Source organism: Oligoflexus tunisiensis (genome assembly GCF_001748245.1).
Classification (GTDB): Bacteria; Bdellovibrionota_B; Oligoflexia; order Oligoflexales; family Oligoflexaceae; genus Oligoflexus; species Oligoflexus tunisiensis.
This window is the reverse complement of sequence record NZ_BDFO01000001.1, coordinates 1,141,702-1,199,372: the sequence shown is the minus strand read 5'-3', so window position 1 is coordinate 1,199,372 and position 57,671 is coordinate 1,141,702. Positions and strand designations below refer to the sequence as shown.

The following is a 57,671-nucleotide window of genomic DNA, read 5'->3' as shown; positions in this document are numbered from 1 at the left end:
GCCGGCCACTTCAATGTTTACGTGCATATCGTAACGATGGACCTTGGTGATCCCTTTAACGGTAGCTTCGTAGTAATCTCCAGCTTTCTTGAAGGTCACCGGTTTGCTTTTTTCCTTGGGGAACTGAACGTCACCGGTAAGTTCAGCCTTCTCCAGCTTTACGGGTTTGAGCTTTTTATCGTAAACATAGAGCTTAAGATTATCGCCATTGATGACGATCTCAGCCTTATAATCCCCTGCATTGCGAAGTGTTCCGCCGTGGGGCGCTGCTTCCACAGCGGCTTCATGATTATGGCCTTCGTGAGCCATGAGGGGAGCGGCTGTTCCCAGCAAAAGTGACATCGACACAAGAAATGCCTTCATACAAAGTCTCTCCAAGTTAAATTTCAGACGAGCCGCTTATCGCGTCTCTCATATGTTTCACAGCCCGCTCGGCTGCTTTACGACCAAATCTATAAAAGATCGCTGGAGTCACAAAAATGTCAAGGAGCGTTGACGACAGGAGACCGCTGACAATAACAACGGCAACAGGGTGCAGAATTTCCTTCCCCGGCTCTCCTTTTGCGAACAGGAGCGGCGTCAGGGCCAGCATGGCTGTTGAGGCCGTCATGAGAACTGGCACCAGACGCTCCAGTGATCCACGTATGATCATCTCTTTGGAAAAGGCCTCGCCCTCTTCGGCCATGAGGTGAAGGTAATGGCTAATCATCATAATGCCATTTCGGCTCGCAATTCCACAAAGCGTAATGAAAGCAATGAGGGTTGCAACGGAGAAGGTGCGATCCGTGAAATAAACGGCAAGGACAGCTCCAATCAGGGCCAGCGGAATATTGACCATGATTTGAATCGCAATGAAGAATGATCGAAAGTTGATGGCCAGTATGAGACAGATTCCAAGAATGGAAAGTCCACCAAGGACCAGAACCATGCGGATGGCCTGCCTTTGACTTTCATACTGACCGTCGAATTCAATAAAGTAACCTGGTGGAAGGTGTACGGCCTTCTCGATTCGAGCTTTGGCGTCGGTAACCGTGCTGTCGATGTCGCGCCCGCTTGTATTGAAGGAGATGGCTATCCGCCTCTGTTGATTCTCCCGCTCGATAACGTTCGGTCCACTTGTTTCAAAAACGTCAGCTACTTCAAACACTGTGACAGTACGCCCTGTTGGGAGAACATGAAGCGGTAGCTTCTTGATATCATCAATTGTCCTTCTGTATTTTTCTTCGAGACGGACATAAACATCGAGAATCCTGTCCTCTTCAAAAATGCGTGTGACGGGCACACCCTGTAGCATAAGCTCAAGGCTCTCTATGGCATCACCGGGAACTATCCCATATTTGGCCAGATCGGATCGCATGGGAAAGATTTTGTATTGTGGAAAAAGAGACTGCCCTTCCATCTGAAGGTCCACCACGCCTTCCACGCCCGTTATGGCATTTCGGATCTCGGCTCCCTGCTGGCGAAGGATGCGAAGATCAGGTCCAAAAAGTTTAATGGCAACCTGGGCTTTGACTCCTGAAAGGATATGATCAAGCCTATGTGAGATCGGCTGACTGATACTAAAGTAGCCATCCGGCGGCAGTGCAGACTTTACCTTGCTTCGGATATCAGAAAAAATTTCCTCTCGCGACCGCTCCGATTGCTTGAGTGCTACCTCCCATTCCGAGTGGTTGACTCCTGCCGCATGATCATCCTCCTCTGCCCGTCCCGTACGTCTCCCTGTGGATTGGACTTCAGGAACGGAAAGGATGGCCTTCTCCACATTCATGGCCAGCTCACTGGACGCTTCAAGTGAGATTCCAGCCTTGACGGAAGCCTCAACCATGGCACTTCCCTCGTTGAAGGGAGGAAGAAAATCACGGCCCATCAAGGGCACCAGTGCGATTGATCCGAGGAAAAGAGCCGCTGCGAGGCCGATGATGATAAAGGGGCGATCCAGCGTCTTGTTCAAAACGGCTCCATCCACCCTCTTTAGGAATCTGACGAGCCCGCTTTCACGCTCAGAAAGAGATTTGGCTTTTCCCAGGAGGAAATAGCAAAGGACCGGGGTGACTGTAATTGACACAATCAGCGAGGCCAGAATGGATATAACGTAGGCTATACCGATGGGTGTAAAAAGCCGGCCCTCAAGCCCAGGGAGGGCAAACAGCGGGATAAAAACCAGAATAACAATGACGGTGGCCAGGACTATTGAATTACGAATTTCGCTCGAGGCTTTGTAGATTACTTTAAGAGCCGGTTCAGGGACCTGTCTCTCCCTGTTTTCCCGCAGCCGCCGAAATACGTTTTCCACGTCGACGATCGCGTCATCCACCAGCTCGCCGATGGCGACAGCCAGCCCACCAAGAGTCATGGTATTGATACCGAGTCCCAGAAAATGAAAGACTATGGCTGTAATCAGAAGTGAAAGCGGGATGGCCGTAAGCGTAATCAGAGTGGTTCGTACATTCAAGAGAAAGAGGAGAAGCACGATTGAAACGATTATCGTCCCATCGCGAAGGGCTTCGATAACGTTGCCAATGGCGGCTTCTATGAAATCGGCCTGTTTAAAAAGGTTGGGTTTAAGTTTGACACCTGCGGGAAGCGTCTTCTCAAAATCCTTCAGGGATTCATCAATGAGTCCTGTCAGAGCGAAGGTATCAGCGGTGCTCTGCTTTTGTACCATGACGATGACTCCGCTTCTACCATTTATGGAAGCGTCGCCTCGCCTGGAAGCTGGACCTCTTTGAATCGTAGCCACATCCTTCAGCAACACCGGGCGGCCCAGGTGCGTGCCAATTGGGGTATCGCCAATATCTTCAAATGCTGTGATGCGCCCGATGTTTCGGATGAGCCATTCCTTCTTGCCATCTGTGATAAACCCTCCACCTGTCGCGATAGAGAGGGACTTGAGACGCTCAGCCAAATCACGAGGGCCTATCAGGCGCCTTTGAAGCTCAATGGGATTTATCAGGATTTGAATTTGCTCCTCTTCCCCGCCAATAACTGTCGCCTGCGCAACACCAGGGATAGATAGAAGCCTTGGCCTAAGCTGCCACTCCGCAATGGACCGGAGCCGCATGGGATCAAATGAAGGATCGTCTGCTATAAGACCCAGCATTTGGATTTCACCCATGATGGATGACGTTGGCGTGAGGAACGGCTGCGCATCCTTGGGAAGTCTTGCTTTCACTGCACCAAGGCGTTCCGAAACATTGAGCCTGGCTGTCTTCAGGTCTGTATTCCACTGGAATGCGACTCGCACAACCGAGATGCCTGTTGCTGATGACGAGTAAACGCGGATGATTCCGGGGACTCCATTGACCGCTTGCTCAATGGGCCGACTGACAGCGGCCTCAATCTCTTCAGGTGCCATTCCCTCAATTTCTGTGACGACATGGACGGTGGGTCGATTGAGATCTGGAAAAACATCAACACTGAGCTGCCTCGTAATGAGGGCACCGTACACCACGCAGAATGCAGCCAATGCAACTGTTAGAAAGCGCTGTCTCAGAGAATATTTTATTATAAAGTCAAGCATCTATAATTCCAACATGACAGTCCTGTCCCGATAAGCCGATACATCAGGGCATTACAGTCCGCAATAACGCGAACCAGAGCTTTCTATTGTATGTTGCTTTGAGCTTAGACAAATCGGGGAGGATCAAGGAGTCTATTGGAATATGGAAACGTGCGACAGGATATGCGCCATAACCCCGAGAGGGATTCCCCTGATGGGACTTCAGGCAATACGATGGCCATGGGCACCACAACCGGGACTAATGCACAACTTTCACAACTGGACTGGCATTCTGAAAGCGGGCAACCACAGTCCTCTTCATCTGGATGCTCATCAGCAGAAAGGCCTGCTCCTGATGGGTTCGAGTCCACTTCTTCTGAACACAACCGGGAAGGGCCTTGTATCCAACCCAAGGCAAAAATGATCAGGAGATATTTGACAAACCAGTGTTTCAAAATGTGCCCCAAAATAGGCTTTCAGGATAACAGAGCCGATTTTCTCAAGCAACGCTCGATAGCATACTATCGGCATTATGGAGCCAAAGTATACGCCGCAACTTATGGCCGCCACTCCAAACCTTTAGTTATTGACTTCATTCGATTTTTTGACAAAATTGCCCCACTCCGACGCGACCTGTCACAAACCCAAACTTTCAGGCGTATACGAGCTGAAACTGGATAGGGCAAATCATGAAAACACTCATCACGCCTCACCTCGTCCTCCTTATCGCGCTATATGCGCCATTAATGCTTGATAAATCCTGGGCAGCCGAAGCCTCTCTTGGACTTGAGGCTGTCATTCAAAAGGCTCTTGCATCCAATGCCGAGCTCAAGGCTCTTCAATCGGAACTTGATGCTAATAAAGCGCAGATTGGACCAGCGGGCACTTTGGATGATCCCATGCTGTCCGTTGAAATGATGAACGTCCCAACCAATTCCTTTCGCCTGAATGAATCCGAGATGTCCGGTGTTCAAGTTTCCTTATCTCAGAAGTTTCCCTATCCAGGAAAGCTTGAAGCCCAACAGGAAGTGGCAACGTTGCGAAGCGAGGCCCTGGTGCATCGTTTGAAGCAAATGCAGCTCGAGATCGCATGGAACGTCAAGCGCATCTATTATGAGCTCTATCTGCGAACCAAAAAGAAGAACATCCTCGAAAATCAGCGCACCTACTTGCGCCAGACTTTGACAACCAGCCGGAGTCGCTATGCTCTCGGTCAGGTTTCCCAGGCATCCATCCTCAACCTTCAGGTGGAAGAGGCTCAGCTGGTCAACGAGCAGCTGCGTCTCAGCAGCGAAATGAAAGATCTGGAAGCAGAGCTGGCTCATATTTCAGGCCATGCGGACCATTCTCCCAGGATGGAGTTTCAGTCCATTCAGATTGACCGCATCAACCTTAACAAATGGACTGATAAGAAAATTGCCGAGAAGGTCATGAGCAGTTCTGCCTTGCGGGCACTTCAATCGGAGGTTATGGCAGGTGATGCTTCGGTTGCCTTGGCAAAAAAGAGCTACCTTCCCGATTTTGAACTCATGGCCAGCTACACAATACGAGAAAAAGCAGTGGGAATGGCTACACCTGGAAATGGTCAGGATATGATGGGCGCGAAAATCGGCCTCTCCCTCCCAATCTGGGGAGCGACGAAGCAGTCTCAGCAAATCAAAGAGGCTCTGGCTGGCAAAGAGAAATCCGCGCATTACCTGGACCATGCCCGCCTCATGCAAATACATGAAGCCAGAGCTCTGCTCGCTGAATTAAAGGAATCCATTCAGCGAATTGACCTATTCGAAAGCGGACTCATGCAACTTTCCCGGCAGGCCGTCGCAACCGGAACCTCGGCCTACCTTACCGGCAAAGAGAGCTACTCAACGCTGCTCGACGCCCTGAAACAACAGCAGGAAACCGAGTATGGGTACCAGGAAGCTCTGGTAGCCTATCAACTCCAGCTGGCCAAACTTGAAGCCCTGATTGGGCAAAGCCTGGGGAAATGATATGACCAAAACATGGAAGATCGTCGTTCCTTTCCTGCTGGGCCTTGTGCTTCTTAACGTTGTGGGAATTTATTTCTGGCAGCGCAGTCAGCAGCCCATGCCTGAGCAAACCACCCAGGACACCACAGAAAAAAAAGTCGTTTACCATTGTCCCATGCATCCCCAAATCACGTCGGACAAACCGGGTCAATGCCCTATCTGTGGGATGGACCTGGTTAAAATAGAGGATCACGCCGAAGGCCACGACCATGCAGACAACACTTCCGTTGGAGGGCGCGCAGAATTCGCTCTCAGTGAAGAGAGTCAACAAAAGATTGGCGTGACGAGCGCGCCAGTCGAACGACGATCCCTAACCCAGGAGATTCGTGCAACGGGCCGGGTCGCGTATGACCCGGAGCTTTATGCTGCGATTGAAGAATACCGCCAGGCGTTGATTTCCCGCGAGCAACTCAAGGACAGCAGCTACAAGGGTTTTGTCGATCAATCTGCGGCTCTCGTCAAAAGCGCCGCGACCAAACTCAAGCTCCTGGGGTTGACGGAGGAGCAGATCGGTAAAATCGGGCGAGGCGGCTCCAATGCCATCAATCTCATACTTCCGGAAGGTCGCGTCTGGGTTTATGCGGAGGTTTTTGAGTATGAAGTCCGGGGGCTGAAACCAGGACAGACGATCGAAGCAGAGGCCCCTTCGATCCCCGGCGAAACATTCAAGGGCAGGATTTCCAGCATTAGCCCTGTGCTCAATGCGCCGACACGTACCATCCGGGTGCGGGCGGAAGTTCCGGATCCCAAAGGCTTGTTGCGGCCGGACACCTTTTTGAATGTTCGGATCATCAACGACCTTGGTGAAAAGCTGGCGATACCGGAAGACGCCGTGCTTTTCAATGAAGGTCAGGCCTATGTTTTCGTCAAGGACTCCACGGAAAGGTTTCAGCCGCGACCTGTCCAGCTCGGCGTGAAAGCCAAAGGCTTCTATGAAGTGACATCCGGTCTTTCTCCAGGGGAGAATGTGGTCACCGGTGCCAACTTCCTGATTGATTCCGAATCCAGATTGAAGTCTGTTCTGATGGACAAAAACTCGCGCTAAGACCGGGGGAAGGCACTTGATCGAAAAAATAATAGAATTCAGCGCCCGGAACAAATTTTTCGTCCTGGTCCTGACAGCGGTGGCTTTGATGGCTGCGCTGTGGACTTTGAAGCGTCAGCCTCTGGACGCCATACCCGATCTTTCGGACACTCAGGTTATTATTTATTCCAAATGGGATCGATCGCCCGATATTGTCGAAGACCAGGTCACCTACCCTATTGTTACGGCCTTGCTCGGCACTCCGCATGTCAAGACAGTGCGGGGCATATCGGACTTTGGCTTCTCGTATGTTTACGTTATTTTCGAGGATGGTACCGACCTCTATTGGGCCAGAAGCCGTGTGCTCGAGTACCTCAGCAAGGTAACTCCAAATTTGCCTCAAGGGGTCCAGACTTCCATAGGGCCTGATGCCACCAGCGTCGGCTGGGTCTATCAGTATGCGCTGATCGATGAGAGCCAAAGTCTGAACCTTGCCGAACTGCGTTCCATTCAGGATTGGCAGCTGAAGTTTCACTTGCAAAGTCTTCCTGGGGTTGCGGAGGTTGCTTCGGTCGGCGGGTTTGTCAAACAGTATCAAGTTAACGTCGACCCCAATAAGCTCACGGCTTACAATGTCACGCTCCTGGATCTCGTGAAAGCGATTAAACAGTCCAACAATGATACCGGAGGGCGTGTCCTTGAATTCTCCGGGATAGAATACATGGTCCGTGGCCGCGGCTATATCAAGAATATTGAGGATATCGAGAAGACAGTCGTAAAAACTGATCCTAAAACGGGCGTTCCTGTCCTCGTTCAGCACCTGGGTCGGGTTGAGATTGGTCCCGATATGCGGCGCGGTGTCACTGACTTGAACGGCTGGGGTGATGCTCCCGGCGGAATTATCGTGATGCGACAGGGGGAGAACGCCCTGAATGTCATCCATTCCGTTAAAAGGAAGCTTGACGAGCTCGCCCCAAGCCTGCCTCAGGGAGTGAAGATCATTCCGGTCTATGACCGTTCGGACCTGATTGAGCGAGCCATCGACTCGCTGAAAAGTAAACTTACGGCTGAAATCCTCATTGTTTGCCTGGTCATACTGGTCTTCCTATGGCACCTCCCCTCAGCCATCGTTCCTATTATTACGATTCCCGTATCAATCCTTTTGGCGTTTATTCCTCTCTATTTTATGGGAATTACCACAAACATCATGTCGCTGTCAGGTATTGCGATCTCAATTGGCGTCCTGGTGGATGGCGCCATCGTTGAAGTGGAAAACGCCTATAAAAAGCTGGAGCAATGGATCGCTGGAGGCCGGCAAGGGGACTTTCATGAAGTTCGCTTGAATGCTCTGAAAGAAGTGGGACCATCCGTCTTCTTTTCGCTCCTGGTCATCACGGTTTCTTTTCTGCCCATTTTTACATTGGTCGACCAGGAAGGTCGTCTCTTCAAACCCCTTGCTGTGTCCAAAACCATGACCATGGCTCTTGCGGCTCTCCTGGCCTTGACGCTGGATCCAGCTCTGCGCATGATGTTTTCCCGCATGGAGCCCTTTCGGTTCAAACCCCGTTGGGCTTCGAAAGTGGCGAGTCAGGTGGCCGTTGGGACCTATTATCCAGAAGAAAAGCATCCCATCAGCCGTGTGCTTTTCAGAATTTATGAGCCTGTCGTTCATTTCGTGCTGAAGCACGCAAAATTAACTCTGGCGGGTGCAGCCCTTCTCATGCTGCTGACCATACCCGTCTATATGCGCCTTGGTTCTGAATTCATGCCTCCCCTCAATGAGGGGGCCTATCTCTATATGCCCACCACCTTGCCTGGGATGTCCGTGGCCGAAGCCAAAAGAATGCTGCAGAAGCAGGACGCCATCATCAAGTCGTTCGAGGAAGTGGCCACTGTTTACGGCAAGGCTGGACGGGCTGACACGTCCACCGATCCGGCTCCCTTTTCGATGGTGGAAACAACCATCGTCTTAAAACCCAAGGAAGCATGGCCGACAGTCGAGCGCTGGTATTCGGCGTTACCGGGCTTTTTACATCCACTCTTCACGTGGCAGCAGCCGCAGCACAGGACCTTTGAAGAGCTTCAAAATGCAATGAACGAAAAGCTCAAGTTTGCAGGTTTTCCTAACATATGGACCATGCCGATCAAGAATCGCATCGATATGCTCTCCACAGGAATTCGGACTCCAGTGGGGATCAAAGTCCTGGGACCTGATGTTACCGTGATTCAAAAAATCAGTGAGCAGATTGAAGCAAAAATTCAGACAATACCGGGCACCCGTACGGTCTACGCGGAACGCACGTCCGGTGGCTACTACCTGGATATCGTCTTCAACCGTGATGAGTTGGCCCGTTACGGCATTGCCATGGAAGAAGCCCAGATGATCGTTGCTTCCGCCATTGGTGGAGAGAACGTTTCTTACACGGTGCAGGGATTGGAGCGATATCCTATCAATGTTCGCTATGCCCGTGAATTTCGGGAAGACCTCGAAGGCATCAAACGGGTTCTTGTACCGACTCCTCAAGGGTTGCCTATTCCTATGGCTCAGCTGGCTGAAATAAAAATGGTCGAAGGTCCGGCCATGATTCGCAACGAAAATGGCATGCGTGCTGGCTTCGTATACGTGGACATTGAAAACCGGGATGTTGGAGGATATGTTGAGGAAGCCAGGAATCTCATTGCAAGTCAGGTTTCTCTTCCCCAAGGTTACAGTCTCAGCTGGAGCGGTCAGTTTGAGAATATGCTTCGCGTCAAGGAGCGTTTGAAACTCGTCGTGCCGCTTACCGTCTTTCTGATCGCCATGCTGCTTTATATGAACACCCGATCCTGGATCAAAACCGGTATCGTTATGCTGGCGGTTCCATTTTCCCTTATTGGAGCTGTCTGGCTGCTCTATTTTCTCGACTACAATCTTTCAATTGCGGTCTGGGTGGGCATGATCGCTCTGATGGGCCTGGACGCCGAAACTGGGGTCTTCATGTTGCTTTACCTTGACATGGCTTTTGAAGAAAAGGTGAAAGCGGGTCAGATGCGAACCCGTCAGGATCTGACCGACGCTATCGTTTATGGAGCCGTGAAAAGAATTCGTCCTAAAATGATGACTGTCATGGCTGCATTCTTTGGTCTTATTCCCATCATGTGGTCCATGGGAGCGGGAAGCGATGTCATGAAGCGGATCGCCGCGCCGATGGTGGGCGGCCTGGTGTCCAGCTTCGCGCTCGAGCTTCTGGTTTATCCGGTTGTCTATTTCATCTGGAAGAAGAAACGACTCAGTACTTAATTTTTCTCAAGTATGGAAACGGGAAAATCAAGCGGCTGTGTTTGAGGAGAATCCTAGCGAGGCAAGCGAATGCAACTGAGCAGACGCCATTTTTCCCAATACGTGGTCAGGCCAAGGCCGGCTCACTCGGATCAACCGACCATCCCAACTCAATTATTGCTGGGTCAAGCTTGTCAAGCCAACCTCGGCGAGGTAATAGTCAAAGACAAGCTGAATGTTCTCCACCTGCGTCCGGTATAAGGTCCGGCTGGCTTCCAGCACATCAGGACCGTTCTTAACGCCCCGCTCATACTCATCACTGGTCTGCTTCAGATACTTTCTGGCTTTCTGCAGCTGCTCTTCAGAACTATGAATGAGCTCGTGGATGACCCTCATATCATGCATGTGCTCATGATAGACTGCCTCGATCTGCCTTGCGTTTTGCTGTTTCTGAAGCTCATAAGCCGAGGCTTCCAGCCCTTTTGCAAAGGCCTCATTCTGTGCTGTCAGGTTATCACCGAGCGGGACGCTGACCCTGATACCGGTGGAAAAATCCCTCCTGGGTAATGAACCGGGGACATCCTTGTCGCCTTCCAGGTATTCCTCATAACTCGCGAAGAGATTGACATCAGGAGCCCATTTGCTCACTCCTGAACGGGCAATAGTCTGGGCCTGATCCGTCTGCAGGGCGAGTCTTCGTACAGCGGGGTGAGCATCCGCTGAAAGCTTATATTTACCCTCCTTGGGTTCGGGCGGGTGAGGAAACCTCCTGTCGAGCGAAATGTCAGCATTATCAGCTAATCCCACGAGAATGCGAAGTTTGTTCGACAGCTCATGTTCCTCCTTGTCAAGGTTGCGCTTTTCCCTTTTTAGGGAAGATTCGTGGAGTTCGAACTCGAGAAGGTCTGTATTGGTCGTGACCCCTGATTTGAATTTCATTCGGGCTGACTTTTTCTTTTCCTGTGCGATTCTCATGGCCTCAGACCAGGCCTTCTTCAGCTCCTGGATCGAAGCCAGCTTCACAAAGAGCGCTCGGGCGAGACTCAGCTGGTTCCTCAGAACCAGCTGAGTCTCTTCCTTACGGATCGCTGTTTCTTTTTCCTGAAGGGTATCCTTAAGGGCATCACGACTCCCCCGATAGAGATTCACGCTCCCTTCAAGCTTGAAGAATGGAGCTCTGCCTCCACTGCCATCGATTTCTCTGACGCCCCGAAGACCGGATTCCAGATCCAAGCGCGGATACCGTGCCCGAGCCTGATAACCCTGTCTCGCGGCGGAAGCTTCCATCAGAAGCTCTGCAGCTCTTACGTCCTTGCTATTTTTCTGAATGAGCTTCGGAAGATCATCGTACTTCAAAAGTACGGTCTCCCTGGCAGCCAGAGTCGCTGGCAGAAATACGCATATGAGTAGTGATGCCCATGGCTTCATCTAAAGGTCCCTCTTAGTCAAGATTATCGAACGCCGACAGGAGTTCCTTGTCCTTGGTCTTGAAAACAAAATCGAGGTTGAATGGCTTACCGATGACCGCAGGCATTTGACCCGAGAAGGCCTTGCCGTCATAGGTGATGTCAAAGGCCTTGGATTGCCACTTGCCTTTCTTTTCGGTCGCCATCGTCACCTTTGCCTTTTTTTCCCAGGTGCTGGCATCGACCGGCTTCATGTTGGAATCATAGACATAGACCTGAACCTTGCCGTCCGGCGTGCGGACCAGTTCCGCCTTGTAATGCAGCTTCGCCTTTGGACCAAGGTTGGCCTCTTTTTTCTCGACAACGGCCGAGACCAGGCCTCCGAATTTTCCAGTATCGGAAAGTTTGGGGCCATGACCTTCGTCATGAGAGAAGGCTGGGATGCTGGTTACGAGGCAGGTTGCTACTAGAAACGCTCTCAATTTCATACGAGTTCTCCTTTGTTCGCTTGAAAACGAAGATATTGCTCAGAAGCCTTCCGACCGAAAAGGCAAAAGGCCGTCGGAGTCACGATCAAATCAAGGAAGGTGGATGACACGAGGCCCCCTACAATGACGACGGCCACAGGATGAAGAATCTCCTTGCCCGGCTCGCCAGCTGCCAAAAGAAGTGGAATCAACGCAAGAGCTGCCGTGGATGCTGTCATGAGAACGGGCACAAGCCGTTCCAGGGTTCCTCTTAGAATCATCTCTTTTCCAAATTTTTCACCTTCCTCCTGCATGAGGTGAAGGTAGTGACTGACCATCAAAATGCCATTTCGTGATGCGATCCCGCATAGAGTAATAAAGGCTATAAGCGTTGCGACCGAAAGAACGCGTTCGGTCATATAGATGGCGAAGACACTTCCGATCAAGGCCAAAGGCACATTCAGCATGACCTGGAAACTGAGAGCCCAGGAACGAAAGTGCAGGTAGAGCACTCCAAGGATTCCCAGAAGCGACAGAAGCCCGAGGACGGCGATTCTTCTGGAAGCCTGCTGCTGACTCTCAAACTGACCTCCCAGCTTGATAAAGTAGCCTTCCGGCAGTTTGAGTCCGTTCGCCAGCTTCTCTTGAATTTCGCAGACAGCGGTACCAAGGTCCCTTCCCTCCGTATTAGCCGACACCACAAGGCGTCGCTGCATGTCCTCGCGATTGATCATATTGGGCCCACTGCCCTGGTAAACCTTCGCCACGTCGTCAAGTTTGACTCCCAATCCGCTGGGAAGGACCTTGATGAGTGTCGAGCCAATACTTTCCGGGGTGGAGCGGGATTCATCATCGAGCCGCATGAAAATATCGTGGATTCTCTGGCCGTCGATAAACTGCCCGGCAGATTCTCCGTTCAGGGCAATTTCAAGATCCTCTGCCAACGCACCGGATTTGATACCAAACCTTCCAGCCTCCTCCCGATCCAGGGCAATCTTCAGCTGCGGGATAAGCACCAAAGGCTCCACCTGCAAATCAACGATTCCAGGGATGGTTTCGAGAAGACCAAACGTCTCGCCACCAAGTCGCCTCAGTTCACTGAGCTCGGGCCCAAATATTTTCACAGCAATCTGAGCGCGGACTCCGGAAAGAAGATGATCCAGGCGGTGGCCTATGGGCTGGCCGAGATTCACGTATACGTCGCCAGTGGCTTCGATTTTTTCGCGGATTTCCTTAAGGACAACGGGCCGCGGGCGGCCCTCGCTTTTGAAATCGACATCGATCTCGTGCCAGTGAGCGCCTTCAGCGTGTTCATCCATCTCAGCACGGCCTGTGCGTCTCACCGTCGAGGCGACTTCGGGAACGGAAAGGATGGCTTCCTCGATTTTGATCCCCAGCTGGTCGGAGGCAGCCAGGGATATGCCAGGCGCACCGGCCACACCGATGGTTGCCGTTCCTTCATTGAAACTCGGAAGGAAATTGTGCCCCATCCTGGGAAGAAGGCTCAGAGCAAAGATCAAAAGGCCAATGGACAGGCCAAACACCAGCCATGGCTTGGGCATCGTAAAAAGCACGACTCGGCGGGCTCCATTCTTCAGCATCCGAACGAAAAAGCCGTCTTCCGTATGAGCGATTGCTTTGGACTGAGGCAGTAAATAGGAACACAAGACCGGCGTAATCGTCAGCGAAAACCCCAGCGAAGCGAGAATCGATATAATATAGGCGATTCCCAGCGGCACGAAGAGTCGGCCCTCGATACCCCCGAGTGAAAAGAGGGGAAGGAATACCAGACAGACGATGACGGTTGAGATAACGATCGAATTCCTGACCTCGGATGAAGCCTCGTAGATAACTCGAAGAGGGCTACGAGGATTGGGAGACAGTCTGTTTTCCCGTAACCTTCGGAAGACATTCTCCACATCAACGATGGCGTCATCCACCAGCTCCCCGATGGCAACCGCCAGACCGCCAAGAGTCATGGTATTGACCCCAAGACCAACCAGGTGAAAAACGATGGCCGTCATGAGCAGTGATACAGGGATGGCGACAAGCGTAATGGCTGTGGTGCGCACATTGAGAAGGAAGAGGAAAAGGATGATGGCCACCATGATGATTCCGTCTCTGAGCGCTTCCTTCACATTGTTTATCGCCGTTTCGATGAAATGCGCCTGCCGAAAAAGATTCTTTTCCAGCTTCATTCCGGCTGGAATGGTCGGTGCCATCTCATCCAGTTTTTTATCAATTTCCTGAGTCAGGTCGATCGTGCTGGCATTTGGCTGCTTTTGAATCGTAAGGATGACGGAATGCTTGCCATTGATGCTGCCTTCCCCCCGCCTTGTCTTCGGTCCAAGTTTGACTTCCGCCACATCCTTGATAAAGACCGGCTGTCCTAGATGCATTCCAATGACCGAGTCCCTGATATCGTCCAGCGAACTGACGCGCCCAAGGGGCCTGATGAGATACTCCTTCTCCCCAATATCGAGAAAGCCACCCGTCGTGTTCTCGCTCATCTGGCGAACCGATTCCTTGAATTCTTCGAGGGAAATACTCCGTTTCTGAAGAGCCTGGCTGGAGACGAGAATCTGATACTGCTTGACCTGTCCGCCCATGACTATAACCTGGCTGATGCCTGGAATGGTCATAAGCTGCGGGCGTAGAGTCCAGTCAGCATAAGAACGCAAGTCCATCGGAGAGACCTTTTCATCCGTGGTCATGAGCCCTACAAACTGGATTTCACCCATGATGGAGGTCACCGGCCCCATGACCGGCACGATGCCGGGAGGGAGTCTTCCCTGGAGCAATTGAAGACGCTCCGCTATCAGCTGGCGGTTCTGGAAGATCCCAGTGCCCCAATCGAATTCCACGTAGGATATGGAAATTCCTATTCCGCTTGAGGATCGAACACGAAGTACGCCCGGGGCACCGTTCAAAACCGACTCTATGGGAATGGTAACGAGCGACTCGACCTCCTCAGGAGCCAGGCCGTGTGCCTCCGCAATAACCGACACGGTTGGCCGGTTGAGGTTGGGCAGGACATCAACGGGCAGCTTTCCGGCCACGATAAACCCATAGGTGCAGATGGCCAGAAGCAACCCCAGAATCGTCAGCCGATGATTCAGGGAATAACGAATAATAGCATTGAGCATCAACTTCTCCGAAAGCCTGGGAAGCATCCAATAGCATGCGTGCAGACACAGAGTCCGCTATCGCAGTTGTTCAGTTGTAGGATGGGGTTTCAGTGTTATGAATTCATGCGATGGGAGGCCGCAAAAGGCTGCCTGAGAAGGGGTCGGAAATTGTGGGATGCACTTCAAACACAGGCATATTCAAGGGTATTGAGTCGGGGAGACTGGCAAGAGATACTTGCGTGCAGACTCCTGGGTTTGAAAACAGTCCCCAAATATCCATGTCATGACTATGCGCCGGTTGATTCGGAGCATGCCGATGGCTATGACCTTTTCCTTGGGCTGATTCAGGGGGAGAGTGATCAGCATGGCGCTCATGATCGTGGCCATTTTCACCATGGGAATGCTCTGTATCATGATGGTGCTCATGGTCCTCAGGTTCGACATCATGCAGCGCGACATGAATTACCGTCTTCACATAACTTAATGTGTGAAGGGGCAGAATGAGAAGGGCCGTAAAGATGTAGGCGAGGACAGTTCCCATGACTCAACCGTCAGTTGACAACGCATGTAGGATAATAGTTTCAAGGATAGGGCGCCAGACGTCAATTTAGCAGGGAATTCGATTCTTAAACTCAACCCAGCTTATTTAAGTCACGTTTTTACGCTTGAATTGACCAAATCATACCGTCTGACGTACCAGCTCATTCTCAAGAATTACGTGACTCCGGCAAGCCCGTAATACACCAGCGAAGCGATGAGGCACCAGATCAGCGGCACTATCATCAGAATCAGATTCAGCGCCCCGGGCCGACCCGTCAACAAGAGCCCGATGGTGCCTAACGCTGTCCGCTCAGGTCCCCATCCGAAAATCAGAATCTGGTCTGGACTCTGCCCGAACATCAGTTCGATGGGAATGAATGCCGCTAAAACATAGAGCCCCACTCCAACCAGTTGCCTGATCCCCGATGCAGTCCCAGGTTCCAGTTTTCCGAGGATGACCCCACAGAAAAAAATCAGCAGAGACTCGGCGAGAAAGAGCCAAGCGAAGGATCGCGCCGCCCAGTTGATGGGCTGAAAATATTTCAGGTGGAAGATCAGACCGACCCAAGCCCAGGCCGCTGCCATGATACCGGATATAATCCGGGATCGATGTCTGGTACGAAAAAACAGAAGGCCCAGGATCACAAAGGCGAGAGCCAGCCACAGAAGCTGCCAGGGCCAAAAATCGTGATTATAAGCGGCAAAAACTTCGAACAGGATTTCCTTCGAGAACAGGATAAAGTCCGTGATCCTGTATGTGCTCCACTCCCCCATCACAGGCTCGCCATATACTGGATCATCTTCACACGCGTGGCGGCGTCCGGCAGTCGGCCTCGTCCTGCGCCCATGTTTTCGCGCATGTGTGTAACCACGCGCGTCGCGGGGATGGCACAGGTGATCGCGGGATGCGAAACAATAAACTTCAGAAGGAACTGGGGCCAATTCTGGCAATCAATCTCACGAGCCCAGGGAGGCAAGGGTTTTCCCTGCACACGGCGGATGAGGTCGCCACCATCCAGCGGACGATTGGCGATCACCGCGATGCCTCTATCCTGGGCCAGCCCCAGCAGTCGGGATTCGACAGCCCGATCCCTGATATTGTAGGTGAGTTGAACGAAGTCGAGAGGCTGGGTGCGCATGATCCTCTCGAGCTCATCATGCCGGCGGCCATGGGACGTCGTGACTCCCACGTGGCCGAGCGCACCCGACTCTTTCATTTTGAAAAGTGTCTTCAGATGACCTTCCCAGCCATCCAGATTATGCACCTGGAGCAAATCAAATTTCTTGAGCTTCCAGAGTTTTTTGGACTCCTGAATCTGCTCCAGACCTTCGGTAACGGATGAGGTCCACACCTTGGTCGCGGAAAAAAGCGTTGGAGGAAAGTTCAGTTTCGCAAGGCCGTAACCGACCACCTCCTCCGAAGATCCGTACATGGGGGAGGAATCGATGAGCCCGCCGCCCCATTTAAAAAATTCCCGCAGCACGTCCGTGCGCGTATTCCGCAGTCTTTCGCTGTTGCCCACATTGAAGGTGATCCAGGTTCCCATGCCGATGAGCGGAAGCATGGCGCCCGTCGAAGGGATTTTCCTGGTGAGCGGTTTGTCTTCTGCAGCCACCGTGGCGCCTGAGTACGGCACGAGCACCGCTGAGACTGCCGACAGAGCGATCCATTCCAGGAATTCGCGTCGCTTCATGGGTCTTCTCCGTTTCAGCTCTTTGTCCCGGCACTGAATCCCATGAGACAGCCCGAGCATGTTTCCTTAATAACCGATTGTTCTTTAAGAAAGCCAATAAAAGATAGGAGGGGGAGGGACGGCCGTTCCCGTCTCCAGACAGCGTAAATTCCGACCCTGGGTGCGGGATTTTTGAGAGGAATAAAGCGTGTACCCGGTGCGCTGAATCCTGTCATGGATCGAGCCGCCAGCAAAATCCCCTTGCCGGTTGCGACCAGGGCGGGGCACGACTCGCCCCTTTTGCGAATTCTCACCCGCACGTCCCCCTGGTGTTGATCCAAAAAGGCTTTCACGGAATCGTGAAACCGTGGCGCTTCCGCCCGTGGATGCAGGATAAAGGTTGCGTCTGTTAGATCGGAAAGGTGCAAACTCCTGCGTTGGGACAAGGGATGCGTCAGGGGAAGGAGAACGCCAAGCTCCTCGGAGGCCAGCTGCATGGTTTCATAGGCCGTCGCATCCACCGGACCCTCGCAGAAAATCATATCCACGCGGCCGTGGTTGAGCTCGGTCAGCAGTCTGGACAAGGGATGTGTGGCCAGCTCGACCTTGACGCCTGAGCCAAGCTCCCGATACGTCCACACCAGCGAAGGCAGGCTGGAATAGAGGGCCATCATGGTGAAGCCGAGCTGCAATTCCGCCCGCCTTAACCTGCCGATCCCCCGTACGTTCTGCTCGGCCTCCATCATTTTCGCCAGGATTTCACGAGCCTCCTTGAGGAGGGCGACGCCGGCTGGTGTGATCGTAACGCGGCGCGTTGTACGCACAAAGAGTTCCACGCCCAGGTGATCTTCCAGCCTCGCGATGGTGCGCGTCAAAGGTGGCTGGGACATGGCGAGGCGATCCGCGGCTTTACGAAAATTCAACTCTTCGGCCACCGCGATAAAGGCTTTGAGTTCACTGATTTCCATCAGATGGCCTTTCCCAGCATTGATACCTTTTGGGTATCAATATTTATCCCAATTCAGGAATTCCCAACGGAATGCCCAGCCGATACAGTAGGCAGAAGTGGGGTGGAAAATCCATTTGAAAGAGAAGCACCATGAAATTTGATTATGATGTTCTGATCGTAGGAGGCGGCCCTGCCGGGCTCCAGAGTGCACAAATGCTGGGACGGGCCGGACGCACGGCCCTGGTTTGCGATGATGGAAGGCCGCGGAATCGTCCGGCCGCGCACATGCACTATTTTCCGACCCGGGATGGCCTTCCTCCGGAGGAATTTCGGCGTCTGTTTCGGTCGGATCTTGCTCATTACCCCAGCCTGCATTTGCGCGATGTCAGCGTCACGGATCTCGTGCCGAAAGAGGAAGGTTTCGAGGGCGTCCTGGCCGATGGCAGCCGAGTGTCCGCACGCAAGATTATTCTTGCTGATGGTGTTCAGGATATTCTTCCGCCCATTCCAGGGCTGTCTGAACTTTTTGGGAAAACTGTTTTTCATTGTCCCTACTGTCATGGTTATGAGTTCAAGGGGAAGACTCTTGGAATCGTGGGAAATGGTGAGATGGCATTTGCCATGACGGGGATTCTTCGGGGTCTGAGCCAGGACTTGATTCTCTTCACGCAAGGGGCGTCGGCCTTCAGTTCGGAGCAAGCGGAAGCACTCGCCAGGCGTGGAGTTCCCATTATCGAAGAGACGATTGCATCCTTCCTTGGTGAAGAGGATGGTGTTCTGATCCGTTTGGACAATGGCCGGGAAATTTTCAGGCACGGAATTCTTTTGCGACCTCCGCAAAAGCCGAAGTCCGATCTGGGACTCAGGCTCGGCTGTCGGATCAATGAACAGGGCTTTTACGAGGTTGATACGGAAGCTCAGAGTTCCGTGGCCAATGTTTTTATTGCTGGCGATGGGATGGATCCAAGGCAATCCGTTCTGACATCAGCCTACACAGGGATGATGGCTGCGATCAGTGCCAATCATCGACTTGCTCGCGAGGATATGCTTCGGGATTGACTTGGGTCTAAGTTCAGAGCGTCCGGGCGAGAGCTTCGAGTTGACCGGTTGTCATGGCCCAGCCTTCATGGAAGCCCTTTTCCTCATGCTGTTTCCGTGCCTCCTCGGTCCAATGCAGGGCGCGTACCACATAGCGGGTTCTACCGCCTTCTTCGAACAACTCGATGATCGTGGTCATGAAGGGAACGACCGCGGGTTTGTCGGCTGGAATCCAACCCGGCTTATAGGCGTTGGTGAATACCAGCCGCCGTTCCGGAACTGCTTCCAAAAACACCGCGACGCCGTCAGATTCCTCACCGTTTGGGCCACGCATGACGATGTGAGACTTGCCGCCGGGGTGCAGATCCAGAGTTTTCACCTCGGTTGTCCAGGATTGGGGTGCAAACCATTTCTCCAGGAGCCTGGGCTCCGTCCAGCAGCGCCATATGTTTGCGCTTGGTGCGTTCAGCAGACGCTCCAGACTCAACTCGTGTCCTTCAGTCTCTCGGTTGGTCATTGGTTTTTCCTCTTCAGGTCATCTTTTCTTCCAAGGTCTCGGCTCTGGATCTTGCGCTCGAACTCCTCGGCCGTCAAGTAGCCAGGGACCGCCTGACGTCCACTAATTGTTTGGATTTCACGATTGGATGAAGCGCGCGCTGTCACCCAGAACGATTGAGCGCAGCAAGATTCAGGCTGCTATTCGGCGCATATTTGAAGACAGCCGCAGGAACTACGGAAGTCCCAGAATTCATAAGGAACTTGTTAAACAGGGATTTCAGTGCAGTGAAACGCGATGGAAAGACTGATGAGGGAAATGGGGACCCGTGCAAAAACAAAGCACAAATTCAGAGTCACGACAGACTCAAACCATAAGCTACCGGTGAGTCCTAACGTCATAAACCGGGATTTCAAGCCGTCGGGGCCGGATAGACTTTGGCTAAGCGACATAACGTATACTGCGACCGACGAGGGATGGCTCTATCTGGCGACCGTGATGGATGCCTATTCCTGAAAGATTGTTGGTTGGAGCATTGATTCCCGGATGACTCAGAATCTCGTCCTGGAAGCCCTGGAAATGGCCGTGAATCTGAACCTATCAAATTCCAGCTCGCAAATATTGTCAGTACCATGGTCATCAAGCCTAATGACCTCCGATCGTCCAGACTTGTCTGAGCTTGCGCGCGAGGGGACCGTCCAGCAAAGGACAAAAACAGCAGGAATATAATGATGTAAGCAATAATTTTGCGAACAGGAACACGTCTGGCCTCGTCAAACCTATCAACCCTCTGCCCTCAGCTGACTTAACGAATCCAAAGCCGAATTATTGTAAACCAAGAGGAAGAGACACCGTCCCTTTGAGTTATGCAGAGGAATTGACAAAGCTGTAAACTTTACCGGCACTTCACGCGAAACATCATCTCATTCCAGTCCACCATGCTCTGGCATAAGATATGCTTAGGCCTCGATTCGAGGCTTTCCCTTATGGATGCTGGAGATAGTCATGCGGTACCTTGCTACTGACCTTTGGAATGGAATGATGATGAAATGGATCATGAAGCTGAGTTCGGGATGGGATAGATTCCTGAAGATCATCCTTCTCACGACCTGGGCCTGTCTGGGCGGTATCGGTTGCAGCGATTCTGAAAATTCCAAGACGCAAGCCCTACCAAACGGTGCCGTGACTTTGCCAGCTCATATCGAGGCGGAGAATTTCTCTTCGGCCGTTGATCTCTCTGATGGCAACGCTGGTCCTGCCTCCTGCACTCAGGCAGCCAATCCCGATGTGGATCTCGGAACTTGTAGTGACAGCGCCGGTTGCGGCTGTTCCATCGGCTGGGCTGAGCCCGGCGATCTGCTGGATTATTCTGTGATCAACCCACAGCCGGGCGAGAGCTCATACAATATTGATCTGCGCATCGCAAGCGCTCAGCCTGGTGCCAAGGTTCGCATTGAAATGCCCCCTGGTGTAGTTCGCGGCCACGTCAGCGCCGATGGCGAAGGCTATCAATACGGTTGGGAAAGCTGGGTGACTCGCAAACTCGATCAGGTTCCTATCCGTCCAGGCCGACAGACGCTGCGTCTGGTCTTCGAAGGTCCGGTTAATCTCAATTATCTGGACATCAAAGCTTCTGCAGATTCTTCAGTAAAGCCTGGGTCTCCCCAACCTCCGCCTTCATCGAAAGGCATTCGCATTGCCGGCCGCCAGGTTTTGATAAATGGTCAGCCGTTGAATATGAAAGCCGTATGCTGGAATCCCGTGCGCCGAGGCCAACGCCATCCGGAGGGCCTGATGTTTCGCAATCCCAGCGATGCGGACCTGCAGATGATCGAACGAGATCTGCGAATGATGCGTGAGATGGGTGCGAATACAATCCGCACCTATGAAGCCATCCTTGATCCCAGAGTTCTTAATCTCGTCCAGAAGTATGGACTTTCGATGATTGTACCCGTCCTCAACTACTATGCGACCCCGGAAGAACGCATACGCATGGTCGTTGAACGATTGAAAGACCATCCTGCGACCCTCTTCTGGGAACTCGGCAACGAGTGGAACTACAATCATCTCTATAGTTCAGGGGCGGCCGACATTGGGCTGGAAGGTACCAAGTCCCTTATCAAGAAGACGGCGAATCTGATCCGCTCGCTGGATGCCACCCATCCCATCAGCAGTGTGCACGGGGAACTTCCCTCCGCAGGGCTCCTGGCTGAGCTCAACAATATCGATGTATGGGGTTTGAATATCTACAGTGGGCTCTCATTCGGCGAGCGTTTCAAGAACTGGCAGGCTATCAGCGGAAAGCCCATGTATATCGGCGAGTATGGAGCGGATGCAGTGAACCGTACCGTGCTCGACACGAATTCCCAGGCCAAGGCCGTAACGACCTTGAGCGCAGAGATCCTTCAAAACCTTTCCGCACGATCCGGAGCGAATGCAGCTCTCGGAGGCGCGGTCTTCGAGTGGAACGACGAATGGTGGAAGGATAGCAACGGATCGCCTGATGCGCAGGACATTGGCGGTATTGCGCCCGGAGGCGGACCTTATCCGGATATGGTCTTCAACGAAGAATGGTGGGGCCTCGTCGATATCAATCGCAATCCTCGTCCTGCCTATACGCAGCTCAAGGAGATCTGGACTCGAGCTCCTTGAAGTTGTTGAGTGAGGTCCATGCAGGAATCGGCGGAGCTAGCGGGTCCGTCCATCGTTTTGACAACCCGCTCGCGACACTGGCGCGCATGAAGGAATTGGATCCTTTGGTCATCGTTATGGACCAAAGAATTCCAGGCATGAAATGCGTGGAATTTCCAGCTTTCGCTGTCCAGCTTGTGTCACTCGGTAGCCAAGGCTCCGAATACTGAAGCAGGTTTAGAGTAAGATCAATAATTTCATACTTCCCAAACCTTATCTTTGCCCATAAATTGCCGCTGAAGTTCAGCCAAGCCAACGAGAGCGAGGGATAATATTGCTTTCGGGTTCACCCCATTTGGTTTTGATATATTCGAGAGACATTTCGAATCCCCCAGGGTGCCACTTGTCATCACCTTAAACCTGAAACTGATACAGCGGAGTCCCACAAATCTCAACAGTGGTAGAATTATGACTTTTGAATGCTACTTCACGATTCCCTGATAGATCGGTGCGTAGAATTGCGGTTACGCTTGGGGGATCAAGAGGAGATTGGACATGGTTTGCCGCGCGCTCTTTTGAGCAGGATGCGACACACATAACCAATATGATGAACAACAAAATTTTTGTCATGACCAGCCTCTCCTAAAGGAGTTCAGTACCAAAGAACGACGCTAGGCTCTAAATTTTACTGCAAAAGATTTCGTTTATTTAAAGATTCCCGAATGTTGGCGAACTTTATCAAAGTTCCTATTTAACTTTGAACAAGCTAAGCTTCCCATCGACGTAGGCGTAGCGCTAATCAGTTCGTCCGTCTGACCCATTCAGGGCGAGTCAGACTTTTTGAAAATAAGATTCCAATTGATTTTCGTTCGTCTGGTTTCTGGAGAATCGCCTCCATCCTGATCAAAATCTGAATCAGCTAAACCATCAGGATAAACAGCCATGCGATCATAGAGATTAGAACCCAAGAACACCTCATATCCGTCGCCGTTCAAGTTGCAATTTTTGCTCATGAGACTTGAAGCTGTAAAAGCAGAGAACACAACGTCAGTGCACAGAGAATCCATATTCCAGCTGCTTGCGACCGAGTTCGAAAGTGGTGTGAGCTGAAACCCATCCATCAACCAGTTGATTTTGAAGGTACCATTTGCTGCTTCCTCATCGTGCCCAACCAGTTCGAAATTTCCACTCAATGTTTGTTGATAGACCGCATACCAGTCGAGGCAGTTTGAGCTGTTCGAGTAGGTCGTCGTCTCCTGCGTATAGCGATCTCCATCAAAGGTCAATACTGACTTCCTGTCCTCATAGCAGACTTCCCATGTCCCCTGCATATATTCGCGAACCTTGTCCATATCACTGAAAAGCGATAAATCGGCAGATATCTCTTGCACGGCGCTGGCTCGAGAAAGATTCAAACTGTCGGTGGGATAATGAAATTCAGTGTATTCATCCTTAGGATCTGAAAAAATGTCTGGCACAATATTATAGGTTACTATAAGCGAATCAATATCTGGATCAATATACAATCTGTCTTCATGGGTGAAGCTGGCTTTTATTTCGTACGTATCCGATGAATTCAAACAGGTCCTGCCGATGATGTCTTGCAGACAATAGCTACAGGCAGCCAACAGTGAATGCTCATTGGCTGCAACAATTTTGGATGGGATTTATCAGTTTTGGTTTAGAAGTGATTCTCGCCAAGAGCGTCATTTAGAAGGTAATTCAGCTCTTGCTGGTTCGCCGCGATGAAAGTGATGTAGTCCGGTCCGCATTTTTTCTCATAATAGCATGATTCATAGACTACGAATGACAACTGCAGTTGGTTGGTAAGCTGTCCGTTGGATTTATAAACCTTCTCTACGTCGATGTTTTTTTCCACGCAGGGATTTGGGCCCTTTTCTTTGCTTAAGTCCACGTGCGCGCAGGTTGTATCGCGCAGGATTTTTCCGCTGGGTGTTTCTGTCTCTCTTGTCGTTCCGAAGGTTATGGTGGCGTCCGCAAGCCACTCGGTTAAAGTTGTCCAAAGGCTTTTTTCAGATTGGCTTTTTGTATTTTTGATTGCTTGCGCAACGACCTGCTTCTTGGCTTGCACCTTCTGTCTAGCCTGTTTGTTTCTCTGCTGTTTGGAGGCGTGTGAAGTATATCCGCCGCCACTCGGGTCTTCGGGGCCATGGCCGCAGTTGGGCTCTGCGCAGGCGTGGTCGCCTTCATCAATAGGACCGCTGCTGAAGATTGGACCGACACTCTGATGAGGGATACGGGATCCGGTAACTACAACAGTTTCGCTGTCATCCGCATAGGCATGAGCGGAGGTTGCCAACAGGAGGGAAAGACAAATGTTTCTCATGCATAAAATCCTTAGCGAAATCATCAGCGCGCTACCCAAAGACCATCTTTCGGTGGCGAATCAGCTGATGGATGAAGACAAAAAGTGTTGTAATCATTATCAGGACATAAGCGTCCGTAAGATATTCATGGGATTTGACCCATGGTCTCCAAACGACATGGCTGTTGGAGATCAGATGAAGGATGATCGCTGCTCTTAATCCCAACATGAGATAGGTAGCAGCTGCCGCGAGCCCGAAAATAAAAGTGCTGGCGACGAGCGCCGATGGATAGATCCCGGCATGCATTACAGCAAAAATTATCGAAGATAGAATGATCGCCCAGGACTTTTTCATAAACTGCATGAGTCCTCCCAGAATACCCACCCTGTAAATGAGTTCCTCGGCAATTGGAGCAACGGTCAGTGGCCAGTAAAATGAAAACGATGGGCTCGCAAGCCGTAGTTCCTGACGCTGTGTCACAGCTTCAAGCTGAGTAATTATCTCGGGATTGAACGTTGATGCGAGTTTGCCAATCGCAGTCGCACTTAGAGCGCAGAATGCTAACGCGCCTATAAGAAAAAGAACGAGCCAGCCAAGTTCAAGCGGTGAACGTTTCGGTTCATGTAGCCTAATCCGCCCGATTGCGAAAATTGACCAGATAGCAACAATATCGAGGGCAAACCAGATTGCATAAGATAGCAGCACATTTGATCGGGTCGTCTCCAGGCCCACAACGCTCTGCCAATAGCTCGACACGATGAATGTCGCGGCAATAATCGTCAGCATAATTAGCTGATTTCTCTTCATTTCAAGGCTCTCCTTACTGGATACGAGCAGAAATGTATTGGCCATACGACGCCTCGTCAACAAGTAGCTTTCACTCCAATACCAACAATGTCTTTATCTATTTTGATATAGCATAAACCAGCTAACAAATATTCCTTGTCCCCGTTGAGTTCGCTTGGCTAAAGGGCTGCGGCCCCGAGGGGCCTCAAGCGGAATTGCAATGCGTTTGGTGAGAAAACATGAGAAGTCCAAATCATCGCCCCAACATTGAGCTCATCGCTTAGGCGAGGAATAGCGAATTCATTTTTTTCTGCCAAGCTTCCATTAGACTCTGATCGAAAATTGATTCTTTGATGAATCAGCAATAAAGACGAACAAAAGCTCTTTCTTCAAAATGAGATTTCAAAAACAAGGTGATTCATTGAATCAAAAATCTGCGCCATCTTGAAGTTAGGCTCTTCAAAAGCAGATAATATGAATCGGCTAAACTTCGGAATATTTATATGCAGAATGCCCATCTACACTGCTTTTCATTCGCGATGATCGAGAGCTTTCGCTATAGAATCACCTGAAAGATATTCAAAGGTGGGCGGGAAAAGCAAAATGACGCTTAACATTTGCGATTATTTGCGCGATAGAATAAAGAGCTTTCTTGCAGCAAGAGGCGAAAGCATCCGCTGGTTATCCAAGCAGACCGGCGCTGACTACTCAACTATTTACCGTCTGCACAGCGGTGAACAGAAGAAACTGTCATTTACTAACGCAAAGAGAATTCTCGACGTTATCGAGCCAGGAAACGCTGACAGCATCCTGCATGATTACTTTCCGCGAGAGGTGGCAGATACGCGGGAACTCGGCGCAAAAACTGAATCCGACGCATTATCAGCGCTTCTTGCCGAAGATCTACAATTATATAAAGTTTATGTATTTGCAGAAATGGATGGGATCGAGCGCTGGCATGTCAAAGAACAGTTCGGCAATGAAGGCCTGAAGCATCTCGATAAATTGCTGCGTCTTGGAATCCTGGTAGAAGCAGGTTCCAACTTCAAGAGCACTCTGGGAGGACGCGCTTATCCACCAGAGGATGTCATCAAGAAAACTGCGATTCATCATTTCCACATGGTTCCGCTGAACGTCCCAGGCTCTATTATAGAAGACATCCGGGGAGGATTAAGCGATGAGGGTATTCGCGACTTATACGAAGCGGTCGTCGATCTCCGTGAAAAAGCTCTGAAGATCATGAAAGAAAAAAAAGGCAATCGACTGGTGGTTATGTCTGCGATTGCTGGGCCGGGGGAAATTCTATGAAGTTTCAAATAAAGTGGATCATCCCACTCCTTACGTTTGCCTCAGCGGCATTGGCAGGCGGCAGCCAGGGTGGGGGGACTCCGCCAGCTCTGGCTGATCTGGGCAAGGAAATAATGATGGCTGAACCTGGAAGGGCTGGGATCTTCGACAATGGGACAGGTGATGTTGGATTGCTTGCCAACAGTGAGTTGCTTTCAACTTTGACCCTTAGCACAACATCTTTGCGGTCCAGAAGCATTTCCGCTGGCAGTTTGGTCATATCCGGCGAGGATTTTTCCCTCCTGTCTGTCCGAAAAAAGCCTTTGGATGCGATTGGTATGAATGGTGAAAATGCCAGCTACAAAATTGAGGCTGGGGAGACGATGGATGAAGTTATTTTAAAAGGTCGCCGCGAGTTAGCACGGGCAGCGGTGGGACAATAAAGACCTATGAAAGTGCCTTGCCCTTTGGCACGTGGCATCCTGGAAGACTGTAAAAAAATTAAGAAATCACCGGGACTTAGCCACAGATTGCTTCAGCGCTCGGTGAGGCTATATTCTTCTGACCCTCTGGACACACTAGAAGATTGTCTCCAACGTAGGGTCCCTGCGCTTCAATTTGGATGACGTCTTCGTCGTAAATCTGGTCGTAATCTTCGCCGCTCGGGCAACGATAATAGACGCGATGGGAGAAGCTTTCATCGTGAAAAACTTCTTTCCATTCTCTGGCTCTTTCGGGACTGCAATATAGGCTGTTTCCATAGGGATGGCGAATTAGCTCGATATTGCCTTCGGAGTCTAGACAGGTAAAAGTCTCAGAAATACTCTGTGAGCTGCTGCTGTATTTGCCGACCTGGGTTACGATCAATGGAAAGAAATTTTCCTTTTTTATATTCAAATACCAAACGCTTTTTGGTTGCAGTGGAAGGCGCATGTTCGGCAAAACATTTATAAACACGCTGATCTTCGTAGATATAGGAGCCCGGGTTGCATGTTTTCTTGCCGCAAGCGGAGAAGGCAAAGGCAATGACCAGAGCCCGTGTGGTCCAGCGAAAATGATATGACAGTAAATAGTAATATTTTGATTTTCCAAGCATGCCTTTGCAATCCTGTTTGCAGCCACGGGTCAGCGGGATTCCCTTTTGTATCGGAATTCATCAGTGAAATCTGACATATTGTTTTAGGATTGAATATTCTAAAGATTACAATTAGATGCGAGACTATTTCGAAGAATCCAGGCCCATGAGCAAAAGTCGGTATAGACAAAGCCCTCCACTTTCAGAAGCATAACCTCGCATATTTTCTTCATCACAGGGAGCACTCATGAAAAAAGTAAAACTGGGAAACCAAGGCCTGGAAGTATCACGTCTCGGACTCGGCTGCATGGGAATGTCGGATTTCTATGCCGGCCGCGAGGACAATGAATCCATCGCGACCATTCACTATGCAATCGAACAGGGTGTGACCTTTCTTGATACAGCGGATATGTATGGCCCATTCACAAACGAAGTCCTGGTGGGGCAGGCAATTCGTAACATGAGGAATAGGGTTGTGCTGGCTACGAAGTTCGGCAACGAGCGCACTCCGGATGGAAAATTTCTCGGTGTCAACGGCCGACCCGAATATGTCCGCAAATGCTGCGAAGCATCTTTGCAACGTCTCGGGGTCGACGTTATCGATCTTTATTATCAGCACAGGGTCGATCCCAGCGTTCCCATTGAAGAGACAGTTGGGGCTATGGCCGATCTGGTGCGCGCTGGAAAGGTTCGCTATCTTGGCCTGTCCGAGGCGGCTCCGGCGACGATTCGCAGGGCGCACAAGGTCTTTCCTATTTCGGCCCTGCAAACGGAATATTCTCTCTGGTCACGCGATCCCGAGGAGGAAATTCTTCCCGTCATACGCGAACTGGGAATAGGCTTTGTTGCGTATAGTCCGCTCGGCCGCGGCTTTCTCACGGGCGCGTTTCGCAAGCCCGAGGATATTCCGGAGGGTGACTACCGCCGCTTTCATCCCCGCTTTCAAGGAGAGAATTTCCAAAAGAATCTTCAGCTCGTTTCTGAAGTGGAAAAAATCGCGAAGGAGAAAAAGATCACACCGGCGCAACTGGCTCTCGCCTGGCTGCTGGATAAGGGCGAAGATATTGTCCCGATCCCCGGCACCACGAAGCGCTCGCGGCTCGCCGAGAATATCAAGGCGCTGGACATCGAACTCACGCCGGGCGAGACGCAGCGCCTCGAACGCATACTGCCCCTGGGCGTGACCTCTGGACCGCGTTATGCGGACATGAGCACTGTCAATCGGTAAGGCGTCGGTTGACTGAAATTTCGCTGTGCAATATTGCACGTCATGATCCGTCCTGGTCCATGCTTTATGAATGACCTCTCTTTTTAAAGGAAAAACCAGGATGATCATGAAAAATTCCCTCGTAATGCTTGCCCTTCTTGCTTCCATCGCAGCCTGCGGTGACGACAAGAAATCCAAAAGGACGAATCATGCCGAACAGACCGTAAACACCACCGAAGGCACGGAAGAGACCGGTACGGCCCCCAGCACGGAAACCGAAGTCAAGCCTGAGGAAAAACAACCGGTTGAACCCACCCCAACTCCGGTTGAGCCAACTCCCGTTGAGCCTGTAACACCAGCAGAACCCGAGAAAACTCTGGATATCGTAGGGACCTGGACCAGGTGCAACTCCCTCGGCAAGGGCATCGTAGTTGGCGTCAGCTTGACTTTTGACAACAACGGTGGACTGGAAGTTTCTGCTCAGCAGTTCAAAGACCAGGAATGCAAAGAGCCGGCTTTGAAGAAAGTTGATGTCGAGTCAGCCAAGGCCACCTACAAGGTAGGCGAAGTTTTGTCCTCTCAGGCCGTCTCTCTGGATATCACGAATGAAGACGGTTCCACTGATTACGTGGCTTACAAGATTGACCAGAATCAGCTTTCCATCACGGGCGTCTGTAAAGAAATCGGCAAGGAATCCGGCTGCCAGGCTATCTTCGGTGTTACCGCAGAAACCCGCTCAGTCGACTTCAACAATGACCACGTCACCGTTCTGACTCGCAAATAATCAGCCAGGCGTAGGATCCTCCTACGCCTTAATCCACTCCACAAGTTCCGCTCCCAAATTCTCGCTCCGATGGATCGCCCCGTGACATGGAATCAGCACTTTGGGTCTCACGAACTTCATGAGTTGATCCAGCCAGGCTCGATACGCCGCACGATCCTGAATACCAATCATGTGAAAAACACGGGAAACCCTGAAACCAGGACCTGCCCCGGTCAGCCGCAGCACAGCATGAAATAGCCTTCCCTTGGGCGCTGACATATTAAAGTAAGCGTCCCCCACGACCAGGATACCCTCTCCATTTGGTCCGCGTATCGACATCCAGACTTCACCATTTTTCAGACCATGCGGCTCCACGATCGCCACAGCTGATGGAAGGAGCGCGGCGATGCTATCCGGTGTGGCAAACGTTTCCCCGGTTACCTTTCGCAAACGCGGGATGGCTGAGGACGAGGCCAGCAATTGAACTTTGGGATAGCGCTGGCGAAAGGGTTTGATACCAAGGTTATGATAAATATTGGGCGCCAGGACCACAGCGACTTCGCCCAACTCGTCCAGCTTACGGAAGTCCTCATCCTTCTTCAGGGGAAGGGGACTATAAACGAGAAGCTTGCCATGATCGAGTCGCAGGGCCACCATGCGGAGATCGAAGAAATTGCTGTGACTTTCACTCCAGCTATAAATTTCAGGTGAACTGGAGATCTTTTCCCAAGTTCCTTCATCGGAATAATATGCTTGCATGGGCTTCCCTGCTCAAATGAAGATAAGACGGAAGCCCTGAAACAAGGCTTCCCCTGAAGCTATGCTATCGCAATATCGCGGTTCAGGTAAACGTCCTGGATGGCCTGAAGCAGTTTAACCCCTTCTGCAAAAGGGCGCTGAAAGGCCCGGCGCCCGGCTATGAGCCCCATGCCTCCGGCCCGCTTGTTGATCACCGCAGTCTTAACCGCTTCCGCCAGATCACTCTCACCTGCGGACGCTCCACCGGAATTGATAAGGCCGATGCGTCCCATATAGCAATTGGCCAGCTGATAGCGGGTCAGATCAATGGGATTGCTGGTCGTGAGCTTGTCATAAATCAGCTTGTGCGTCTTGCCCCAGCCTTTGAGTTCCGGATCAAGGTAGCCGCCGTTGTTCTCAGGCAGCTTCTGCTTGATGATATCAGCATGAAGAGTCACCCCAAGGTGATTCGCCTGGCCGGTAAGATCCGCTGCGAGGTGGTTGTCCTGCGTTTTGGTTTTAAAGGCGCCGTTGCGGAGATAACACCAGAGTATGGTGAACATGCCCAGCTCATGAGCCCGCTCAAAAGCATCGGACACTTCCTGAATCTGCCGCCGTGATTGTTCCGATCCCCAATAAATGGTAGCCCCGACGCCGATGGCACCCATTTCAAACGCCTTCTCCACGCTGCCGAAGAGGGTTTGATCATAGGTATTGGGATACGAAAGAAATTCGTTGTGATTGATTTTCGCGATGAATGGAATTTTGTGGGCATACTTGCGAGCCACGGCTCCGAGCACACCGAAGGTCGAAGCCACCCCACTGCAGCCGCTTTCCAGTGCCAGACGCACGATGGTTTCGGGATCAAACATCGCCGGATGCATGGCAAAGGACGCTCCGGCCGCATGTTCGATCGCCTGATCCACCGGAAAAATCGAGATATAGCCGGTGCCTTGCAGCCGCCCCGCATTGAAGAGGCGCTGGAGATTACCCAGCACGGCAGGCTTGCGATCGGTATGAACCATCACGCGATCGATGAAGTCAGGTCCGGGCAGATGCAGCTGGTCCTTCGCAATGGTTTCACAGCGGTGCTCCAGGAGCGTCCTCGCTTCCGGACCCAGGAGATCAGCAATTTTGGATGTGGTGAGCATGTCAGCCATAAGTTTACTCCACGTAGATTGATGACAGGCAACAGCCGCATCTTAACGGGTCTGCAGTAAAAAAACCGCTGCATCCGCCTACACTTTTTTACCAGCGTCTATCTGTTGGTGTCGAATTCACGCCACTTTTTTCAGTGGGATGGAGGCATGCACGTGGGAAGGGAGCCGAATGAAAAAGGCGAAGGGTGCAAAGCCATCATGTTGATCATTCAAAAGCTGAATGTGGATCGATCCTCCGGCCTGTTCCAGATAGGAACGCACAGCATCCATGCCGACACCATGGCCGGAGATGTCAGTAACCTGGGACGAAGTCGAAAGGCCCGGCATGAATATGAGTTCGGCTATCTCCTGCGGATTGGGCTTCGCATGACGCATTATGAGGCCGAGAGCCTGGGCTTTCTCCTGAATCGCGGCCAGGGAAAGACCGCGGCCATCATCCTGGTAGCTCAGCACGAGTTGCCCATCAACGTCCTTCAGTTTCATGGAGATGGTCCCGGCTGCGGCCTTGCCAAAACTGAGACGCTGTTCCCTGGTTTCAAGACCATGATCCAAAGAGTTCCGAATCAAATGGGTCAGGATCACTTCCATCAGTTGCTCACCCTGGCGATTGAAGGCAAAACCTTCCGCTTCAATCTCAAAGTGAGGTTCCTCCTTATGGAGGTCCCGGGCCAGTCGCTGCGCCCGCGCGCATGATTTTCTAAGGACTTCAGCCGCATCCGTATGAATCCGCCCCATCAGGATCGCATGCATCGCATGCAGTGGCGTTTCATGGTGCAAAGGAATCATCAGGTTCCTGCAGGTCTGAATCATGGTCTCCACATCAGCCAGATCGAACTCAACCGTATGGAGGGAACGCCGGCGCCCCAGCTTCTCGACACTGACTCCGACATAGAGATCCAGATGACTACGAATGTGATTCTGATCGTTCTGCAGCTGCACCTTGTCGTAAGGGGCTTCTTGATTCTGCAGTTTTTTCAAATAGGCTTCGGCCTGATGCAGGACATCGGTCAGCTGTTTGAATCCATAGTTGCGTGACATGCCCTTCAGAGTATGCGTATGGATAAAAACCTGCCGGATGGATTCCTGATCTGCCTGGCTGCCGCCTTCGATCAGCTTCAGGTTCTGTTCCACACAGCCATAGGAGGTTTCCATAAAGCGCGCGAACTTATCGTGTGGAATCTCCAGAATCTGGCTGATGTAGTCCAGCTCCATTTGCTGGGTTTGAGTCTGGGCCTGAAGCTTTTTCAAATGGGTTTCATCCCGAATCGCGACCAGAATTTTATCGATGCGGTTTTCCGCTCCCACGATCGGGCTCCAATCGAGGCGCAGGGTTTTCTCTGTTCCTGAAGCCGCCGCTCGATACACAAGTTCATGAGGCAGACAGTGGGCGTTGATGATGAAGTTGATTTCATCCTGCTCCAGACTGGACACCAGAACCGACTTGACCTGATTCATCTCATCCGGCGAGAGGCGGGCATGCTGGAAGAGGAGGTCCATGGCATTCCCCTGCTCAATATCGTTGATTTCGAGAATTTCCCGCAAATGGGACGAGTGATCCTTATGAATGCGGAAGTCAGGAGGCAGGATCATGAAAATACCCTGTCTGATGTTGCTCAGGATGGACTTGATATCCCGCGTCTTTTCCTCGACCTCATGCTCCACATTGCGGATATTGCTTTCCAGTTGCGTGTTCAAACGCTCGATCTTCCCCTGGTTCTGCGCCTGCTCCAGCTTGATCTTGTCCGCCAGGGCCAGGGACAGGAGCACGACCTCCACCGAGGATCCGATCTGATTGCCATAGATCGTGAAAAAGGACGCGGGAAAGAAACCAGCCGTGTAGAGATGATAAATAAAAACTCCGCTCAGGAGGGCCAGCCAGGCGGCAAAGAAGTACCGGGCGGGACGATACCCATTCCGCAGGGACAGAATACTCGCAAAGAGAATGCAGGGAATGGCCAGAATGATCAAGACGGAGCCGAATCGAATGCTCGTGGAGTAGCTCGCGAACAAGGCCATGCCGACAAAGAAATAGGACATGGACAGGAAAAACCGCAGAACCTTGTGGAAGCGAGGGCAGTGTTTCGAGGTCTGCAGGAAATTCATGGCAAAAATCATGGCGAAAAGACAAGCCAGACTGCTGATCACCGGAATGCTGTAGTTCACCAAATCCGGTTGCTCCGGCAGGACGTACTCCAGAAGGAAGCCGCCAATCGCGGCCTGATAAATGGAAAAACAGGAAATATAGAGGACGTAGTACAGGTAACTGATATTGCGAAGCCAGAAGAATATAAAGAGGTTGTAGAGGATGATGACCACCATGATGCCATTGAAAATGCCCAGCCCGAATATTTCCCGATTGATCTTCTCCGCGAGGGCGGTCGGCGTCCAGACCCGCAAAGGGAACTGCATGGAGCTTTCCGACTTGCTGCGCAGATAAAAGTTGCGCGTGACACCGGAGGGTATATCGAGTTTGAAAACGAAGTTCCGATACCTGAGATCCCGCTGCGCAAAGGGGTGCCGGTCCCCCGCCTCCCGCTTCGTAAAGCTTCCGTCCGCCTGCTCGTGAAAAAACTCCAGCTTATCGTGATTGGGATAGGCCAGCTCCAGATACCAGGGTTCGCTGGCTTCACCCACATTCTGAAGGCGCATGCGAACCCAATAAACCTTGTTCGAAAAGCCGAAGTTGGGAACGTCCTCGGGATAGCTTTTCCATGATAATGTCCCGGCAGGGTCCAGAACCTGGTCGAAGGTCAAAAGCCCGGTGTCATCCTCCAGGATTTCCACGATGCTGCTGATATTGTGTTCACCCTGCTCGTTTTGCAGAGGGATAACGCTCATGGCTTCGGCCACCTGGCAGCAGGCCAGAAGTCCGATCAGCAGGAGCCATGATTTGAAGAGCAGATGCATAGAGATCCCGCCATGGGGTAAAGCCACCCGTCCACTTAAATTATCGACTTTTTACAAAGGGAGTTGAGGGGATGCAGGGCATTCAGGGGGCAGGAATTGATACAAGGCGGTAAGGAAATCCCGCCTCATGAATCCGTCTGGATCCTCGCTTAATCGGCTCCAGGATATTCAAGCTTGTCACCCGAGGCGACTTCATCATCACCGACGGTTTCCGGATCACCTGAGTAGGTATAGAGGGATTCATCCTCGCAATCCTCCTCCTCCCAGTCGACCTGCAGAGCATCACATTGAGCATAATCCGCAGCGCTGCCCTCAGGAGTCACCTCCGTGGTTCCCGTGCAGTCCCAGGCATCCGAAGGAAGATCAATCCCATTCCAATCAGGAAGGCGTGGCATCATCTTCGGTTCGACGTAAATGGGGCCACCCGGCTGCCAGGCTTCTGAATCCGCAGCGGCCAGAACATAACCTTTTCCATCAAAATAAGCACGATAGGCGCCCGCGTCGGTGGATGCGTCCACGGTGCTCGAATATTTGTTGATCACCGTTCCCAGATTATGAGCAATCAACGCGGCACTCTGTGTGGTCCAGTTTTCGATAAGACCGTCATCAAGCTCGGATTCGCCCACCTTGGACTCGGCGACAAACGCTATGCCTTTTTCCTCGTAATCGATAAACAGCCGCTCACGGGAATTTCCGTAGGCCGTTTCATAGGCGCCGCGGATATCAAGCTTTGTCCTTCCGGTACGACTCACACCGCTATCAAAGGCGGCCTGAACCGTCCAGGTTTCACCCTCCGCAGCATCCGGATCGGTATGAATTCGAGTCACAACGCCCTTCGCCGTGCCGGCATTGGCTGCTTCAAGATCAAATATATAACGGAGTTTATCATTGGCGCAGAAGGAAATGCGGCGACGGTTCTGGACCGTATCATCGATCCACACTGAATATGTGCCCTGCCAGCCGTCTTCATCAAAGGAAGCTCGAAACTTGCCATTCGGCTTGAACACCTGCGAGCCGGCTTCAATGTAACAGATCTCCTGAGCCATCTCACGGATGAGGTTCAATCCATTCTTCACACTGCGCCGGATCTCGCAGCCCTCGATCGCCCGTTGTCGATCGGCTCGTCTGAGTCCTGGGGTTGAAATGAGAATGGTTCCCGCTGTCGGCAGCGCTTCCTCACCCTGACCTTTGACGGCCGCTGGAACCTCCGTCGACAGTGCTTTGGAAAGACCCATATCAGCGATGTCCGTGGCAATGATGAGCTGTCCCGAGGTCGCCGCCGCATCGCTGCTGGAGGATTTCCCGCTGCATGATATGAGAGTGAGAGCTGCTCCTGCCAGGAGGACTTGAACTTTGTGTTGGTCCGACCTGCTCCGTTGATTCCTTCTCATCTCTCACCTCATCCGGTTTATCCGGATCTGCTATCGGTCAAATCATAAATTTCATGAGGGAGGGCCCCTATAACCACCCATTAAATGACCACCTTACATCACTCATCCCGCTCGAAATCAGCTTTTTGAAACATTTTCTGGTATTCGCAGAAAAAGGGTGTTAAGGTCCCTCAAGAAAATACCGATGCGATGCCAGAACGAGCAATTCGCTCATCGGTTTAGGACCTGCCAACTACTCATCATTTTTGCGCCTATCCTAAGTCTTTACCCAAAACTTGAGTCTGCGATTCATACTCTCAAACTCAATTGTTCATTTTTCGAAAGGTTTTATCATGTCTAACAAGCTTTACGTCGGTGGATTGTCTTACTCCACAACCAATGAAACACTGGAAGCTCTTTTTGAGCGTGCCGGTGAAGTGCTGAGTGCGCAGGTCATTACTGACCGTGATACAGGTCGCAGCAAAGGCTTCGGCTTCGTTGAAATGCAATCAACACAGGCTGCTGCCGACGCCACCACCAGATTCAACGGCAGCGAACTGGATGGTCGTACGATCACCGTGAACGAAGCCCGTGCAAGAGAGCCACGCGCCAGAACACGTTGGTAATTCAAAGTATTGCCTCACCTGCGTCAGGACCCTGACCCAGGATAAGCTTCATAACCGTCATCCACGGTACGAAAATCCCAGGTGATCGGTAGATCCATTTCCTGTGTGGCCTTCTCGAACAGCAGTTGAAACTGCTGTCGGAAGGCCTCATAGACATGGGGAATGCGCACCCAGTAATAATTTTCAAAATTCTTATCAAACCCGGCCATGGTCAGGTTGCCAGCTCCTGTGAAGACGGATCCCAGGATTCCATTTTCCGGTTGGGCATGGTGAAAGATGATGAACTTGTTATGAAACAGCAGCCTGCTGAGGTGATTGCTTTCCACAAATCGCAGTTCGGCTCCTGCCTCGCTCAGGGTGCTCGGACTGTATTCACTGTTATAGGCACTCCAATTGAAAAGGGAGCAGCGCACATTCCGGGCCTGGGCTTCTGACAAACCCCAAAGGCAGTAGGATGTGAGGCTATCCGATTCCCCAAAGACCCGGCCGTCCACCTTCCAGGTCAGACCCTGTCCGACAGGATCCTGATAACCCGCCCAGAATAGTTCGGAATCAACCAGCATTTTCACGCGAAACGTGGGATCACTCTTCAGTTTCCTGATCAGCGCCTGAATAAGATTGGGTTCCGTCATATGATGGGCTGCAATCCAAACTTCGGATGCCTGGTCCACTTCGTCGACCAGCTTATCCAGTTCCTTGCGATCATCATAGGTGCCACCGGTTTTCGGAATGAAATACGACTTCATCCAGGGATCCTGAGCGCGCGCCTCATCCACTCCGTGACGGGCCCGACAATCATCGAGTTCCCGATAGAGCTGGCTGAGATTCCCGATGGATTCCTCATGAATGGCATCGCGCAGGCAGATATGATCCTGACTGAACCAGTGCTGGCGATCCAGGGTGACGAAATTCCAATTTTCATGATGACCCCAGGTCCCTGATGAAACGTTGCCGCTCTGAAAGCTGATGCGCACCTTCTGGTTTTGGTTGTCCACGATGACCAGCGATTTCAGGTGGGCGAGGCGACTGCTGTTTTGAAACTGCAGAAGCTCGACCTGAGGGCAGAGGCGGATCGTATCCAAAGCATCACTTCCGTAATCCGGCTCATGCATGAAAACCTTGACCTGAACGCCACGCTGCGCGGCTGAGCAGGTCCAGCTGGCGACGGCCGACATACTGAAGCTGAAGCTGGCGATAAAGAGTTCATCGCCTGGCGTGGTGCCTTCGATCCATTCCTGAATGCGGTTGATGGGACTGTCCGTCTCCCGGTAGGGATTGACCCCTGCGGGCTGACTCGAAAGAGCAAAATCCTTTTGCTCACAACGGATATTGGCGGGAATGGTGGAACGCCATCCGCCGCCGAGCGTAGGGATACCGGCGGCTTCAACCGGAATCTCCTCCACCGCATCCCGATCGGGCGCAATGCGCACCGGCCCGCGTGAACTCATAAAGGTCTCCGGCGGTGGATTGCGCGGACGGTAGGACACAAACCTCTGGCGCGGACATACGGGATTCGTAAAGAGGACTTCATAGGATTCAGAGGTCCAGCCTCCCGTGGCGAGCGTCATGTTCATAAGGAAGAGCAGCGAAAGCGGATGGCTCATGACGGCGTCTCCTGCGACTGTTTTTTGTGTATATTCTGCACATAATTAAGCGCCATAACTATGTAATATTATAATAGATAAAAGAAAGTAGTCAGGAAATTTCCAATCCAACCGATAAATATTTTGTATACGGCATCAGCAATTAGAGAAAGGAACTTACTATGTCAAAATTCTCCGCTCATGGCGTTCGTCTTATCACCCTCCTGGCATTCGCGACTCTTGTGACCAACTGCGGTGTTGATGAACTCTCTCTGCGTGGCCTGCGTTCGAACAAGAAAAGTGGAGAAGCCGTTGCCCTGAAACCATCCACCGGCAGTGGTACATCCCAGCCAGCTTCCAAGGCCACGGCCGCGTTCAGTGATATCGCGATCATGGACCAGGGTGATGTGAACTTTACCACCATCCTTACTCAAACGCTGAAGACTTCCAATCGCTCGCTCTTTATCGATATGGCTCTCGAATGCGGTCTCCTGACCAAAACCACCGTGAAAAGCAAAGGCGGAAAGAAGGACACTTCCACCGCGTCGGCGGCTGTGATGGTCCGGGTGCTGGTTGACGGCAACGTCGCAGCTCCCGGTGAAGTCACTTACTGCCAGAGAACTCAGGAATTGAGTGCAACCTTTGGAGGCATCCTGCAAAGTTGCACGGACGCCGATGGCGATGGGACCATTCTGGCCAGTGAATGTGAATTTGCAGATGAAGAGCTCTCGCTGCTCCTGAGCACCATGAATGCCGGCTCCTTTAACTTTCTTACGGACAATCTGACTTCCGGTGTTCACACCATTGAAGTTCAGGCCAAAATCTTCAGCTCGACCACGGCGGAAGCTGGCAGTTCCGAAGCCCGCGGCTTTATAGGCAAGGGTTCGGTTCTGACAACGTCGGAGCGCCTGGCCCGCTAAGATTCTCCTTTATACCCCAACACCTCATGGGCTCGGCTCGGATTTCCGAACCGGGCTTTGTCCTTTCCCGGCTGTTTCATGACGTGATTTCACAATGCTTCAAAAAACCTACAGTCGCCGCATGGGGCAGGGGTTGCCGGCACCGTGTTTCAGGCATGCAGATCGGCGGAAACAGGTTTCTTCCGCGATGCAGCTGGAGCACGTCCTTGCACGGCCTGCTGCAGACTCTCCGTGACGTCATCATAGGCTTCCTGCATTTCAACGCCGAGCGTGGCCAGACGCTTCTTGCCGAATTTCTTCGAAAGTTTGGGGAAGTATTCGCCTTCCTCCTCTTCCACGTGATGCTCGATCATTTCCTTCAGAACCGTCACGCGCGCCATAAAGTGTTCATCATCCGCTTCAGTTTGTTTCAATTTCTCGATGAGGTGACGAACCACGCTGTGCTCTTCATAAGCTTCAAGGGTCATATCTTCGTCCACCTCACGCCCGGCCGGATAGAAGATTTTCTCTTCGATCTGAGAATGAGCTTCGATGGCAATCGCCAATTTTTGAACCAGCTGCAGACGGGTTTTCAAAGCGCGGGATCCGGTGTTTTCGAGTTCATCAAAAAGATCCTCGACTTCACGATGCTGGTCCTGCAAGAGTTCAATGGCATCAATACTAACTTCGGCTTCCTGGTTTTTTTTGGAACGTGGCATGATCGTCCTCCTCGGGTTTGCAGATGTGCCGCTCGAAAAACTAGCAAGCCGCATGCCACGGGCGAGGGAATGATCCATGCATACCAAAAGCGAAAGGAGGCCTGGCGACGACAGCAAAGGAAAAACACATGACGCTACCTAAACTTATCGTCATTGGCGGCTCAGCAGGGGCCATTCCCACGGTCCTGGAAATCGCGCGCGGTCTGCCACCCAACTTTTCCGTTCCGATCTGCGTCGTGATTCACTTTCATCCGAATGCGCGTAGTGTTTTGCCTATGCTCCTGGAGTCGACAAGCGGCATCCCGGCAAAACATCCTCAGACTCAGGAATTCCTGATGCCTCGGCATATCTATGTCGCGCCACCGGATCGGCACATGGTCATCCATAAGAATCGTATCCTGTTACACCGCGGTCCCCACGAGAATCGCTGCCGACCAGCCATTGATCCGCTCTTCCGGACAGCCGCCGCTGCATTTGGACCGAGCGTCGTCGCTGTCCTTTTATCCGGATATCTGGATGATGGAACGGCGGGACTTTTGGCGATCAAAAAGGAAGGCGGCACGGTGATCATCCAGGATCCCGCGGATACGCCTTTTAATGATATGCCGCGTCATGCCCTGAGCCACGTCTATCCTGATTATTTGCTACCTCATAAGGACATTGCCGGGACTCTTCATAACCTGACCCTGGGACCGGTCGCGCCCAGAAGGCAGCTTAACGTCCTGCCGAACGATCCGATTAGTGAAGACCTGGTGACCGGCTCCCCTCCCCCTGTTGAAGATCCCGACGCGCCGCCGCAGGATAAAAACATCTGTGCCCTCTGCCAGAAAAGTCAGATTGTCACGCTGAGAGGCAGGGCAGGAGGAGCGCAGGATACTCTGGACAGCGCGCTCTGGAGCGCCTTGCGAGCTCTGGATGAAAAGATCAGCCTGCATCGTCAGCTCATGCAGCGGGCTGAGGAATTGCATCAGACTCTGGCAGTTCGCAAATACAACAAAATCATAGAGACCACCGAATTGCATATGCAGCTGATCCGGCAAATCCTCGAGCAGTACCCCATGGTCCCGCGCCCTATGGACGAGCTGAGTGAAAAACCAGTACCGGATAGACCTTTCCGCACATAAAATAAAAACTTTCCGAACATCATTGCATTCCAGCAGTTCGACGCACTCTGCCAAACGAGGATAGGATGGAAACTCAAGGCCCTCAAGGAACACCGCCCTCCCCGCGCAAACCTCACTATTACGTTTGTCTGGGTTCTACGGGTAGCAGCAAGGTCGTGCTGGAACATATCGTCAGTCACATCCCCACGGGTCGTGGGGTCGCGTTTTTTCTGCAGATACCGAAGACCCCGCTGCCTTTTCATACCACCATGTCCATCACTGCAGCCAAGGATGGAATGCTGATCGAGGCGGATACGATTTACCTTCTGCCGTCCGACATGGAGGCGAGCCTTTCAGGGGATGTGCTGTCCTTGAGTGCGGAACGTTCCGGTTCGCTGGATGCGTTCCTGCGGTCCCTCGCCGTGGAGCATAGGGAACGGGCCATCGTCGTGATGCTGGCCGATGTTCGAAGGTCTTGCTCGCAGGGCATCAAGCGCATCAAGGAGGAGGGCGGTCTGGTGATCGTTCAGGATCCTGACAGCGAGGAATGCCATCCACCAGTCGGCGAATGCCTCGACATGAAGCTCGCTGACCTGGTGGCACGTCCGCTCGATATACCCCAGCATATCCTGCATTGGATCACTCATCTGGGACGTCTGGTGCCCGAATCCGAACCGGTGGTTCTGTCTTCCACCAGCGTGGAACTGCAGAAGATCGTAAGCCTTCTGCGGGCCCACAGCGGGCATGATTTCTCGCTCTATAAAAAGAACACGCTGCGCCGCCGCATCGAGCGCAGGATGATTGCGCAAAAGATCGATACGCTGAGCAACTATATTCGACTGTTGGAAGCGGAGGCCGGCGAGCGGGAAAGCCTGCTGAAGGAAATTCTGATCGGGGTCACCAACTTTTTCCGCGATACGGAAGCCTTTCAGGCTTTGAAGACGGTGTATCTTCCGCAGATCCTGCAAAATGTGATGCAGGACAAGACTCTGCGCATCTGGGTCGCTGGCTGTTCAACCGGCGAGGAGGCCTATTCCATCGCCATGAGTGTGCTGGAAGCCTGCGAAAATCAAAACAGGGATATCGATCTGCGCATTTTTGCGTCCGACATTGACAAGGATGCCATCGACATCGCCCGTGAGGGCCGTTATCCGAAAACCATAGCCGCGGAAGTGTCGGCGGAACGCTTGAAAAATTTCTTTTACGAGGGGGTTCATGAATACAAGATCAAGCCTGAGATCAAGGAACGCATTATCTTCGCTGTGCATAACGCCGTGCGTGACCCACCTTTTTCCAAGGTCGATCTGATCAGCTGTCGCAATCTGATGATTTACCTGGAACCGGTTCTTCAGCAAAAACTGCTGCGGATCTTTCATTACGGCCTGAACCCCGGTGGATTTCTTTTTCTCGGCAGTTCAGAAACCACGGGTGATGCGAACAACCTCTTTACGCCTCTCGACAAGAAGTGGAAGTTTTTTGAAAGGAAAAGCGGCGGCCCCTTCCCGTCGCGCACCCTGGACATCGAAGCCAGCCAGTCCGTCCGTCAAACACCGACCGAGCGGATTCGAGCCGACCTGCCGGGCCTGCGGCGGCCCTCGATCCGTGAGCTCAGCCAGAGTTTTCTGATGTCCTCCTACGTACCGCCGAGTCTGATCTGCGACAGCGCCGGCGATATTCTGTTCGTCCACGGCCGCATGTCCGAATTTTTGGAAACCGCGCAGGGTGAGGCACACATGAATGTCTTCACCATGGCCCGCGATGAGATCAAACTGGAGGTCAGCCGTGGCTTTCAAAAGGTCCTGAGCAGTCGCGAGGCGGTGCGCTTTAAGGATATCAAGGTCAAACGCCACAATGATTTGCTGAGCATTGATATCGTGGTCCGGCCGGTGAGTGAACTCTCCTATCAGCAGCGACTGATCATTATCAGTTTTGAAGCGACCCATGCGGAGCCTCTGACTCCGGAGAACGTGATTCACCTCGATCAGCGTTACCTCGATGAGCGTACCCAGAATATCGAACGGGAGCTTCTCTTCACCCGGGAGCACATGCAGACTCTGGTGGAACAGCTGGAAACCTCGAATGAGGAGCTCAAGTCCATGAATGAGGAGCTGCAAAGTTCCAACGAGGAGCTGCAGAGTTCCAATGAAGAGCTCGAAACGGCCAAGGAGGAACTCCAGGCTGTCAATGAAGAGCTGGTCACGCTCAACACGGAGCTGCAGATCAAAATCGAGGAACTGTCTTCAGCCCATAACGATCTGGACAATTTCCTTTCCAGCTCAAGCATCGCAACGATCTTCCTCAACCGCTATTTGCTGATCACCCGCTACTCACGTTCCGCCACCAAGATTTTCAATCTGATCCCTTCGGATATCGGCCGCTCTCTGGGCGATTTCGCCACGCAGATGAAGTATGACAGAGTGCTGCAGGATGCGGAGGAGGTGCTGAATATCCTGGCTCCGATCGAGCGCATTGTGGAGATGAAGGATAATCGCACGCTGTTCATGCGCATCACGCCCTACAAGACAGCGGCGAACGTCATTGACGGCGTGGTCATTGGTTTTTCGGATATCACCGAGCAGAACCGCCTGGAAAAAAGCGCGGCCATGTACCAGTCAATCTGCGAGAAAATCCCCAATGGGCTGTTGGTTTTTGACCAGAATGAAAAAGTCATCTTCGCCAATGAGGAGTTCTGCAACTGCCTTGGTCTGCGCTCGGCTGAGCTTCCGAGCACCACCCTGAATGATTTGGGTATTCACGGAATTCCGCAGCATGATAAGCGCAGCTGGACCGGAAAAATCCGCTTGCAAGGGGAACTCGAGCATGCGATGACTGCCGAGGCAACCGTCACGGAAGTCAATTTTTTGCTGGCCATGCCGCACTATCTTTTGATCATATATAAACTCGAGTCAAACCCATGAATCGAAATGAGGCTCATCACAGCAAGCTCGTCGGCATGATGGATATGAAGCGCCTGATCCACGAATTGCAGACGCACCGCATCGAGCTGGAACTGCAAAACGAGGAGCTGCGACGAGCCGAATATCAATTGAAGCAGGCGGCCAAGCGTTATGGCGATCTCTATGACTTTGCACCGGTCGGATATTTGACGCTGACCAGGAACGCTGTGATTCGGGAAATCAATCTGAAGGGAGCGGCCAGTCTTCAGAAGGATCGCATTCAGCTGATCGGGGCCCCTTTTCATGATTACATCTTTGATGGCTATCAGGAGATGTTTCACCAGCATCTTCACGATGTGATTCAAAACGGTGAAAAGCAGACCTGCAAGCTGCGCTTGAAAACGTCGGGTTCTGAGCCTTTCTATGCCCAAATCGAAAGCATCGCCTGGCAGGACGATGATCAAGGGGATGTGTCTATCCGCAGCATTCTGAGTGATATAACCAGCCAAACGCGGATTGAAGCTGAGCTGATCCAGGCCAAGGAAAAAGCCGAGCAGGCGAACCTTGCGAAGAGTCAGTTTCTGGCCAACATGAGCCATGAGATGCGTACGCCTTTGGCGGTTATTCTGGGTTATAGTGAACTGGCTCTGGCGGAAAAGGAGCGGGATCCCACGCTCGCGCATCCCCTGCGGGCCATCAAACGAAACGGCGAGCATCTTCTGCAACTGATTGATGATATCCTCGACATCTCGCGCATCGAGACGGGCCAGATGGTGATTGCGCTCGCGCCCTGTCGGCCCGAGATCGAAGTCCGACAGGTGATGGACAGCATGCTGCCCAAGGTGAAGGCCAAGGGTTTGGAGCTTCAACTCACCTGGAACAAAAACATTCCCACCACAATCCTGACCGACGCCACCCGCTTGCGGCAAATTCTTCTCAATATCGTGAACAATGCCGTGAAGTTTACGGAAAAGGGTCGCATCACCGTGGAAGCCTCGGCACAGCCCGGTCCGGATGCGGAGATGCCTCTGCTCCTGCAGATCGACGTCAAGGATTCCGGCTGCGGCATACCTGTGCATTCCTACTTTTCCCTCTTCAAACCCTTCTCACAGGTCGACGCCTCGGACACGCGCAGATTCGGAGGTGTGGGCCAGGGACTTTATCTTTCGCGGCGTCTGGCCCAGGCTTTGGGAGGGGACGTCAACCTTTTGGAAAGTCAGGTCGGTGCCGGCAGTACCTTTCGCATCTGCATTAACCTGCGCGCCGTCGGCGATGGACTGGTCCTGGGGACGGCCCGACATGGGACGCCGCACATTGGACCCTCCGAGCTGCAGGGCACGACGGTCCTCCTGGTCGAGGACAGCCCCGATGTGCAATTGATGGTCCGAAGTATGATCGAAATGGCTGGTGGCAGGGTTTACTGCGCGGCTGATGGAGCCCATGGGATCTCCCTGGCGCTGGAAAAACCGATCGACCTCGTTCTCATGGACCTACAGCTGCCGCTTTTGGATGGCTACAAGGCCACCCGGGAGCTGCGTAAACTCCACTTTGCCAAACCCATCCTGGCTCTGACCGCTCACGCGTTTCATGAGGAAAGGCATCGCGTCCTTCTTTCAGCGGACTTTGACGGCTTTCTGACCAAACCGATCGGTTTCAAACCGCTGATCGAGTCCGTAAAAAAATGGGCCAGCCACCCCCGGGAAGCCGTGAAGCATAAGGTGGAAGAGCTGCACTAAGACTGTCCTCTGTGTCTGCATAATTTTTCGTGTCACGATTTTCCATCAAAAAAAATCCATGAATGTGATTGCACTCTGCCCTGACTCAATTTATTCAACCGGGATGAATTTGATCGTAAAATGAACACACAGAAGGGTCCACCATGGAAGGTTTTTTGAACGTTGTAAGCTTTCCCTCCTTGATTGCACGTCTTTCGGATAAGTGCTTCCTTGAGGCCGAGGAGGATTCCTGCCAATTCATTTATGAGAATGAATATGTAGCCGTCGGCAATCTCGTCCGCACCCAGCAGCTGCGCTCTTCGAAAGCTCTGAATCTCTCCGTTGAAGAACGTGAGTTTGAACTCCTCGTTGTGTCTTCGGCCATGCATGCTGGCGTCACCGGTTCCATCAATCTGGCTTGCGGTTTTCCCGATCTCACCTTTGAACAGAATATGAAATTGGCGGCAACGTATAATGGGCGGCAGCTGTCCTGGGAAGAACCTGCAGGTCGCAAGAGCATTGCCATCAAACGCGTGGTATCCTTCCGTGAATCGATCGGACATGCGGTCGGCATCAAGCATGAGCTTTCCATTCCCGGCAAGCTCCTGACCATCTCCATTGGCTATGGTACGGTGGAATCCGTCCTCCTGCGTGAGGATGGGCAGCCGATTAAGAATTCGATTCATTCGATGAAGACAGGCATTCGTCATGCCGTCAAGGAATTCAGGCGCCGTCTGCTCAACGACTATGCGATTCGCGAGCCGGATTCCGCAGCGGGCAATGATCAGATTTACGATGAGTGGCTTTACCGTTCCTATCATGAGGCCAAGGTGCCGAACCTGAACAGCAATAAAGGCATTATTCCCAGTTCGGAGCTGAAGGATATTGCCGATCAGGTTCTCGAACAGTACTCGAATGAAACCTTAAAGCCACACTTTCGTTCCCTTCTCGACTCACTGGAAACGGATGACCTTCGGATTGCCGTCACGGGTGGAGGTTCCATTTATTCACCGGTCCAGGATATTGCCAAAAAGTTCGCGGACCAGCATAACGTATCCTTTGTCTATGTACCGCGCGAGCTGGCCATGAAATCAGCAGCCCTCGGTTATCGGAAGATTATTGAAATGGCCGCTGACCCCGGCACGTATCTGATCGCTGATTTTGGCAACTCCAATACGGTTTGCACTTCACTGGCGAAAGGAAATATGCATTGAGCAAAGGGCAACGAAACAAAACCATCAGCATTTCCCTGTCGACCGACAATCCTCTGGAATCTCGCATTGCCCAGGCGATTGACGAGAGGCGGCACATCCAGATTGCCGACGTGCTTTACGTGGCGGGACCGGATCTTCTGAAAGCGCTGGCCATCAAAGGCCTTGTGATGATTGAACGGGAGTTCCCGCATCAGTTTGAGCCGTTGCGCCCGGAGCACATGGAACGACCCACGCTGATCAAAAAGAAACCTTTTGTGCAGGAGCGGTCGGATAAGAACGCGCTCGATCTGTGGGGTGGGGCGACAACCTGAATCCCATCCCGCACCACGTGCTGGGGAACTGTTCCCCAGCCCAGCTTCAAGCAAGGAGGAAACCATGCGGATTCATAACAATACGCACAGCATACTCTTCGGTTATCTCCTGTGGATTTTTGGATTTACTGGCGCCCATCGATTTTATTATGGAAAGCAGATTACCGGCACCATCTGGTTTTTTACGCTGGGCCTTCTCGGTATCGGCTGGCTGATTGATGCCTTTCTGATCCCGTCCATGGACCGCCAGGCCGATCGGAAGTATCAGCAGGGACCTCTGGATTACAATATCATGTGGTTGCTGCTGACCTTTCTGGGCGTTTTTGGAGTCCATCGCTTCGTTATGGGCAAATGGATCTCCGGGTTCCTGTATTTGATTTCAGGCGGCCTTTTTCTGCTGGGCGTCCTTTATGATTTCTTTACCCTGAATGAGCAGATTGATGATATCAACCGGCGCAAATACCTGCCGACCCAGCATCCCCAATACCGGTAATATCCTGTATGATGAAACAGGGACGTTTCATCATGGACAAGGATGAGGTCGGGAATGAAATTGAAGGAAGGCTGGGTTTGCCAGCTTGAAACATTGATCAAAGGTCGTGAAAATCGGGACGAGTGGATTGATGACTCCGTCTCGGCTGGAACCAGCGTGGATACGGTCCATATTCAAACCCTGCAGGGCCTCGTAACATTCAAAGTCCGGGCCGATACGTCCTGTAAAGCCGTGACGGAGCTTTTGCGGGCGGCCAGTCAGCCCGATTGCAAGCTCGAGGTGGTCCGTGGACCACGCGGCGGTCTGCGACTTGGCGTGAACGGCAAATATGATCCGAAATTGAATCTGCTTGTCAAAAAATAACAGGACTCTCAAGTTTTCCCGAGTCCGCTTTCCCTCCCGCGCACCCGTTCAGGGGTTTCATCCACTGGCAAAGGCCTTGCATGGCTTCCGCCATCCGAAGAACCCTGAGCGGGAGAAGCCTCATGAAGAACGTGCTTTTGTTTTTTTGTCTCGCCGGATGTGCCTCCACCTCGACCGAAACCATCCCGGTCTCTGCCTATAAACCAGGCTCCCTTCCGGGACGGCCGACGATTTATATGTTTTCCGCCGACCAGTGTGAAGCCTGTCGTGAAGCCAAGCCTTTTCTGGAACATGAGGCCCAGCGGCGTGGGGGTCGGGTGGTGATCGTGGATGCGGATGATGATCGGATCATGCGCAGGCTCGGCTATGGCTCGCTGCCGGTTTTTCGTTTCGTGAAACCTGGAGCGCCGGATCTTGTTCTGCGGGGCTGGGATAAGGAGCGTTTTGTGAGAGCGTATGATTACTTCGACGATAAGAAGGTGAAGGCTCGTTGATAGAGAATGACTTGCGCGATTCACCTCTTCGGAATTTTAGGCAGACGGAAACTGTCCGCTGACTGGAGCTTCAGCGAAGCAGCCTCAGGAAGCTTCACTATACTCGACAGCCTGCAGGGTGATGGGCTTGAGCTGACAAATATCAATTGGGGCGTTGGGGGAACCAACGCCCGGGTGTGCCCGTGGGGGCAGGGTTTTGGGACGGACGCCGCCGTGTCTCCCGCTATCTTTCGTAGCGGTCTGAGCCTGCCACCTTCACCAGTTTATTATAAAGCCCCAGAATCAACAGTGTGGGAGCCCACTGGCCGATAAAATTGCTGGTCTGTTTGCGCCCTTGAATCTGAAACAGGGCCGAAACGGCAATGGAACCGACCGCAGCCCACAGGAAAACATCCGAGGGCAGGCGGGATGTTTGCTCTTCGATAGCCTTGGCGACTGGACCTTCGCTCTGATCCTGGCCGAGTATGTTTTTGGCTGTAACAGTCATTATTTCCTCTCTTTCCGTGAAAGTTGACGAAATCACCGCGGTTTCGTGGTGCAAATCTTTTGCCAACGCACGCCTGTAGGAATCACGTGACAGGGACGGAACATTCACAACAAGAAATCAGAATTCGGCTAATGCATGACGCGCTGGCCCGGGCCTATAGTAAGACTGCTTGTTCGCAACAAGGAGGAACAAAATGCTAGCAGTATCGGAACAGGAGACAAGGCTGGGTCTTGCCAGTGAACTTGCCGACATTGAAATGCGGCAACGGGCCATTGTGCAATGGAATAGCAGCATACGCCGCCTTCTTGCCAACTTTGACGAGGCGCGTGACACCCTGGAGCAAATCGCAGAGGAGGATGAAAAAAATCTCCGCATGTTGGAAACCGTCATGACCAACTTCGGCATGAGGGTCGAGCCGAAAGAATTTACCAAAGGATTTACGGAACTGGTTTCACAAAGAATCGGCGCAGCCAACGCGCCTTTTGTGGAAAAGCTGGGAGCCTATGCTCTGGTCAAACAAAACCAGGCGATGTGTGGCTATCTCGTCCATAAGGTGGCTCAGGTCTGCAAACCGGACGTGAAGGCAGCCCTTGGTCCCTTTGAAGGTGTTCAAACGTCCATGGAAAAGCAGGTCGCTCAGATCTCAAGCCTCATGGAAAAAACCGCCGTGAAGATGATTTCCGGCGAGGAACCAGCCACAGGCGTGACCGGTCGAATTCGTGACGCCGCGGCAACGGTGGCGGGAGCCGTGATCAACACCTTTGGCAAGTCAGGGGATGAAATGGACATCCTGAATATCCTGCGCATGGATCACGCCAAAGCCAAGACCCTGTTTCAGGAAATCGAACAGTCCAACACTGCGGTGGAAAAGAATGACCTTTTCTATCAGCTGCGCGTGGATCTTCTCTCCCACTCCGAGGCCGAGGAACAAACGGTTTATCGACACTTTCAGCAGTTCGATGAGATGAAGGATCGCTTTGATCAGGCCTGGAGCGAGCACGAGGAGATACGCACGGCGCTTGACATTATCAATAACCTTGATGCCTCGAGCCGCGCCTTCGAGGACAGGGTGAAGGATCTGCGGGCCATTGTACAGGATCACGTGGACAAGGAAGAGGACGAAATCTTTAAATTGATACGGTCCAAAACCGACGATGATCTGCGGATCCGCATGTCGCAGGATTTCATCTCGCGGAAAAGCCAGATCCAGCAGCACATCAGTCCCCATATCATCACCAGTCCGATGAGCAGCCCGGGGACTTCCCCTGCCCTGTAAGACGGCTGGCGCCCCTCGGGGCGCCTTCAAGGATTTAGCGCGCATTGCCGCCCGAGTATTCCTCCTGCGTGAAGCCACTGCTTGTGGGGCCAGGGGATCGATACCCGGCACCGGCGGATTCCTCCACTCCTCTCTGCATATAGGCGTTTTCGCCGACGCGGCTTGTATCATTGACGCCCTGCACTCGCGCCGATCCTGTATCCGTTCGTGCGTCCGCACCAAAGGCCCGCAGAAGATCGTCGAGCGTGGGATAGCGGCGGTCGGGGAACAGTTCCATGAGACGGATCACATCCTCCGGCGCCCCTGCCTGAGAGGCCGCGCTCAGGATGTCCTTTTTTTCTGCGGGGAATTGAATCTTTTCAAGATAACGGGCAAGTGCTGAGGTCGATTGACCTTGTATCATCTGTTCCATCGTGTTTCTCCTTCAAGCTTTGATAGGAAAAGCCCTTGCTTTTGTGATAATGGATGATCGACGGACGGCGGTCCATTCAGAAAGGATGTTCATGTCAGATTTAGTGGAAAGGGCGCAGTCATTTGCGGAGGCCGCGCATCGCAAAAAGGACCATCGGCGCAAATATTCGGGCGAGCCTTATGAAGTCCATCTTCGTGATGTGGCGGCAATTGTGGCCTCGGTTACCGCGGATCCCAGGACCATCGCCGCCGCCTGGCTGCATGATGTCGTGGAAGACACGGAGGTGACGCTGGCGGAAGTTGAGGCCGCATTTGGCCCTGAGGTTGCGGTTCTGGTTGAGAACCTCACGGATGTGTCCAGGCCGCAGGATGGAAATCGGGCGCGACGCAAGGAGCTCGACCGTCAGCATTTGGCCCAAGCGAGGCCTGAAGCGAAAACAGTGAAGCTCGCCGATATTATTTCCAACGCTCCCGATATTGCGCGGCATGATGCCGGCTTCGGTCGCGTTTATATCCGCGAGGCGGAAGCTCTTCTGAAAGTTTTGAAGGAGGGCGATCCCGGCCTTTATCAAAGGGCACTCCAGGCGTTACAGGAATCAAAGGACTGGATTCGTCAGCATGAATCCAAACGCAGCGAGGCAAAGTCCCCTTAACCTTCGGCGGCGTCAGCCCCCATCACCCGCAGATCCGGTTCGCCTTCGGGATTGATCACGAACTCAATGGGCACAAGGTAGATGTTGCGATGGTATTCCTCGGTGTTGGGAGGAATCACGCCGGTATAGGAACCTCCCGGCTTCAGCGTTTTATCCACCGCGTGAAAGAGCAGAAACCATCGCCCGTGCTCGTCGCTGATGAAGCTGCCGCGACCGGCCCAGGACAAACCATGGGCTCGCTTGATGGAGCGGAGATAACGCTTCCAGCGTGGGCTTCCGGTTTCGGTGATCAACCGATAGGGGCCGATGGCGGAACTTTCCCGCACAGCCATGATCACATCATAATCATCACCGCTGAAATTTCCGCTGCTTCCGGTGAGAAAGAAGTATTCCTTGCGAGCCAGTTCGGGATCATGGACATAGGTGATGGCGCCGGACCCGGATCGCTCGGCGCGATGAACGATGCGAATGCCGTCCGCATCGACCCGGGTGGGTCGGAACCCTTCCAGCAGCTTGGTGTAATTCAGGAGCGGCCCGCGGCAGGCATCCGGTGCGAGGCTTCCATTGGGGGCTTCGACACTCACAAGACGGACGCTGTTCGATTCAGCCAGGAATGGTGTGATCATGCGGCGCGCGAAGATTTCGGTGATTTCCACCGGCTTATCGTGGATGCGGACCCGGCGGCAGACTTCTTCATGGATCATCCATAATTCCGTGCGGCCGCTTTGCGAATCCCCTGATCCGACCAGTTTGAAGTTGGGGCCATAGGCATGACCGAGGTAATTGCCGGGCAGACTCGGCAGCATTCCAAAGCCTATATAATCGCTGGTTTTGGCTTCGGGTGGAATGGGATTGAAGACGGGTGCGGCGATCACTTCCAGCTGCCCATCCGGTCGTTCCATGATGGGATGGATGCGCCGTCGCCAGTTGTCCCTCGGAAAATCGCCGAGCGTGCCATCTGGATTCAGGGCGATCCCACCATAATACATGTCGCTGCCGGAGCGGATTCCGTTCTGCGCGTAAAACGTTTCAATATCCGGGAAGGCTTCTTTCAGATGACGAAAGGCCAGGCGCAAGGTGTCCCAGATGGCTTCCTTGCCCTGCAACTTCTGGCCATTGGGCAGCTCAACATCCCGACTCAGGCGTTCGAAAGCCCCACCCTACAGAAGAGTACTGAGATCGGGATAACGGAGAAAGGTAATGCCGCTGCCCTCGACCTGCGTTCCATAGATGTAAGCTCTCCCGCTCTTTTCATCGACAAAAGCGACGGGATCCGCCGGCGTTCGCTCCGGAAAGGAAATTTGCTCCGGAAGAAGATCCTGTCCCGTCAGCTGCACAAGGTCATGATCAGGTTCCGTCTCCGATGTCGTGGGATCCATCATCCTGGTCACGCCTCCGTCCCGTTTTCACGCTCAATGCCGCGTTGAGATGGAGTATATTCGACCGTAGGGCGTTTCTTAACAGGCTGCGGATAAAGCTGCATGAGCTTCATGATCTCAATCGGCACATTGGATGAAACCGGTAGACCGAGGCTTTGGGCCTTTTCAAACGTGATCGGATGATCATGCGTCCAGGTTCCACTGGAAAGGGTCTGGGCAATACTGCGGGCTTTTTCCGCAGGCATGTCATCCGCCAGAAGCTCGAAGACACTTTCTTCAATCTGGGTCAGTGCCTTTTCCGCCTGATCCGCGAGGATCAGGGTTTTGTCATCAATGTCGGCGATCGGTTTTTTTTCAAGAACCTTGATGATGGAAGCGGCCGGCATGCCGCCGATCTGAGGATCCACGGGACCCAGCACGGCATGCTCGCACATGGCAATTTCATCGGCAGCCAGAGCGATGATCGTGCCACCGGACATCGCGTAATGCGGGATGAAAACGGTGACCTTGCCCTTGTGCTTGTTCACGGCCCGGGCAATCTGCAGCGCGGCCAGGGCCAGGCCGCCTGGTGTGTGGATGACAAGATCAATCGGCACCTCGGGGTCCGTGAGATGAATGGCACGGATCACCTGTTCGGAGTCCTCGACATTGATATAGCTGATGAGCGGGAGACCAAAAAAACTCATGGTCTCCTGTCGATGCACCAGAACGATGACCCGGGAGTTGCGCTGCCGCTCGATGCGTTCCAACATTTTTTGCCGTGAACTATCGAGCATCTTTTGCCGAAAAGCCGGCTGCAGAGCCATGTAGAATAAAAAGATCCAGAAGAGTGTGCTGACGTCCACGCCTTACCTCCAGAATCCACGGTACGGATAATCGTCGATGGCCTCATCCGGGTACCACGGTCGATACTCTCTTGAGGAGAGCAAAAAGAAGCGATAGAGGATAAAGCCTGCCACAAAACCACCGACATGAGCCCAGAACGCTATGCCACCGACTTCCTCGACAACATCGAGTGTGGCGGTCCCCCGAATCACTTCCATAAGAAACCAGTAGCCCAGATAAAAAAAGGCGCTCATCTCGAAAAAAATCGGGATGAAGAGCACCGGAAAAAACATGATCAGCCGCGCGCGCGGAAAGAGCGTGAAGTAGGCCCCCATCACACCGGCGATGGCCCCCGATGCCCCGACTGTCGGAAGGGTTGAGTCCGGATTGAGAAACATGTGGGTGAGAACCGCGATCAGTCCGCACAGCAGATAAAAAGCCAGAAAGCGCAGGGAACCCATGCGGTCCTCGACATTGTCACCAAACAACCAAAGGGACCACATATTGCCAAAGAGATGGAAAAAACTGCCATGAAGAAACATATGCGTGACAAAAGGCCAGGGTGTAGGCATCAGTTCCAGGGCGGCTCGCCAGTCCGGGGACGTGTAACGGGCTGGCACAAGGCCGAAGAGATAGGCGAGCACTTCGCGGTATTCGAACGGCATGGAGCTTTGCAAAAGGAAAATTACCGCATTGATGATGATCAGCGAAACCGTTGCAATCGGCGCATGCCTGGATGGGATTGTATCGCGAATCGGGATCATGCTGCCTCCCTTTCGCAAGGTAGCATGATGAAGGAGAGGGCGGAATGGAGGATCCTGGCTGCACTGGTGAGATTGCGCAATCCTTCACATTCGCGATAAGGGCTGTGGTCATGCTAGGATCCGGTTTTATCATGAACGGGAGAGTGGCCCTATGCTTTATCTTCACGATCAATTTCCGGCGCTTTATGAACAGCTGCTGCCCGACATCATGCAACAAACCATTCCGCGTGAGACGAAAGCCAACTGTTCGAATTGCGGCATGACGCAGAGGGACTCGGCGCTGGGAGCAGCGCAGCGGCATCTGTTTCGGGCAGATACAAAATGCTGTACGTATTATCCGCGGCTGATGAACTATCTGGTCGGCGGGCTGCTGCAGGACGAACGACCGGCCTTGGGGGAAGGAAAGCGGAGGATGCGGGAAAGGATTCATTCGCGGATTGGGGTGACGCCGTGGTGGGTCGCATCCTCCCTTCTGGATCAACACCTTTACAATCATGCGAAGGATTCCTTTGGGAAGGCGGCGCGTTTGCGTTGTCCTTATTATGCGTCGGACGAGGGAGCCTGTACGATCTGGGCTTATCGGGAGGCGGTTTGTTCGACTTGGTATTGCAAATATGAAGCAGGCAAGGATGGTTTGAATTTTTGGGTCAGCCTGAAGGGTTACATAAGTCTGGTGGAAAGGCAGCTTTCCCGGTATGCGATGCTGCGGCTGGATGCCGAGCTGGTGCTGGATGATGCGATGAATGCCTACTACGGCCAGGAGGGTCTGACTCAGGAGCAGCTGGATGGGGAGGCGCCCGATGAGGCCCTTTATGCGAGACTCTGGCGACAGTATGCGGGGCGTGAAGAGGAATTTTATCGAAACTGTTATGAGATCGTTTCGGGTTTAAGCGCCCTGGACGTTCAAAAGATTTTAGGACTGGACGGGCGGATCAAGAGCATCGATGTGCAGCGCAAGCTGGACGTTTGCAAGGAAACTGAGCTGCCGGATCGATTGAAGCTGAATCCGCAGGTCACCATGCGTTGGCTGGAGAGTGGGGAGATCGCTCTGTCGGCTTATAGTGAGTATGATGCGCTGGCATTGCCGGGCATTGTTTATCCCATGCTCGTGGCGTTTGATGGACGGCAGTCGTTAGCAGAAACGCGGAGGACGTTGCAGAGGGAGTATCAGGCGGATTTAGCGGACGAGGTTTTGCTGGCGCTTTATCGCTATCGGATTTTGGAGAAGGCAGAGGCTGATCGTAGGCCAGCCTCTCCTGGTCTGCCGCCTTTCGTTATCGATTCAGCCGCTCACCATACCAGCGACCCTCGCGGACCTTAACCGTCCCACCACTGGTTGTCTTATAAGAACCGAAAAAGCCTTCAAACTTATTGATCTCTTCATTGAAGCTGAAATCAAACCAACCCTCGCTGCCCGCTGCGGCCCAGTTTCCCGCCGCATGGAAGGCCGTCCAGCGGACCTTGCTGAGATCGCCTCGGGAGCCATTGGGATAGGTCAACTGATAGCCATCGGATGTTTCCACAAAGGAGATATTCACCTCGCCACGGCCGCCATCGCGCTCATTCACAAAATAGGTGGACCACCGTCCCGCAGGGGCCGCGTTCACCCACTTGATGGATCGTCTCTTCAAGGCACCGAGGAAACCGATCGGTTCGTTGCCGGAATGTTCAATGAATTCGGACGAGATAGCCAGAGCGTCCCGCTGCAGCTGGGGATCCTCAAAGCGTCGGAGTATAGCGGTTCTTGCCAGCTCCTTGTTCATTTGCAGGCCTTTATGTCTGACCACGCAGCCGGGTTCATCTCCGACACCCATGCAGACAGCCGTTCCCTTGGGGCCCGAAAAGGTGCGAATCCCATCAACTTCGCTCTGCAGGTCCAGACGAACATTGTTGGGAACACCGGTCAATTCCGCCGGAAGGGTGTACAGCATCACTCCATTTTGCACCTCGAAACTCAGAGGAAAACGAGCCAGCGGCTCCTTGTCCTTGCTGGTGGGAGCGTAATAGTCCTGCGCAAAGAGAACGGATGAACAGAGCGAGATCAGACCAATAAATACTTTCATCATATGTGATTTCCTTCTTCCAGTTGGATGTTTTGCGGTAGTGCGTAACACGTATTGCGGCCTTTTCCGGTGCGCATGAGCAATCCACGTTCCGTCAGGTTCGACAGATCGCGCGACGCGGTGACCTTCGACGTTTGAAAGAGATGCACATAGGCTTGAATATCCACAGTCTCATTCTCCCGCAGGTACTGCAGGATTTTGAGCTGACGAATATTCAGATCGGTTGAATGACTCCTTTCATCATCTTCCGCCGCTGCCACCGGGAGACTTTCATACAGCGGGAAAAAATTCACCTTGATATCGGGGCGCAGGCAATAACCCTCACCATGGGAATTGATCCAGTCCTCACGTGATCCCAGCACCGAGCGAAGCCGGTAGACAAGTCCATAGATCAATGGATCATGTCGAAGTGGGTGGTATGTATAGTTCCAGATCCCTTCCACCAGGGCGGCTTTGGTCTGGGGACCGTTCAGCAGAAGGCGAACGAATTTCTGCATCTGCAAAGTCACCGCCGCTTCGGACTTTATGATATCTCCCTGATCAAAAATAAAGAGCGATTGCGGTTCCAGATCAAAATAAAGGACGCGATCCTCCCGGCTGATGGGTAACTGCTTATAAAGCAAGGACAGCAGGCCTGACTTCAGGATGTGCTGAACCTTGGCCAGAGCGCTCAGATCCGGGCTTTCCAGACTGTCCAGGAAATCACCCATAGGGTCCTGCGCCCAGTCCGCTGTTTGCTTTTGCCCATGCCGTCGCATTTCAATCCGTCTTGAGATGGCATAACTATATTTGCGAAGCCAATGCTGAACAAACCTCTGCATGTCCGGGCTATCTTCTTCCCTACGAATCAGTCGCTTCAGGCCGCTCACCTTGATGAGAAGGCGTTCGTCAAAGTCCTCCCGAGCAAAACGATTCAGATCATCAAGGTACTGTATGGCTGACTGATCACGTCCGCTCAGATAAGCGAGGTAGGCTTTGCGGAAGAGCAGGAGGCCATGGTGTCGACGATGGCCAAAGCGCTGAATCAATCCGCCTGCTTCATCGAGAGCTTCCGATGAGCCCTGCAGATCGCCGCGCAGAGCGAGCTGATGCCCGAGCTCCAGGTAGAGATAGCTGAGCGAATAGTTGTTGGTTTCAAGCGAAAGACTGCCGATTTTCTGGCGCAAGCTGGCCAGCGCATCGGCACCGAAGGGCTTGGTCTCCAGCTGATAACCGGCCAGAGCTGTTTCGATAATTTGCACATGCTGACAATGACCCAGGCTGGAAAAATACTGATGCGCTTTTTCCAGCGAGGCCATTCCCTTTTGGATCTGACCGAGGTTGATTTGCAAATGTCCCATCAGATCGGTGGCCAGCGCACGACCAAAGAAAAATTCAGCGGCCCAGGCGGCCGACAGGGCCTGCTCCGCATAATACAGGGCAATGGAAATGCGATGACGACGCCAGTAATAGAAGGCCGTGGCCTGGTGGCGAAAGAATTGGGACAAAGGCGTAGGATGCCGGCGCTGGATGCGCCCCAGTTCCCGTAAATCGCGCAGAGCCTCCGAGAGACTGCCCTGCCTTGCAGCCGCGATGGCGACATAGGCGAGGGATGCAGCGAGAGTATCGTCACTCAGATGAGGGCGCCACAAACCGAGGA

At 52.6% G+C, this 57,671-nt stretch carries 51 protein-coding genes (2 of these 51 only partly in view); 23 read left to right on the top strand and 28 right to left on the bottom strand.

Annotated features, from left to right (window positions below):
* Positions 1-363 carry the 5' portion of a hypothetical protein gene (locus OLTU_RS05275; RefSeq protein ID WP_141731710.1) on the bottom strand. The gene continues 39 nt to the left of window position 1, outside the view, so only the first 363 of its 402 coding nucleotides appear in the window; its start codon is at positions 361-363; its stop codon lies beyond the left edge, outside the window.
* A gap of 16 nt (positions 364-379) precedes the next feature.
* Positions 380-3,520, bottom strand: coding sequence for an efflux RND transporter permease subunit (locus tag OLTU_RS05270; RefSeq protein WP_141731709.1), 3,141 nt, complete (start codon positions 3,518-3,520; stop codon positions 380-382).
* Positions 3,521-4,188: 668 nt separating this feature from the next.
* Here OLTU_RS05270 and OLTU_RS05265 point away from each other — a divergent pair.
* The 3 genes from OLTU_RS05265 to OLTU_RS05255 are packed head-to-tail and all read left to right on the top strand — an operon-like array spanning position 4,189 to position 9,830.
* Entirely contained in the window at positions 4,189-5,487 is a 1,299-nt protein-coding gene (locus tag OLTU_RS05265) for a TolC family protein (protein ID WP_141731708.1), read from the top strand.
* A gap of 1 nt (position 5,488) precedes the next feature.
* The gene (locus tag OLTU_RS05260) at positions 5,489-6,571 is read left to right on the top strand and encodes a heavy metal-binding domain-containing protein (protein ID WP_141731707.1); all 1,083 of its coding nucleotides are present in this window, start codon (positions 5,489-5,491) and stop codon (positions 6,569-6,571) included.
* A 16-nt stretch (positions 6,572-6,587) separates the two neighbouring features.
* Positions 6,588-9,830 (top strand): efflux RND transporter permease subunit, encoded by a 3,243-nt coding sequence (locus OLTU_RS05255; protein WP_141731706.1) that lies wholly within the window; start codon positions 6,588-6,590, stop codon positions 9,828-9,830.
* A 153-nt stretch (positions 9,831-9,983) separates the two neighbouring features.
* On the opposite strand, the gene OLTU_RS05250 is transcribed toward OLTU_RS05255, so the two are convergent.
* The 7 genes from OLTU_RS05250 to OLTU_RS05220 all read right to left on the bottom strand — a co-directional run bounded on the left by OLTU_RS05250 (position 9,984) and on the right by OLTU_RS05220 (position 17,991).
* Positions 9,984-11,165 carry a TolC family protein gene (locus OLTU_RS05250; RefSeq protein ID WP_176736345.1) on the bottom strand — a complete coding sequence of 394 codons (1,182 nt, stop codon included), beginning with the start codon at positions 11,163-11,165 and terminating at the stop codon, positions 9,984-9,986.
* An 85-nt stretch (positions 11,166-11,250) separates the two neighbouring features.
* A complete protein-coding gene (locus tag OLTU_RS05245) occupies positions 11,251-11,703 on the bottom strand; it encodes a hypothetical protein (RefSeq protein WP_141731704.1) in 453 nt (150 codons plus the stop codon).
* The gene (locus OLTU_RS05240; protein ID WP_141731703.1) at positions 11,700-14,828 is read right to left on the bottom strand and encodes an efflux RND transporter permease subunit; all 3,129 of its coding nucleotides are present in this window, start codon (positions 14,826-14,828) and stop codon (positions 11,700-11,702) included. Before OLTU_RS05240 ends, OLTU_RS05245 begins: the two co-directional genes overlap by 4 nt.
* A gap of 180 nt (positions 14,829-15,008) precedes the next feature.
* Positions 15,009-15,224 carry a hypothetical protein gene (locus tag OLTU_RS05235; protein WP_141731702.1) on the bottom strand — a complete coding sequence of 72 codons (216 nt, stop codon included), beginning with the start codon at positions 15,222-15,224 and terminating at the stop codon, positions 15,009-15,011.
* 300 nt (positions 15,225-15,524) lie between these two features.
* The gene (locus OLTU_RS05230) at positions 15,525-16,124 is read right to left on the bottom strand and encodes a DUF6064 family protein (RefSeq protein WP_141731701.1); all 600 of its coding nucleotides are present in this window, start codon (positions 16,122-16,124) and stop codon (positions 15,525-15,527) included.
* Positions 16,124-17,062: an aldo/keto reductase gene (locus OLTU_RS05225; RefSeq protein ID WP_141736744.1), complete on the bottom strand. Its 939-nt coding sequence runs from the start codon at positions 17,060-17,062 to the stop codon at positions 16,124-16,126. The genes OLTU_RS05230 and OLTU_RS05225 overlap by 1 nt, the downstream gene beginning before the upstream one ends.
* Positions 17,059-17,991, bottom strand: a complete 933-nt coding sequence (locus tag OLTU_RS05220; protein ID WP_141731700.1) for a LysR family transcriptional regulator — start codon at positions 17,989-17,991, stop codon at positions 17,059-17,061. The genes OLTU_RS05225 and OLTU_RS05220 overlap by 4 nt, the downstream gene beginning before the upstream one ends.
* A gap of 131 nt (positions 17,992-18,122) precedes the next feature.
* Here OLTU_RS05220 and OLTU_RS05215 point away from each other — a divergent pair, with 131 nt between their 5' ends.
* Positions 18,123-19,031 (top strand): NAD(P)/FAD-dependent oxidoreductase, encoded by a 909-nt coding sequence (locus OLTU_RS05215; RefSeq protein ID WP_141731699.1) that lies wholly within the window; start codon positions 18,123-18,125, stop codon positions 19,029-19,031.
* A gap of 13 nt (positions 19,032-19,044) precedes the next feature.
* Here the strand turns inward: OLTU_RS05215 and OLTU_RS05210 are convergent, their stop codons facing one another.
* Positions 19,045-19,527: an SRPBCC family protein gene (locus OLTU_RS05210; RefSeq protein ID WP_141731698.1), complete on the bottom strand. Its 483-nt coding sequence runs from the start codon at positions 19,525-19,527 to the stop codon at positions 19,045-19,047.
* Positions 19,528-19,654: 127 nt separating this feature from the next.
* Here OLTU_RS05210 and OLTU_RS33120 point away from each other — a divergent pair, with 127 nt between their 5' ends.
* Together OLTU_RS33120 and OLTU_RS05200 are read left to right on the top strand one after the other, a co-directional pair.
* Positions 19,655-19,816 carry an IS3 family transposase gene (locus tag OLTU_RS33120; protein ID WP_141731697.1) on the top strand — a complete coding sequence of 54 codons (162 nt, stop codon included), beginning with the start codon at positions 19,655-19,657 and terminating at the stop codon, positions 19,814-19,816.
* A gap of 695 nt (positions 19,817-20,511) precedes the next feature.
* Positions 20,512-22,158 carry a glycoside hydrolase family 2 TIM barrel-domain containing protein gene (locus OLTU_RS05200; protein WP_176736344.1) on the top strand — a complete coding sequence of 549 codons (1,647 nt, stop codon included), beginning with the start codon at positions 20,512-20,514 and terminating at the stop codon, positions 22,156-22,158.
* A gap of 800 nt (positions 22,159-22,958) precedes the next feature.
* Here the strand turns inward: OLTU_RS05200 and OLTU_RS05195 are convergent.
* The 3 genes from OLTU_RS05195 to OLTU_RS05185 all read right to left on the bottom strand — a co-directional run bounded on the left by OLTU_RS05195 (position 22,959) and on the right by OLTU_RS05185 (position 25,271).
* A complete protein-coding gene (locus OLTU_RS05195; RefSeq protein ID WP_218109848.1) occupies positions 22,959-23,717 on the bottom strand; it encodes a hypothetical protein in 759 nt (252 codons plus the stop codon).
* Between the two features lie 101 nt (positions 23,718-23,818).
* Entirely contained in the window at positions 23,819-24,484 is a 666-nt protein-coding gene (locus OLTU_RS05190) for a hypothetical protein (protein WP_141731694.1), read from the bottom strand.
* A gap of 31 nt (positions 24,485-24,515) precedes the next feature.
* On the bottom strand, positions 24,516-25,271 hold the full coding sequence (locus OLTU_RS05185) for a CPBP family intramembrane glutamic endopeptidase (protein WP_176736343.1): 756 nt from the start codon (positions 25,269-25,271) through the stop codon (positions 24,516-24,518).
* Positions 25,272-25,853: 582 nt separating this feature from the next.
* Between OLTU_RS05185 and OLTU_RS05180 the strand changes: the two genes are divergently transcribed.
* Both OLTU_RS05180 and OLTU_RS05175 read left to right on the top strand, forming a co-directional pair.
* A complete protein-coding gene (locus OLTU_RS05180) occupies positions 25,854-26,558 on the top strand; it encodes a helix-turn-helix domain-containing protein (protein WP_141731692.1) in 705 nt (234 codons plus the stop codon).
* Complete coding sequence (locus OLTU_RS05175) at positions 26,555-26,980, top strand: hypothetical protein (protein WP_141731691.1); 426 nt, start codon at positions 26,555-26,557, stop codon at positions 26,978-26,980. Before OLTU_RS05180 ends, OLTU_RS05175 begins: the two co-directional genes overlap by 4 nt.
* Before the next feature lie 371 nt (positions 26,981-27,351).
* Here the strand turns inward: OLTU_RS05175 and OLTU_RS05170 are convergent, their stop codons facing one another.
* A complete protein-coding gene (locus tag OLTU_RS05170) occupies positions 27,352-27,633 on the bottom strand; it encodes a hypothetical protein (RefSeq protein ID WP_141731690.1) in 282 nt (93 codons plus the stop codon).
* Between the two features lie 226 nt (positions 27,634-27,859).
* Here OLTU_RS05170 and OLTU_RS05165 point away from each other — a divergent pair, with 226 nt between their 5' ends.
* Positions 27,860-28,840 carry an aldo/keto reductase gene (locus tag OLTU_RS05165; protein WP_141731689.1) on the top strand — a complete coding sequence of 327 codons (981 nt, stop codon included), beginning with the start codon at positions 27,860-27,862 and terminating at the stop codon, positions 28,838-28,840.
* Between the two features lie 106 nt (positions 28,841-28,946).
* Positions 28,947-29,603, top strand: a complete 657-nt coding sequence (locus tag OLTU_RS05160; RefSeq protein ID WP_141731688.1) for a hypothetical protein — start codon at positions 28,947-28,949, stop codon at positions 29,601-29,603.
* Positions 29,604-29,624: 21 nt separating this feature from the next.
* On the opposite strand, the gene OLTU_RS05155 is transcribed toward OLTU_RS05160, so the two are convergent.
* The 4 genes from OLTU_RS05155 to OLTU_RS05140 form a co-directional block, all read right to left on the bottom strand.
* Positions 29,625-30,341, bottom strand: a complete 717-nt coding sequence (locus OLTU_RS05155) for a hypothetical protein (protein ID WP_141731687.1) — start codon at positions 30,339-30,341, stop codon at positions 29,625-29,627.
* 59 nt (positions 30,342-30,400) lie between these two features.
* Positions 30,401-31,480 (bottom strand): class I fructose-bisphosphate aldolase, encoded by a 1,080-nt coding sequence (locus OLTU_RS05150; protein WP_141731686.1) that lies wholly within the window; start codon positions 31,478-31,480, stop codon positions 30,401-30,403.
* Between the two features lie 117 nt (positions 31,481-31,597).
* Positions 31,598-34,387 (bottom strand): 7TM diverse intracellular signaling domain-containing protein, encoded by a 2,790-nt coding sequence (locus OLTU_RS05145; protein WP_141731685.1) that lies wholly within the window; start codon positions 34,385-34,387, stop codon positions 31,598-31,600.
* Between the two features lie 149 nt (positions 34,388-34,536).
* A complete protein-coding gene (locus tag OLTU_RS05140; RefSeq protein ID WP_141731684.1) occupies positions 34,537-35,778 on the bottom strand; it encodes a hypothetical protein in 1,242 nt (413 codons plus the stop codon).
* 332 nt (positions 35,779-36,110) lie between these two features.
* Between OLTU_RS05140 and OLTU_RS05135 the strand changes: the two genes are divergently transcribed.
* Entirely contained in the window at positions 36,111-36,383 is a 273-nt protein-coding gene (locus OLTU_RS05135) for an RNA recognition motif domain-containing protein (protein ID WP_141731683.1), read from the top strand.
* Positions 36,384-36,406: 23 nt separating this feature from the next.
* Here the strand turns inward: OLTU_RS05135 and OLTU_RS05130 are convergent, their stop codons facing one another.
* Positions 36,407-37,987 (bottom strand): phospholipase D-like domain-containing protein, encoded by a 1,581-nt coding sequence (locus OLTU_RS05130; RefSeq protein WP_141731682.1) that lies wholly within the window; start codon positions 37,985-37,987, stop codon positions 36,407-36,409.
* Between the two features lie 161 nt (positions 37,988-38,148).
* On the opposite strand from OLTU_RS05130, the gene OLTU_RS05125 reads away from it, so the two are divergent.
* Positions 38,149-38,886 (top strand): hypothetical protein, encoded by a 738-nt coding sequence (locus OLTU_RS05125; RefSeq protein ID WP_141731681.1) that lies wholly within the window; start codon positions 38,149-38,151, stop codon positions 38,884-38,886.
* A 149-nt stretch (positions 38,887-39,035) separates the two neighbouring features.
* On the opposite strand, the gene OLTU_RS05120 is transcribed toward OLTU_RS05125, so the two are convergent.
* Positions 39,036-39,584, bottom strand: a complete 549-nt coding sequence (locus OLTU_RS05120; protein WP_176736342.1) for a hemerythrin domain-containing protein — start codon at positions 39,582-39,584, stop codon at positions 39,036-39,038.
* A gap of 128 nt (positions 39,585-39,712) precedes the next feature.
* Here OLTU_RS05120 and OLTU_RS05115 point away from each other — a divergent pair, with 128 nt between their 5' ends.
* From OLTU_RS05115 to OLTU_RS05080, 8 genes are all read left to right on the top strand, one after another.
* Positions 39,713-40,708, top strand: coding sequence for a chemotaxis protein CheB (locus OLTU_RS05115; RefSeq protein ID WP_141731679.1), 996 nt, complete (start codon positions 39,713-39,715; stop codon positions 40,706-40,708).
* Positions 40,709-40,773: 65 nt separating this feature from the next.
* The gene (locus tag OLTU_RS05110) at positions 40,774-43,605 is read left to right on the top strand and encodes a CheR family methyltransferase (RefSeq protein ID WP_141731678.1); all 2,832 of its coding nucleotides are present in this window, start codon (positions 40,774-40,776) and stop codon (positions 43,603-43,605) included.
* Positions 43,602-45,320 carry an ATP-binding protein gene (locus OLTU_RS05105; protein WP_141731677.1) on the top strand — a complete coding sequence of 573 codons (1,719 nt, stop codon included), beginning with the start codon at positions 43,602-43,604 and terminating at the stop codon, positions 45,318-45,320. The genes OLTU_RS05110 and OLTU_RS05105 overlap by 4 nt, the downstream gene beginning before the upstream one ends.
* Positions 45,321-45,463: 143 nt before the next feature.
* Positions 45,464-46,513 carry a ParM/StbA family protein gene (locus OLTU_RS05100; RefSeq protein ID WP_141731676.1) on the top strand — a complete coding sequence of 350 codons (1,050 nt, stop codon included), beginning with the start codon at positions 45,464-45,466 and terminating at the stop codon, positions 46,511-46,513.
* Positions 46,510-46,824 carry a hypothetical protein gene (locus OLTU_RS05095; RefSeq protein ID WP_141731675.1) on the top strand — a complete coding sequence of 105 codons (315 nt, stop codon included), beginning with the start codon at positions 46,510-46,512 and terminating at the stop codon, positions 46,822-46,824. Before OLTU_RS05100 ends, OLTU_RS05095 begins: the two co-directional genes overlap by 4 nt.
* A gap of 64 nt (positions 46,825-46,888) precedes the next feature.
* On the top strand, positions 46,889-47,317 hold the full coding sequence (locus OLTU_RS05090; RefSeq protein ID WP_141731674.1) for an NINE protein: 429 nt from the start codon (positions 46,889-46,891) through the stop codon (positions 47,315-47,317).
* A 54-nt stretch (positions 47,318-47,371) separates the two neighbouring features.
* The gene (locus OLTU_RS05085) at positions 47,372-47,680 is read left to right on the top strand and encodes a hypothetical protein (RefSeq protein ID WP_141731673.1); all 309 of its coding nucleotides are present in this window, start codon (positions 47,372-47,374) and stop codon (positions 47,678-47,680) included.
* Positions 47,681-47,802: 122 nt separating this feature from the next.
* Positions 47,803-48,174 carry a YbbN family protein gene (locus tag OLTU_RS05080; RefSeq protein ID WP_141731672.1) on the top strand — a complete coding sequence of 124 codons (372 nt, stop codon included), beginning with the start codon at positions 47,803-47,805 and terminating at the stop codon, positions 48,172-48,174.
* Positions 48,175-48,397: 223 nt separating this feature from the next.
* Here OLTU_RS05080 and OLTU_RS05075 read toward each other — a convergent pair whose 3' ends face one another.
* A complete protein-coding gene (locus OLTU_RS05075; RefSeq protein ID WP_141731671.1) occupies positions 48,398-48,661 on the bottom strand; it encodes a hypothetical protein in 264 nt (87 codons plus the stop codon).
* 193 nt (positions 48,662-48,854) lie between these two features.
* On the opposite strand from OLTU_RS05075, the gene OLTU_RS05070 reads away from it, so the two are divergent.
* Entirely contained in the window at positions 48,855-49,937 is a 1,083-nt protein-coding gene (locus tag OLTU_RS05070) for a hemerythrin domain-containing protein (RefSeq protein ID WP_141731670.1), read from the top strand.
* Between the two features lie 34 nt (positions 49,938-49,971).
* On the opposite strand, the gene OLTU_RS05065 is transcribed toward OLTU_RS05070, so the two are convergent.
* The gene (locus tag OLTU_RS05065; RefSeq protein ID WP_141731669.1) at positions 49,972-50,349 is read right to left on the bottom strand and encodes a DUF2795 domain-containing protein; all 378 of its coding nucleotides are present in this window, start codon (positions 50,347-50,349) and stop codon (positions 49,972-49,974) included.
* 91 nt (positions 50,350-50,440) lie between these two features.
* Between OLTU_RS05065 and OLTU_RS05060 the strand changes: the two genes are divergently transcribed.
* Complete coding sequence (locus OLTU_RS05060; RefSeq protein WP_141731668.1) at positions 50,441-51,001, top strand: HD domain-containing protein; 561 nt, start codon at positions 50,441-50,443, stop codon at positions 50,999-51,001.
* On the opposite strand, the gene OLTU_RS05055 is transcribed toward OLTU_RS05060, so the two are convergent.
* From OLTU_RS05055 to OLTU_RS05040, 4 genes are read right to left on the bottom strand one after another with little or no spacing between them, the layout of a single operon-like run.
* Positions 50,998-52,107, bottom strand: coding sequence for a glycoside hydrolase family protein (locus OLTU_RS05055; protein ID WP_141731667.1), 1,110 nt, complete (start codon positions 52,105-52,107; stop codon positions 50,998-51,000). The genes OLTU_RS05060 and OLTU_RS05055 overlap by 4 nt on opposite strands.
* A gap of 54 nt (positions 52,108-52,161) precedes the next feature.
* Positions 52,162-52,392, bottom strand: a complete 231-nt coding sequence (locus OLTU_RS05050) for a hypothetical protein (RefSeq protein ID WP_141731666.1) — start codon at positions 52,390-52,392, stop codon at positions 52,162-52,164.
* The gene (locus tag OLTU_RS05045) at positions 52,389-53,225 is read right to left on the bottom strand and encodes an SDH family Clp fold serine proteinase (protein ID WP_141731665.1); all 837 of its coding nucleotides are present in this window, start codon (positions 53,223-53,225) and stop codon (positions 52,389-52,391) included. The genes OLTU_RS05050 and OLTU_RS05045 overlap by 4 nt, the downstream gene beginning before the upstream one ends.
* Before the next feature lie 3 nt (positions 53,226-53,228).
* Positions 53,229-53,969 (bottom strand): rhomboid family intramembrane serine protease, encoded by a 741-nt coding sequence (locus OLTU_RS05040; protein WP_141731664.1) that lies wholly within the window; start codon positions 53,967-53,969, stop codon positions 53,229-53,231.
* A 151-nt stretch (positions 53,970-54,120) separates the two neighbouring features.
* Here OLTU_RS05040 and OLTU_RS05035 point away from each other — a divergent pair, with 151 nt between their 5' ends.
* On the top strand, positions 54,121-55,290 hold the full coding sequence (locus OLTU_RS05035) for a hypothetical protein (protein WP_176736341.1): 1,170 nt from the start codon (positions 54,121-54,123) through the stop codon (positions 55,288-55,290).
* On the opposite strand, the gene OLTU_RS05030 is transcribed toward OLTU_RS05035, so the two are convergent.
* Together OLTU_RS05030 and OLTU_RS05025 are read right to left on the bottom strand one after the other, a co-directional pair.
* On the bottom strand, positions 55,244-56,035 hold the full coding sequence (locus tag OLTU_RS05030; RefSeq protein ID WP_141731663.1) for a hypothetical protein: 792 nt from the start codon (positions 56,033-56,035) through the stop codon (positions 55,244-55,246). The two genes, OLTU_RS05035 and OLTU_RS05030, sit on opposite strands and share 47 nt — an antisense overlap.
* Positions 56,032-57,671, bottom strand: partial view of a DeoR family transcriptional regulator gene (locus OLTU_RS05025; protein ID WP_141731662.1) — the 3' portion only. It continues 160 nt past the right edge of the window; only the last 1,640 of its 1,800 coding nucleotides appear in the window; its start codon lies beyond the right edge, outside the window — the gene reads right to left on this strand; it ends in the stop codon at positions 56,032-56,034. Before OLTU_RS05025 ends, OLTU_RS05030 begins: the two co-directional genes overlap by 4 nt.

Bases quoted from the DNA above. Each gene is read 5' to 3' on its own strand.
- OLTU_RS05270 (WP_141731709.1), bottom strand. From the start codon at position 3,520: ATGCTTGACTTTATAATAAAATATTCTCTGAGACAGCGCTTTCTAACA.
- OLTU_RS05265 (WP_141731708.1), top strand. From the start codon at position 4,189: ATGAAAACACTCATCACGCCTCACCTCGTCCTCCTTATCGCGCTATAT.
- OLTU_RS05260 (WP_141731707.1), top strand. From the start codon at position 5,489: ATGACCAAAACATGGAAGATCGTCGTTCCTTTCCTGCTGGGCCTTGTG.
- OLTU_RS05245 (WP_141731704.1), bottom strand. From the start codon at position 11,703: ATGAAATTGAGAGCGTTTCTAGTAGCAACCTGCCTCGTAACCAGCATC.
- OLTU_RS05240 (WP_141731703.1), bottom strand. From the start codon at position 14,828: ATGCTCAATGCTATTATTCGTTATTCCCTGAATCATCGGCTGACGATT.
- OLTU_RS05235 (WP_141731702.1), bottom strand. From the start codon at position 15,224: ATGATACAGAGCATTCCCATGGTGAAAATGGCCACGATCATGAGCGCC.
- OLTU_RS05230 (WP_141731701.1), bottom strand. From the start codon at position 16,124: ATGGGGGAGTGGAGCACATACAGGATCACGGACTTTATCCTGTTCTCG.
- OLTU_RS05220 (WP_141731700.1), bottom strand. From the start codon at position 17,991: ATGGAAATCAGTGAACTCAAAGCCTTTATCGCGGTGGCCGAAGAGTTG.
- OLTU_RS05215 (WP_141731699.1), top strand. From the start codon at position 18,123: ATGAAATTTGATTATGATGTTCTGATCGTAGGAGGCGGCCCTGCCGGG.
- OLTU_RS05210 (WP_141731698.1), bottom strand. From the start codon at position 19,527: ATGACCAACCGAGAGACTGAAGGACACGAGTTGAGTCTGGAGCGTCTG.
- OLTU_RS33120 (WP_141731697.1), top strand. From the start codon at position 19,655: ATGAAGCGCGCGCTGTCACCCAGAACGATTGAGCGCAGCAAGATTCAG.
- OLTU_RS05200 (WP_176736344.1), top strand. From the start codon at position 20,512: ATGCGGTACCTTGCTACTGACCTTTGGAATGGAATGATGATGAAATGG.
- OLTU_RS05190 (WP_141731694.1), bottom strand. From the start codon at position 24,484: ATGAGAAACATTTGTCTTTCCCTCCTGTTGGCAACCTCCGCTCATGCC.
- OLTU_RS05185 (WP_176736343.1), bottom strand. From the start codon at position 25,271: ATGAAGAGAAATCAGCTAATTATGCTGACGATTATTGCCGCGACATTC.
- OLTU_RS05180 (WP_141731692.1), top strand. From the start codon at position 25,854: ATGACGCTTAACATTTGCGATTATTTGCGCGATAGAATAAAGAGCTTT.
- OLTU_RS05175 (WP_141731691.1), top strand. From the start codon at position 26,555: ATGAAGTTTCAAATAAAGTGGATCATCCCACTCCTTACGTTTGCCTCA.
- OLTU_RS05170 (WP_141731690.1), bottom strand. From the start codon at position 27,633: ATGCTTGGAAAATCAAAATATTACTATTTACTGTCATATCATTTTCGC.
- OLTU_RS05165 (WP_141731689.1), top strand. From the start codon at position 27,860: ATGAAAAAAGTAAAACTGGGAAACCAAGGCCTGGAAGTATCACGTCTC.
- OLTU_RS05160 (WP_141731688.1), top strand. From the start codon at position 28,947: ATGAAAAATTCCCTCGTAATGCTTGCCCTTCTTGCTTCCATCGCAGCC.
- OLTU_RS05155 (WP_141731687.1), bottom strand. From the start codon at position 30,341: ATGCAAGCATATTATTCCGATGAAGGAACTTGGGAAAAGATCTCCAGT.
- OLTU_RS05150 (WP_141731686.1), bottom strand. From the start codon at position 31,480: ATGGCTGACATGCTCACCACATCCAAAATTGCTGATCTCCTGGGTCCG.
- OLTU_RS05145 (WP_141731685.1), bottom strand. From the start codon at position 34,387: ATGCATCTGCTCTTCAAATCATGGCTCCTGCTGATCGGACTTCTGGCC.
- OLTU_RS05140 (WP_141731684.1), bottom strand. From the start codon at position 35,778: ATGAGAAGGAATCAACGGAGCAGGTCGGACCAACACAAAGTTCAAGTC.
- OLTU_RS05135 (WP_141731683.1), top strand. From the start codon at position 36,111: ATGTCTAACAAGCTTTACGTCGGTGGATTGTCTTACTCCACAACCAAT.
- OLTU_RS05130 (WP_141731682.1), bottom strand. From the start codon at position 37,987: ATGAGCCATCCGCTTTCGCTGCTCTTCCTTATGAACATGACGCTCGCC.
- OLTU_RS05125 (WP_141731681.1), top strand. From the start codon at position 38,149: ATGTCAAAATTCTCCGCTCATGGCGTTCGTCTTATCACCCTCCTGGCA.
- OLTU_RS05120 (WP_176736342.1), bottom strand. From the start codon at position 39,584: ATGCCACGTTCCAAAAAAAACCAGGAAGCCGAAGTTAGTATTGATGCC.
- OLTU_RS05115 (WP_141731679.1), top strand. From the start codon at position 39,713: ATGACGCTACCTAAACTTATCGTCATTGGCGGCTCAGCAGGGGCCATT.
- OLTU_RS05110 (WP_141731678.1), top strand. From the start codon at position 40,774: ATGGAAACTCAAGGCCCTCAAGGAACACCGCCCTCCCCGCGCAAACCT.
- OLTU_RS05105 (WP_141731677.1), top strand. From the start codon at position 43,602: ATGAATCGAAATGAGGCTCATCACAGCAAGCTCGTCGGCATGATGGAT.
- OLTU_RS05100 (WP_141731676.1), top strand. From the start codon at position 45,464: ATGGAAGGTTTTTTGAACGTTGTAAGCTTTCCCTCCTTGATTGCACGT.
- OLTU_RS05090 (WP_141731674.1), top strand. From the start codon at position 46,889: ATGCGGATTCATAACAATACGCACAGCATACTCTTCGGTTATCTCCTG.
- OLTU_RS05085 (WP_141731673.1), top strand. From the start codon at position 47,372: ATGAAATTGAAGGAAGGCTGGGTTTGCCAGCTTGAAACATTGATCAAA.
- OLTU_RS05080 (WP_141731672.1), top strand. From the start codon at position 47,803: ATGAAGAACGTGCTTTTGTTTTTTTGTCTCGCCGGATGTGCCTCCACC.
- OLTU_RS05075 (WP_141731671.1), bottom strand. From the start codon at position 48,661: ATGACTGTTACAGCCAAAAACATACTCGGCCAGGATCAGAGCGAAGGT.
- OLTU_RS05070 (WP_141731670.1), top strand. From the start codon at position 48,855: ATGCTAGCAGTATCGGAACAGGAGACAAGGCTGGGTCTTGCCAGTGAA.
- OLTU_RS05065 (WP_141731669.1), bottom strand. From the start codon at position 50,349: ATGGAACAGATGATACAAGGTCAATCGACCTCAGCACTTGCCCGTTAT.
- OLTU_RS05060 (WP_141731668.1), top strand. From the start codon at position 50,441: ATGTCAGATTTAGTGGAAAGGGCGCAGTCATTTGCGGAGGCCGCGCAT.
- OLTU_RS05040 (WP_141731664.1), bottom strand. From the start codon at position 53,969: ATGATCCCGATTCGCGATACAATCCCATCCAGGCATGCGCCGATTGCA.
- OLTU_RS05035 (WP_176736341.1), top strand. From the start codon at position 54,121: ATGCTTTATCTTCACGATCAATTTCCGGCGCTTTATGAACAGCTGCTG.
- OLTU_RS05030 (WP_141731663.1), bottom strand. From the start codon at position 56,035: ATGATGAAAGTATTTATTGGTCTGATCTCGCTCTGTTCATCCGTTCTC.